The sequence below is a fragment of the Blautia fusiformis genome, from assembly GCF_020686995.1.
Lineage (GTDB): Bacteria > Bacillota > Clostridia > Lachnospirales > Lachnospiraceae > Blautia_A > Blautia_A fusiformis.
In genome coordinates, this window is sequence record NZ_JAJEPT010000009.1 from 1 (window position 1) to 57,671 (window position 57,671).

The window sequence follows — 57,671 nt, forward strand, 5'->3', positions numbered from 1 at the left end:
CGGTTCATTCTTCTCACCCTGGCTTTCTATATACTGCCGTATCGTTTCAATCGTTGCTCCGCCTGCACTGAGCAGACAGAAGATCTGACTCCAGAATGCATCTTTCATGGTCTAACTCCATTATATTTATCGTCCTTTTTCTTATATCGACGGATATGTATTTATGAACTAATTGTTCTTTTTCAGTATACTACATCAGGGAAGGGAGAACGAGTGTTTCTTTTATACTATAGAGATTTTTTTTGAGCAGATATGCTCAGATGTGCAATTCATCTCACCACCTGAAGAGGTGGGAGAATTCTTGCTACATTTGTTAAAATTTATTCTTCTCAGTGGCCTTAATATATAGTTTATCAAAATATAGAAGAAATGGATATATATTTTCTTTTAATATTTTTATAAAAAAGCTTTATTTTATCACTCTCCAGTCACCGGACGCATCATGGAAAGCAGCTCTTTCCGGTAATGATCGGCCTTTTCCTGATTGCCTTGTTCTTTCCGTACCATCTTTGTGATTCCCGGATACTGTCCCGGGAAGCTTTCCAGCATGATACCATCTCCATAGATTAGGTAAACATCTCCGTCTGTCATATCTTCCTCTGTCAGCTTCTTTCCATTCTCATCCGTAAGCTTATCCGGTATCGTTCCGGAGAAAATCGTGTCCGTGTCCAGATCCGCAAAATACCAGCTGTTATCATCTGTATGAAAATACACTGCTGTCATCGGCTTTTCCCCGCATCCCGCCAGACAGAACATAACAAGTACCGCCAGCATCACGATCCATTTTTTCATTATTCCACCTCCTAGTCTCTGTCAGTATTTGATTGTTTCGACTTCACACCGTGCTAGCACCATGAAAAACATTAATATTACTGACTTCTACAATGTTTTTTATCTGACACTACCATTAGTGGGAGATTTTTGATATAAATTTAATTGATCGTTGGAAGTACTTCCATAACCTGATCAATCACTTCCACAATTCTCTGTATATCCATATTTTCTTTTACATCAGAACTATCATTCACGTTCAAACCATCTTGCCAGTCCTGGACAATAGATACTGCCGGGATATTCACTAATGCAAACGGATAATGGTCACTGTTGGTTGCCATTGTCAGGAAAAATCTGTCACTGGGTGTAAATAGTTCTGACATACTGTTTTTATTTAATTCTGCCAGTTTTTTCAATCCCTCATCATCATATTCCGCATTGTCTGGTCTTTTGTTTCCTTCGATCATCGCCATATAACCCAGATCACTTTTTTCTGCAATAGTATCAATATTTATTACTCCGATGATCTGTTTCCGCTCGTCCTCCGTCAGCTTACCAACATACCATCTTGAACCCAGCATATATTTCTCTTCGCCCGAGAACAGGATGAATTTTATATTATACGGTATCTCTGTATCTTTTAAAATCCTTGCCAGTTCAAGCACTGCTGCCACTCCGGAACCGTTATCATTGGCGCCCACCGAATCTTCTGCACTGTCATAATGGGCACTTATGATCAGATTTTTTGTAGTATCAATGGATGAGTTTTTTGTCACAATGATATTTTCACCAATGCCGTCAACAATTGCATTCTCGGCTGTTGATGCCAGAAACACATCCGCCTGCGAGGAATGCCTTATTGCATTCTCATTGTTTTCATCGTTATATTCGAATTTCTGGTATTCTATATTGTCATATCCCTGATTGCCAAAATATTCACTAATATATTCTTTTACATTCTGTATTGCATCAGAATTTATTGGACGCGGTTCAGAAGTGATTTCATCGATGATCTGTTCAATATTCTGTTCCAAAGGCTCTATTATTGTACCGTTCTGAGTAACACTCTCCGCCATTGTCTGAATTGGTGCTATTAATGATATAACCATAATTAAGGCAATTGTAATTTTTTTCATTTGTGAGCTCCCTCATTTTACCAAGTATTAATCAGTATCTTTTATCCAATAACTTTCCATGCAGAACCATAGGCTACAACGAAAGCTTTTTTCCATACCATAAACATTATCATGTGATATACTTCTGCCAATTAAATCTCAGATTTTGAAAAAGGAACAGACATTGATAATTTTACTTAGTTCCATTCTGGGCTATGCACGGAACACTACAACCACATGATCAAAAAGCAGTAAATCTGATATTCAAATGTACATTGTGATCCTTTTTTAACAAAATTAGCTTTTTTATCATTTATGTTATCAACTGATACTATTATACCATGAACTGCATCACCAACCAAGTGTTCTTTTTTGCTTTTACAGCGTTCGTACAGTACTTTTACAATTCATTGCACATCTGTAAAGGAAGGAGACTTCTTGCTATATATTATGTTAAATTCCTGAAAGTATTTTCTTTGCGTTCTCCAGGTTATTCTTTCCATTTATTTTTAGATATACTTTACTGATTTCAGAAGGCTCTCCTATTTCTCTGCAGAGATCCTGTGCCTGGGAAATGGGTATGTAGATTTTCCTGGAACCTCCGTTTCTCTGGCTTTCTTAATGCCCTCGGTTGTGGCTTCTATCACGACAAATTCTTTTTCATTAGAGTTTATAAGGACATCAATGTGCTGGCAGCAGTTACTTTCGCTGTTCTGCCTGTCAGGATAAAAGAACTGGTCTACGGAAATGTCCAGCAAGGTGACGATTTGGTAAAAGGTATTCAGGTTTGATTATGAGGACGATACGCAGTTTTATGTTTTAGTAGTATTTTATTCTACATACCCGATGACAACATTGATAGATTGAAAGAATGGCGGTAAAATAAATGCGGATAAAATTTGAGACTCCATAATAGATACATATTTCTCTGCTATATTTGAAAAATCGGAGGTGGAACAATGCAGAAGATTTTAATTGTTGAGGACGATATTGACATTCAGGATATATTAAAGAACCATCTGATTGATGCGGGATATGAAGTTGCTGTTGCTTCTGACGGTGTGGCAGGGATTGCAATGTTTGGGGATACCATCGACCTTGTGCTGTTAGACATCATGCTCCCTAAAATCGACGGTTATGGTGTATGTGAGGTCATTCGTAGGCGGTCACAAGTCCCTATTATTATGCTTACTGCGCTTTCGGATGAAGAAAAACAGTTGAAGGGTTTTGAACAGCAGATTGACGATTACATTCCAAAGCCCTTTTCGCCCAAAATCCTGCTGTGCAAGATTGCGGCTATTCTTCGCCGTAGGACTGTGGAAAATCAAAATCAACCCCTGCTTACTTATAAAGAGCTGAGTATGGACGTTGACGGATTCCATGTATATCAAGGCGGAAACGAGGTTGTTTTAACCAGCAAAGAGTTTGCGCTTCTTAGGCTTATGCTTGAAAATCAGGGAAAGGTCTTTACTCGGCAAATGCTACTTGACCGATTGTGGGCGGACGATTTGGAGGTCGAAGATCGGATCGTTGACAGTCACATAAAGAACATTCGCAAAAAGCTGAATGCTGACTATATCAAAACAATCAGAGGGGTGGGATACAGAATTGACAAAGTACATTAAGCAACGGTTATCCGTCAAGATTTTTATAATTACATTTCTTCTACTGGGTGCAGCTTGCGGCGGAACATATTTTTTCATTTCAAAACTGTTACCTACGACATACTCCAATTTGATAAATTCGGCTACGGAGAAATCCGCTATGCACCTTGTTGAGCAAATGACATCCTTTGACAATATATCTGATTGCGAAAATGACATATCTAATTTTTCAAAGGAAACAAATGCTGCTTTTTGGATTGAGGATAGTAACGGTCGTATGATATATCCCGACGAGGCATCAATGGAAACCTCTACTGCTTCGGCAGATTGCACAGTTACATTCGATGAAGATGAATCGTTCATAGATATGCAACCGTCTGGGGAAACCACGACAAATTTTTACCCGTTCACGTTAAAAAACGGTACTGCTTATGAATTGGCAGTTCAAACGGATTTGTTCGTTGTACAGCAGGCAACAAAGGTATTGCTGTCTATTCTTCCGTATGTTATCCTAATGATCTTTCTGCTTTCGCTCCTTTGTGCATGGCTCTATACACGGTACATCACTCGACCTATTGTGCGACTGAGCAAGATTTCAAAGCAAATGGCAGAATTGGATTTTTCCGGTCAATGTGGTACAGGACGAGAAGATGAATTAGGGTGTTTGGCGCAAAATCTAAATTCATTGTCTGCTTCGCTATCCACTGCATTGAACGACCTTCAAACTGCCAACCAACAGCTCAAAACAGATATTGAAAAGGAACAGGAGTTAGAAAGACAGCGGGTAGACTTTTTCTCGGCAGCATCCCATGAACTGAAAACACCACTAACCATCTTGAAAGGACATTTGGCGGGAATGCTGAACGGAGTCTGCGGTTATGAAAACCATATAGAGTACATGGAGCGTTCCCTGGCCGTTGTCGATAGGATGGAAAAGTTGGTAAAAGAGCTGCTGTATGTTTCCAAAGCGGAAGGAACTCAAAAAACTGAATATAAAACCGTTGATTTTGCGGAAATATTTCGGGTACAGATTGCCACTGTAACAGATTTATTGGAAGAAAAGGAACAGTGCCTTGAAGCAAATATTCCTACCCGTCTTTATTGTGAAGTGGAACAAGCACAGATGGAACGGGCGATTCAAAATATATTGGTAAACGCAACTCACTATTCTCCAAGTGGTAAACTGATTCGTATATCTTTGTCCGAAACGCATGGTACAATTCGTGGTGAAATTGAAAACACAGGTGTCCGTGTGCCTGACGATTCTATTCCACATTTGTTTGAAGCCTTCTACCGGGCAGATACATCTCGTAACCGTAATTCCGGCGGAAGCGGATTAGGGCTTTATATTGTTGGCAAAATCATGGAAATGCACCAAGCAAAGTACGGCATTTCAAATACAAACAATGGTGTACTGTTTTGGTTTGAATTGCCTTGCAGGCAGCCGATAGACAACTCCATCTAAAATCCATAATCCTTGCAAATTATATCCAAGTTGCTTTGTTATATTATAGCTGTCCTCAAGAGGGTAGCTACAATTTTTAGAAAGTGAGGTTTTATCAATGAAGAACAAAAAAATTTGGTCAATAGGACTGTGTGGAGCAATCTGTTTAAGCATTGCAGGAGTTACTTATGCAAGTTATGCAAGTGCATTGGCTTCGGATACACCAAAGGTTTCAACATCCGAAACAGGAAACACATCCAGTGCAGATATTCTCTATCAGGATACAGACGGTGGACAAATCAGCGTTGACGGTAAAAATTGGGTCGATGAGGCAGATTATGAGAAGAACAATGCAGCACCAGATGTGCAGTGGTGGACAGCTGATGAATATGAGGCGTGGATGAACGAACAGAAAAAAGAAATGGAATCTTTGATTGGAACCGGAGATGGTTGGTATGATGGGGAAGGCGTATTCCATGAATTTACACAGGAAAGCGTAGCTGCTATGATGGACAGCTATAAAGGAACTCTGGAAAGTATCAAAAAAGGAGTATTGTATTCCAAAGACAACGGTGACGGCGATACCTACTCCATGATTCCACCTACTGAAGATGTAGTTTCCTCTTATAGTGTTGATATAACAAAAGATAACGGAAAAGCAGTACACATCGGGGATTATTCCACAGTTGAGGAATTAGACAAAGCTATTTCTGATGCAGTTAAAAATGGTCAACTCACACAAGAAGAAGCGGACTCCGTTCAGAAATAATAACTAAGCCATTCTGCCGGTCGATGGCAAAAGAAAAAAAACCGTCGTACAGCAGACAAATTGATACGCCCATTTAAAGCAGCGGCCCGCCGCGAGACCATTTCGAAGGCAATCGCCGAATTGCTATATATTATGTTAAATTCCTGAAAGTATTTTCTTTGCGTTCTCCAGGTTATTTTTTCCATTTATTTTTAGATATACTTTACTGATCTCAGAAGGCTCTCCTATTTCTCTGCAGAGATCCTGTGCCTGGGAAATGGGTATGTAGATTTCGTTGCCTTCTGTTACTACAGCGGCTTTACAGGGCATATATGAGGTTTGCGGTCCTCTTGCGGAATTGCCGGATAAAGTGGTAAGATCATCTATGGCTTTGGAAGTTTCCTTCTCTTTTTCATCCAGGGAATAAAAAATATTCAGGTTTTCACCCATTTCTAAAAATTTTTCCTGTTGTTTTTTTGAAATGGCATGATTATTATAGTCTTTCATATCCCGTAGGGAACCATTTCCCAGCAATAACAACGGCATCTTCCCCAGTTCATTCTGAGTTGGATTTTTTCCAAACGCATTCATATCAATTCCTGAAAAAGTCGTTGTTTCCGTATAATCTTCAATTTTGATGACAACCGGGACTTCTATGACTGGCCAGATTTCTTTTATACCTTTTATCTTCTTCGCTTTCTGCAAAAAATCTTCATCATAAGCCAGATCTCCAAGTGGGAGCAGCACAGTAAATTGCCGTTTTTCTTCTTTCATGCCTGCCAGCAGAATTCCTGATAATGTAAGTGTCAATGTCAGCAGAAGTATGACAAATAAGGTAAAGCTGTCTATTTTTTTTCTTTTCAATGAGAAGCCGCCTTTCTCGCTTCTTCAAGAAGGATATTTTTCTTATGAAGCTTTCTGACCAGAATCAGGATTATGGAAATAAGCAGTACTGCAACAACTGCAGCTATGGAATACCACCAGTTATTGGTTTTCTCCTGGTCATCTTCAACCTTTAAAGACTTTATCTGGGTTTCTTTGATTTCAGAATCAAATTTTATTTCTTCCTCATACGATTTGCCATCGGCATCCTCATACGTAAGGATTAATTGACCTGCACATTTTCCTGTTTTTCCTTTTACATATATGCGAAGACTTCCCTGGGATAAATCTCCGGCCTCTATGGTCCCTAAGAATGCAGTATCGTTTGAGCTTAATTCATCAGCTTTTAAGCTGACACTTGCATTATATATTTTGTCTCTTCCTAGATTCATTGCTTTTACCGGGATTTCTACTGTATCCATAGCGTATAAAACAGATGGAATATCTGAAGCTTCCAATTTAACACGAACCGGTTGGATGATCTGAAAAGACAGTAATTCTGTACCGGTAGTTGCAGTTGCTTTCGAATCTTCATAATCCAGAGAAAAAGTAATGACAGCCTGGCCAGGATCACAGTTTTCTGTTATAGTAATCATCTGTTCCAAAGTAATTGCTTCACCAGGAGCCAGGACTTGTACATAAAAAGAGTTTTTCTCAAATTCGATTCCTTTGTTCTCTGTAGAAAGGGAAATTTTTAAACCAAATACATTTTGACTGCAGCTTTTATTTCGAAATGTCAGCGACATTTCTGTTGTAGAACCAGCCTCCAATCGTCCACCTGAAAGATTGCTGTCTTCTAATAATACCTGCGGTTTATGTAATATTTTTTCACTTGATGAGTCTGATGTTGAATTACCTCCTCCCCCACCGCCCGAATACCCTCCGTTGTCTATAACCGGATCTGTTATCTGTGGGGCGTCACCGTCCTCCTGATTATCACTGTCTATTACAACATGAAAAGGATTCGATTTAGAACCATCACCAAAGTCATCTCCTGATGTAAAAATATCCGGATCCGGATTTTCTTTATCGTTATCAGCTTTATCAGGAGTCTTTTCATCCTCTGCCGGAGGTTCGGTACTCGGAGGTTCGGTACTCGTAGATTCATCCTCTTTTTCATCAAGGGTTAACGAGTTGTCATTCTCATAAGATACGGACGGATCCGAGTCCGTAAATCCTTCTTCAGCAGATGTAATCTCCGTGTTTTGAGGCTCTGTGGCAAAAACGGTAGCTGGAAGAAATATTATTGTCGTACACAATACTAATGCCGTTTTCACAAATAAATTTCTCATTATCAGGCAGTCCTTTCTCTTAAGATTCCTCCATCCATTTCATATACGTGGTCACATAAGATTCTGATGTCCTCTTCATTATGGCTTGCCAGCAAAATGGTTTTTCCTGCTGCTTTTAAATCCAGCAGAAGTTCTCTTATTTCTTCCACGCCATGTTTATCCAGTCCATTAAACGGCTCATCCAGAATCAAAAAAAGAGGATCTTCCATAATGGCCTGTGCAATACCAAGGCGTTGACGCATTCCAAGGGAATATTTTCCGACTGGTTTCTTCATATCCGGATCCAATCCTACCCTTTTTAAGACTATGCGGATATCGGCCTTCGAAATCCGGCCATTCATGTCTGCCAGGATCTCCAGATTTTTAAAGCCCGTATATTGTGTAAGAAAACCGGGAGTCTCGATAATAACTCCAAGACTTTCAGGAAAATCCACATCATGTCCTATTTTTTTTCCAAATACAAAAATAGTGCCCGTAGTTACAGGGAGAAACCCACAGATGCATTTCATAAGAACGGTCTTTCCGGAACCGTTATTTCCAACAATCCCATAGACGTTCCCTGTTTTCAGGGAAAGATTTACTTCCTGTAACACGATGTCTTCACCGAAACGTTTGGTCACGTGTTCTATTTTTACGCAGGTGTTCTGCATCATTCCACTTGCTCTTTGCGGATCACAGGCCAGATTAAATGTCCCTTCAGATTTCTTCCAATCTTCCATATAAAACACCTCCCAGAATTCCCAGCATTACTAATAAAAACAACAGTAGAAATAGCCAAAGTCCTATTTTGTCCGGTCCCCAATTTTCATCAGCCAGTATCCATTCTACTGGATAAAACCATATCTGATTCTTAAAATAGCGGTCATGAAGGATAATTCCGAAATAAAAGCTTACAAAAGGGATTCCATATGCCATGTAAGCAGAATCCCATAAAATCCCGCAGTTTCCACCGAAAGTACTTATGATACTTCCGATAAGTCCTGTCCGAAATGCCTTCATGAGTAAGTCCAGAAGTGCTTCTTTCTGAATAGCACCCTTTATCTCCAGCGGATAGAACACAATAAAATTGATAAAAAGTACCGTTAGTATAGATAACGTCCAGACCATAAAACCAGATACCATAATGGAAAAGACTTTACCTTCGATATACTGTCTGCGAGTCGTTCTGGGAAGTATCTCCTTTAAAAATCCACTTTTATATTCTTGCAGAACGGAATCACTCCATGGCAATACGGCTGCTACCGGAATGGCAAAAGATACTGCCTGGCTTTTTAGAGAACCTTCCAGTATACTGATAAAAGTACCACATGTCAGTGCTTTTTTTAAGCTGGGATAAGTCTGTCCAATGGCTATGGAAATGCAGGCTATCAGCCATGCTGCCAGAAAATTTTTATTAAAACACATACGTTTTGTTTCACCCCACATAGGTTTTCCCCCTTCCGATCATGTCTTTTCTCCAAGAAATTCAAAGGTATATTTTTTCATCCGGTTAATTGCAAAAACTGCAAGAAGAACTAAAATACCCAGAAAAAACATATAGGAATGCGAGATTTTCGGAAGCAATGGGTCATAACCTAAGTTATGTTTTCCGTATACTGCCTGGTTCAGAGGACTGATCCAGCAGATTAATACATTTACCTGATACATTTCGTATTTTTCTTTATGTAAAATTGCAGCCAGTACTTTCGGGTCCAATAAAAAACCAAAGACACTGTAAAGAAGACCAAAAATCATCCCCTTAGTCTTCCCTTTATAGAGATTTCCTACAAGGATTACAAAGCTTAAGGTCAGCGAATAACAAAACAGAAGGAAGAAAACCTGCAGCATACAGCCATAGGGTGAGATACTTTCCATGACCCTTACTGTAGAAGGGACCTGCAGGTTTTTTCCTAATTCTGAATAACCAAGCATGGCCGCAGTTTCGCTCCACAGGTTACCTGGATAACTCTTTTTCATACACAGCACGGCCGTAAACAGCAGCATCAAAACCGTATATAAAACAGTTACAAGAATAACATAAATGAATTGACCTAAAAGCCATTTCCTCTTGGTTGTCCGGGTCAGCTGGTATGGAGTAATAGGTGTCATCTTCGGCAGGTCAGAAAACATAAGAAGCAAGAGCAGCGAACTGGACAGTACTGCTATCCCATCCCCAAATGTCCAGATAAATGGTTCAATGGCCTGTACCGGTGTATCGTAGGTCTCCATTACAACCATGATTCTGCCTGTAAGCAGGAAACTCAGTACAAATTCTAACAGAAATATAAAAATAACTTTGGGATTGCGTAGAAATCCGAAGAAATTGTACCTTACAATTCCAAATACCTGTCTCATGTCAGTAACCCAGATTCCGGTCTATGATACTGCCATCCACGGCATTAATGGTAAGGAAACTTTCATTCGGATTTTTACTGGTATTTGATTCTGTTTCTCCGTTATATTCACCTTCTGAAGTCATGCTGCCGAAAAAATCCCAGACGGGAATCAGAATACCTGTGTGTGCGTCAGTAGACGGCTCATATATTCTGGCATAACCAAGAACGATCCGATCAATATTATAGACCCTGGAATTTTCATATTGCATATTATCAGCGTTTGTTACCACCATCATTTTTTCATAAATTTTCATAACCTCGCTGAACGAAAGAAGATTTAAATTCTCTGTCTTTATTTTACCAATTGTGTAGGGATTTGAATAAGTCATGCTTTCTATGCCGTCTTTATCGACATAGAAACAGAGACTTTCATAAGACCATGTTTCCATTGTGCTGTCCATATCTTCCAATGCCCCACCATCTGCAATTGTCTGAGTGACCGGCACACCATTTATGGTACGTGCATAATCAATTCTATATCCATTTCCAAAATTACCTGAACTATTATCGCCTTCAAAACTTTTGCACACCGCGTAATTCCAGTTAGAAAACTGTAAATCTGTGATGCCCATTTTTTCAACTTTTTCTTTTACAAGTTTTTTTGCTTCATCCAGGGACAGCCCGATAGATTCTTCTGTGGGTTTTTCTTCCTCTTCAGAATATCCGTAATCACACCACATTGCATCCTCCGGTATTTTTTCCCCGCCCTTGTTTGCTGCTTTCTTGATCTTGACTGACAAGGTATCGGAGCCATCGGAAGATATTTTATAATAGTATTGTGAATCGTCTGGCATTTGTGCAATACAATCGAAAAAATTTCCGGCAACAGGTTTTGCCTCTGTCAGGGTTTTCTTTTCCGGAGCAGTTTCGTATTCCCGTTCCCATGTCTCAATATCTTCATAGATATCATAGACATAATTCCCATCATCATCTGTTCCATAGTTATACGGGTCCAGGTTTCCGTTTGCAACGTCTTCTTTTAGTTCATCCAGAGTTTTTTTAATTTCATCCTTTGTCTTCACGTAATAACTATCCATGGTATAAAGTTTTGCCTCTGAGAAGAATGCGTTTGTAATACGGTCGAGAAGCTCCTGGGTAACTTCTGCCGCGGTGACAGAAATAGCAGATATCTTTTCCACTTCCGGAATTTCTACGCTTGCATCTGTATTTACCACGAGCTTGGCACTGTCATCTTCCACATGGCTTTTATAATTTTGAGGAGCATCAATGAGATTCCTGATGGTTGTCTTTGACTCTGAACCGTCATCGTTCTTGCTTTCAGATGCTTCTCCTTTAGAACCGCTAACATCATCCGCTTCCGTATAAGCATCTACAGCCTTGCTCCCCTTTGGCTTTACCAAAGAAGAATCCGGGGTCTGTGCGCATCCTGTAAACATTCCAATACAAAGCACTATTCCTGCAAACTTTTTTATGTTTTTTCTCATTTCTGGTAATATCTCCTTTCTAAGGTTGTTATAAGTATATCATCGAGCATTACACCAAATCTTTCGCGATTTGTAACTGATATGTAAACGTTAGTGTGATTACCAGAAAACAGAGACGGTAGTTCCTTTTCCCGGATTGCTTTCAATCTTCAGTTGGAAATCGTGCAGTTCTATAATTTTCTGACATAAAGAAAGACCGAGTCCTACACTTCCTTTTGCCCTGGAACGAGATTTGTCTACCATATAAAATGGTTCCGTCACCATTTCCAGATCCTCTTTCGGTATTCCCTTTCCAAAATCCTGAACCATCAGATGGTCTGGGGTTGCCTCAAGCACAATTTTAGATTCTTTCCTGGAAGCTTTGACTGCATTATCAATTAGATTTGTCACTACACTTATCATTAAGTCCTGATCAAACTTCTTTACCAATTCTTTTGGTTCACAAAATACATCAAGAGAGATGTTTTTTTCCTGAAGCCTGCAATCAATGAGTTCTTTTACTTCTTTCAGGAAATTATCCACCTGTATTTCAGCTGGATTGAATGAGTCTTCCGAAGCTTCGTAGAGTCCGGTTAATTCCAGCATTTTCATAGAAAGTCTTGACAGCCTGCGACATTCATTTTCAATATAAATAAGAGCCTTCTCCTGCCTTTCCGGGGTTAGGCGCACAGTAAGCAATGTATCTGCATAGCCTATGATTGCAGTCATTGGGGTCTTCAGCTCATGAGCCAGACTTCCAATAAGCTGTTTTTGTGTCCGGTTTATGTTAGAAAGACTTTCAATTTGTTCTTTTATTTTACCTGTCATAAAATTAAAGGTTGCACCTACCTGCGCAAGTTCTGTATTGCCCTCTGACGGTACTTTAAAATCATAAATACCTTCAGAAACAAGAAGCGTAGCTTCTCTTAGGCTTATAAGCGGCGCTGTGATTTTTCGAAGGCTCAAATAAAGGACAATTCCCATCACCACGATCAAAGATAAAGTAAATCCACCAGTCTGAAAAAACAGCAGATGACTTTTTTCTATTACATCTGTTATATCTTTATAAGTAACAATCTGATATCCCATATTTACATTGCCATAGTAAAATAACAAAAGTGTCCTTCCATTTATCTGACTGATCATAGGGCCATGACCGTCACTGTTGCTGCCATGATCCACCATGTTTGCCTTACTTTTACATAATTCTCTTAACTTTTTTACGTCGAATTCATAAACAGTTCCATTATAGGTCATTTTTCCATCAAGATATAAAACCGCACTGTCATGAAAAACCTGCCGAAAAGCATAAGTAACTATTTGGGGGCGCATTTCGTTGTCGGCATTCTGTTTCTGAGCGTCGGAAAGGCTTGTTTTATTTTCAAACTGTAAGATGTTTGTTCTAAATATACTGCTTTCATAACTGTTGATATTCTGTATACTCTGATTCTTCCAACAATAAGTGGTATAAAGAAAGATCCCTAACGATACCAACAGAATGATACATGTAGTCTGAGAAAAGATCTTTATTAAGAGTTTCATAAATCTACCTCAAGTCTGTAACCGATTCTGGGAATTGTTTTAATCTTATCCTGCCAGCCAAGCTTTTTCCTGATACGCCCCACATGTGCATCCACAGTTCTTGTTTCTCCGCAGAACTCTTCATTCCACAGTTCCTGCAGGATCTGATTCCTGGTCAGTGCTTTATTCGGGTTTTTAGCGAACACCATGAGACAGTTATATTCCATTGGCTTTAAATAGATTTCCATGCCCATTTTTGTAACAGTACGACTTGCAGTATCAATGATGACATCACCAATTTGAATCTGTTCTTGTACAGTGCCATTACGTTCCAGTACTTTTTCAAGACGAACCATCACTTCCAGCATTTCAAATGGCTTTACAATATAATCTTCCGCACCGTCTTTTAATCCCTTTATCTTGCTCGCGATATCTCCCTTTGCAGTAAGAAATATTACGGGAATTTCATACTGCTTCAATTTCGGTAACAGGCTATAGCCGTCTCTTCCGGGAAGCATGATATCTACAAGTGCACACTGAAACGCATGATCTTGAATAATTGCTTCATATGCCTCATTTCCATCCAGATATCCTACTGTTTCATACCCTGCAATCTCCAAATTCATACATAGCAGGTCATTGATTGACATTTCGTCTTCTATCACAAGGATTCTTGCCTTCATAATTATTACCTCACATGTTTTTATAACTATCTTTTCACAGGTTAATTATACATTAAATTCTATATTGCAGTTGTAACTGATTTGTAACAGCAAAAAAGGAAACCAAAACCATTCTGTGAGAATAGTTTTGATTTCCTGTATAAACCGTTATTTTCTGATCGTTTATAACGCTGGTGAGAACATTTATTATTATTTTTACTCCATTCCGGAATCATTCGAAAGAGAGACAATGCAAATACAAAAATTATTAAAATCACTAGAATTTTCACACGTAGCCTGATTCCCTTCATTTACCTTTATCAGATCGTGTCATTCAAATCACATCCACTGATGATGCGATTCCATAAGTTCTCCCGCTTGTCCATTCCTTTGGTAAAATAGGGAAGTCTTTCCTCTTCCAGCTCTTCCAGACGAAGCACATTTCCATTCAGATAATTATCAATCCGGTATCCTGTACTTTTAAGTCTTGTAATTACGCCACCAATTTTTATATCCAGAATCTCATAACCAAATGGCTTTGCATCGTTCATCCAGATTTTTTCTCTTGATGATTTCATATCTGTCAGATTGCAGATGATTCCAGGAATAACATTCTGACTGATATCTTTCAACGCTGCTCTGTCCGATCTGTCATATGCTGATTTTATGCACATGCCCAAATCGGCTTTATCAGCTAATACCGCCGCCAGTTTTTCATAAAATGAGAATAAAAGCTGATATTTTCCTGTTTTTTTTGCACATTCCTTCATACATTTCTGTATGTTTTGGTAGTAAGATTTTGTATTGACACCTGATTCTTTCACATGATAATCAAAAATGCCTAACATTGGATCCTGGTATAACAGATATTTTGAAGGATTTTGAGCCTCTTCATTCTCTTTCGTATTTAAGAATAAAGAATCAAAATTGTCAAGTGCCATAAAATCATCAAATTCTCCGCCTGTGCAGTTCCTGAACTCCTGCTTAAGGATTGTTTCGTCATAGTCTCTGTGAAAATCAAGGTGTGCAAAAAGTACAAGTCCCGGAAGCAAAGCATCCATCGGGGTTTCTGCACCATTATCCATCCATGCTGTACAGAGAACCTCTTTTATATTGTATTTTTTACAAGTAGAAAGAGCTGCTTTGGTACACGCATAGGTCTTAGAATAATTGGGGGAAATTCCGTTCCAAATCCAAGAACCTCCTGCAAAAATAACGTTATCCGAAAGCTGCGCATGGATATCCAGCATTTTTTCATAGGTTCTGGTATCATCATGATAATAGTCCCAATATACTAATCCTAAATCTTTTTTCGGTTTTTCCCATTTGGAGCAGTCCGTATTTTCGGGCAGATCATAGTATCCGCCTGTAGAATTTGCTGTAATGTACATGTCACTCCATATCATAGGCTTTAATTCTAATTTTCTGCAAATATCTACGACCCTGTTACAATGTTCCCTGATTATCAGTGACCCTTTTTTATATCCATTTTCTTTTAGATAATTTCCAAGTCCCAGCATGACAGCCTCATCCATTCCAAGATGTACCCTGTTAGTAGAAAAACTCTCTTTTACTGCGCTGAGCAGCTTTTCAATAAACTGATAAGTTTCCTCTTTTTCAGGCTGGAGAATGTCCGCAGAATCCCGAATCTTATCCATTCCCGGCCACTTCAGCACATTGTGCAGATGAGCCAGGGTCTGAATACACGGAACAAGCTCTACTCCAAACATTGAGGCGTAAGCATCCAGCTCTTTTATTTCGTCCTTGGTGTATTTTCCGCGATAGGCTCCAAAATAAGGCTGCCCCTCTACTTCATAGGTATCTTCTGTATAAAGCATAAGTACATTCATTCCAAGTTTTGCCAGTGTCCTGATCAGGAATTTCACCTTTTCAACTGTAAATACAGCATTTCTGGAACAATCCAGCATAAGACCGTTTCTTTCAAAACAGACATGCTCTTGATATTGAAATTCATCCTCTTCCATATGATATATGGCATAATTAAGTGCGCGGTAATAATGAGATATTTCCCGACAGATGATATGAATCTGGTTTTTTCTTTTATTGATCAATATTTCTGGTCTGTCCTGAAATTTAACAAACAATTCTATATTTTGGTTGAAACCGTCATTTTCAGCCAGCAGTATTTCAGTACCTTTTTTAATAGTATTATATTCTTTCTTATCAGATGAAAAAACAATGTTCATACGTATTCCTCTTTCTCTAGTAATCCTGCTCTTCTTAACAAATCAATCTTTTTGGCAGAGCATCCTCTGTCAATGTTCTATTTTATTCGTTTGTAAATAATCGGTTCATCATAACCAAAAGTTCTTTTCCCATTTACTTCCATGGACTCTGATACTTCCAATTGATTTTCAGTGAACTTTTCATGCAGAGAAAATTTCAATACGGGAGAAAACATACTTACACTTCCGCCTTCCCATATATCACCTGATTTTCTGAAAAATGCAGGAGTAAATTTTGCAGAACACTTTAGCTGATCATAGTCGGCACCTTTGAACATTTTGTAAGTAAAATTCTTTTTATCATATCCTTCCGGTATCTCATAAGAAATAAGTTTTATTGAATTGCTTTCTTCCATGAAAAGAAACAAATGTGAAGAAGAGCGGGTAGTTCCCTGTACAGAATAATAGCTCTCTTCAATCATAAATACGCCTTCGAAACTATTTGGAAGATTTGCAATTCTGGAATTACATATTGTATTGATATGCTTTGCATATGGATACTGTGGATTTGTCTTACTTATTTTTTCAAATTGATCCTTATTATCAAATTTTCCATTCAACAGCGTAACAAAATTTATCAAGTCAGCCATGATCTTATGCCACCATAATTTTTATCGTGTAGTTTTCATTCATTATACACCTTTCACATAAAAGAGTCCATGTACAAAATAAGGGAATATATAAACAAAATGCATCAGTTAATAAACATCGGCAGAGGGTGCATATCATTATCCAATTGATATGCACCCTCTTTGTCTGACTTAATAAATTTGCGTATAATATTTCGTACCACACTCTGTTTCTATGGCTGAATCAGGATAATAAGAAAGTTACTGTTAATTGTGTTTATATCTACTTAAGGCACGAATCAGTTTTTCTGACTCCAGTGGTTTTGTAAGATAATCGTCCATTCCAGACTTCAGTGCTTTAGTCTTATCTTCTGTAAAAGCATTGGCGGTCATAGCTATAATCACAACAGCAGATGCATCACTTCTGTTCGTTGTGCGTATTTCTCTTGTAGCTTCCAGGCCATCCATAACTGGCATCATAATATCCATCAGAATTACATTGATCTCACCAACACCTGATTTTGCAAATGCTTCAACAGCCTCCTTGCCGTTTGAAGCCCTTATAATTTCTGCTCCTGCATTTGTCAGAAGAAATTCCGCAATTTCCATATTCAATTCATTATCTTCGGCCAAAAGGATTCTCATGCCCTCAATTGATACATCATCTTCCTGGCCTTCTACCTGCTTCATATCAGCAGAAATAAGGAATGGAAGCTGTACCATGAATGTGGTTCCTACATTTTTCTCGCTTTCAAATTTAATCGTACCGCCCATTTTCTCTATTAGTTTTTTTGTAATTGGCATACCAAGACCTGTTCCTCCATAAACAGATCTTGCACCGCCTGTTTCCTGAGTAAATGGTTCAAAAATATGGTTCTGAAATTCTTTACTCATTCCAACCCCGGTGTCCTTGCAGTGGAACTCAAAAAGTATATGCCTGTCATCCACCTGTGTTTCATAATAGCTAAGCAGTATTACTCCTTTTTCTTTATTGTATTTGACAGCATTACTTATGATATTCATAAGGATTCGTTTTAAACTTTAATCACAGCACTTTTGCATGCTCTGTCAATGTGTTTATTTCCATTAATAAATTTTTCTTTGTACCCATTATATGGTTCCAGTATTGATACGTCAATCCCATTAATGTGCCTTCTCTTCTTCACTCTTTGTGAAAGGAAGAGATTGCTAGCTTTTACCAATCGCTCTTCCACTTCCACATCAAGTCTGCTTTGTTCTGGATTACCGAAATGGTGATCATACGTCAGGCTGATACTGTTGACAATGAAAAACAGGAGCCAGCTGCATTACAACTTAGCTCCTGTCCTGTACATCTTGAATATAGAATTAGTAAAAACAGATTATCGGGACATCATACTGAATAAGACTATAAAGCTGTCCGGCATTTTCTGGTGGAAGATTGATGCATCCATGAGAACCACCTGTAAGATATCTGTCACCACCAAAGTACGGCTGCCAGTCTGCATCATGAAAGCCAATTCCTCCATTGAATGGCATCCAGTACGTTACCGGCTGTTCATAAGAATAGGTTCCATTTGCTGTCATTTCACCTCGCAGCACAGACGGACTGCTCTTTGAATTCAGTGTGAATATTCCAGGGGGTGTTTTTCTATCCGGATCGCTTGGCAGTCCGGATACGATTTCTGATTGGAAAATACTATTTCCATTCTGATAATACCACATATACTGTTCTGTAAGATCTACCTCTATATATGTATCTCCGAGATCATTGATTCCGTGTGCATTTGCCCTCATAGAATATACCGGTTCCCTGGTTGTCTGGGTTCCTGACTGAATTTCCTGCATGAGCTGTGCTACTTCCTTGTCCTGATCAATCTTCCATCCATAAGCTGAGCCATATACATACACCGTCCTTCCGCTTGTGGTCTGGAATTGTCTTTCAGTGCCAACTGTATCATGATCTGCTGCAAGCTGTGCCACATAATCCACTACATGTTGCCGGAAGGCTTCATCATTCTGGAGCAGCTGCCCTTTCTCATCAAACTGCAGCCAGTTTTTGATGGTATTCCCATCAAGTGTTACCGTTTCGTCTCCAAATGTATATGTGATATTTGCTTTTGTCAGGTTCTTATATGTATTTACCATATTCTGAAGCTCTGAACTTTCTTTCGTCACATCTGCTTTCTTATAAGCCTTTGGATCACTTTCCAGATCTACCTCTGCCGCATCGTTATCGATTGCCCTGCATATCATCTGATAAGCTTCTTTGGTATTTAATTCGTTGCCTTCCGTTTCTGGCACAATAGTGAATTCTGAGTTAACAAAACTTACATACGCATTTTCCGGTGCTATCTGATTCTCTTTTTTCGCACAATTTAATGAATTTACCTGTTCTTCCAGTTTCTCCCGGCTGAAAGAAGCCTCTTCTTGAACCATATAGTTTTTTGTTTCAAAAAGACTGCCGATCCATTCCCATGATTTCTGAGTTTTCAGCAGCTGGAGAACCGCACCGCTGGATACGTATTTATAATCAATGTCTTTTCCTGTAATGGCCTGCGGGTCCTGCATTCTTGCCCTTACCTGAATAGTATAGTTCTCCTTTTTCCCAGCAATCTCCTGCTCAACCTCATAAGCTGTCTTATTTGAACTGTCAATCCCATTGATGGTCGTCCCATAAAAGAAGTGATATGAGTAATAATAAGATATACCTGCATACATACAACAGCCTATAACAAAAATCATCAATATAATCAATATTACGATTTTCTTAATTTTATTTTTCTTCTTTTCTGAAAATATAATGGATCTGAATTCCGATTTATCCATCGGCACATAAACAACTGAACCTGGTCTTGCCGATTTTGTGGTTCTCATTGATTGCCCTATCACTTCTTTTGGTCTCATGTCTTATTTATCTTTCTTTGAATCAATTAGTTTTTTGCATTGTCACTGTCAAAATGTAATGTCTTATGGTACTTTGCATTTTCCTCCAGAAGTTTTTTCCATCTCTGTCCGTCTTCTTTCGTAGGATTATCAAAATTCTGCTGCCCCTTCAGTTCATCCATATACTGGATATAATCCAGGAAATAAATATCTACTGTCGAAATATCCCTGTCCTGAATTGCGAAGTTATTACAGTTTCCAGTAGACTCATTATATGGAAGTGTGTTTCCGTTGGCATCAAGAGCTACCATGAAGCAGTCACTGTTGGATCCTTCCTTATAAAGTTCATTTACCGTCAGTTCATACGGAGAACGAATTACGGATTTGAGTCCGATACCAGCATCGTTTGTATCATTCAGTTCCAATACTTCTGTCCGGGAATCATCTACTGTAACCGGGATATCGAAACTCCAGTCACCTTCATATTTGTAGTAGCCGGCATCCCTTCCATAGTTTTCATCATCCGCTTCTGACCACTCATAGTCTGCTTCCAGCCCTCTTACCTTCGTGATATCCAGATGCAGATTAAAAGTATCCGGAATCTCAATATCTTTAATATATTTCTGATATGCTCCACCACGCTCAGATACTTTATTGATAAACTCTTCCAGCAGCGCATAACCTTCATCCGTCTGATCATCTAAGTCCGCCTGAGTTATTCCCATCTCATCCATTACCTGCTGTGTCATTTCATTGTATTTCTCATTATATTCCGTATAGTCTTTTGCCGCCTCTGCCAAATCATAACGGAAAATGCATGCATAGGTGTTGTCATCCAGAAACTGTCCTTCCACCTGACCGTCGATCACCGGACTAGCTTCTGAATCAAAGTCCACACCGCCAGTCATATCCAGATCAATGACCGGTGTTCCACTTTCCGCCCTGGTTGACGTTTCTGGAAATGGCTTATCACTCTTAAACTGCATAGTTATATAGACCGCCTGGCTGTTGGCATATACCTCAGAACATGTAATTGTCAGCCCATCTGCTGTTTTAATGTAAGCATTCTCACTAGTGGCATTACCTGTCTTGTCCCCATCTGCTTCACTGCCATCTACCGTTGTTCCATCAACGGATTCCAAGGTTGTTGCATAATCCGAAAAATCACCAAAGAAACTTACATTATCCTGCAAGATTTCAAAAAGCCCTCCTACAACCGGGATATTCTTTGCCATTACTGGATTGGTTGCACAGAATATAAATCCGACCGCCAGTACCGCTGCCATACCTCCTGCTACCCTGCCTCCGATTTTCATCCAGTGGAATGGATCCCTAGGTGCTTTTTTCTGAGTAACCGTGTTATTCTCAATCAAATGATATGCCTGATTGATATGTTCATGTACAATCGCCGGAATCTCTGTATCCTTTTGCATTTTTTTCTGGAAATCTTTCTCATTATTATTTAGAGTCATCATTAGGCACGTTCCTCCTTAATTTTATATCCATATATCTCTGCGATTTTTTTTCTTCCACGATGAAGGCGGGATTTCACTGTGTTTTCTGGCAAATCCAGGATATTACTGATTTCCCGGATATTAAATTCCTCCATGTAGTACAGAATAACAACCAAACGATATTTACTATCCAATGGTTCTAATGCCTGTAAGCATTCTATTGTCTCATATTCTTCATGAAAAGGGGTTTCTGGAATTTGATCCATAAAAGTAACCAGTTTATTCTTTTGTATGACATCTTTACATTTATTGATCAGGATGCGTATCAGCCATGTTTTAAAGTATCTGTTCTTTCTTAGACTTCTTAGATTTTCATAGCAGGAAAGGATCGTATCTTGTATTGCATCTGCAACATCTTCATCATTTTTCAGATATGCTGCTGCAATCTTGTACATACTCTGTACATTTTCATCCATGAGCCTGCAAAAAGCATCCTTGTCGCCTTTCTTCGCTTTTCGTATCAAAACCTCATTCATTATAGTTCCAATTCTCCTATCTCAGACCAGTCATCCGGAGTATACTATAGAAGCTTCATTTATGTGCTCCTACTTATTAGACGTGCGAATCCCTAAAAAGGTTGCAAATATTTTAAAAAAAATCATCTCAGATAAAAACACCCCCGAAATCGTTCAAAATTTTATGATCATCAGGTCCTATTGGGGTATAAAAACAGCCGTACCATGTGCGTTTTACATGATACGGCTGTCAATAATTCTCATACCCTCAGGATAGATTAATTGAATCGCCAACTAAGACTCTCCATTTTTATTTATGTAATAAAGTTTGATCCAGCATGTTTTTAATTTCATCCGGAAGACTGTCTATCATTGCATTTTCATCCAAAAACAGTAAAGTTGTATATTTTTTCGCATCATTCGGTGCTGAGAAAATATGAGTTACTGTATATGCTGTTGTACTTTTAGAAAAACAATCTTCATCTCGCAGTGATTCTACTACAAAGCAATCGCCTTTTTGCTGTCCCTGATCATCATACTCTTTATTTAAGCATAGAGTAAAATTAAGATCTGTTGTGCCAAACTTATAAGTTCTCGTATCTGTAACAATCTCTTCCAACATAAAGCCTTCTGAGCCAGCCAGCATTGCAATCTGTCCGATATGCTTAATTTTACGCTTACACAATGAAAAAGGGTGCTGCGGTGTAAAAAATATCTGCGAAGCCTGAAGCAGCTTTTTTGCTGCATAACTATAAAACTTTTTTGCAGAAAGGTTTGTGGCCACACCTGTTAAGTGCCTGAAATTGGCAGCTTTATAAAGCACCTCAATATATCTGCCTTCAAATACATATAGAAATCTTTTACCTACTAAATGCTTCCTATACAGATCGGCAGCTATTTTAATCTCCTGTACGATTTTCTCTCTATCCTGTTGTTTTCCCATCTATCTTTTCCCAATCATCACTATAATATAAAAACAGCACCGGACAACTTTTTGTTATCCAGTGCCAATAATCTTAAAAAGCGGTTTTATGCTGGCTGTCAGCCGCGACATCCTTCCGAACGTCTAAAATGTCGCCGGTATCATTAAGTCCCCGGCGCGGACTCACCGTATCTCCCTGGTGTGGGCGTAATACCCTTCCGAGTATCAAATAGTCCCAGTAATTACCCTGCCCGGGCACAGTACAGCTTTTACGTGCCGCTACACGAAACCTTTTGGTTTAACTATATTATATGCGATACCCTAAGAAATATCAATAGTTTCTAACAAAATCGATTGGCTGTATTTTATTGTACCCCATTACTTACCACTGTCTATGATTTCCAGGCCCTCAGGACAGATCAACCAAAAATCATATCCTCTGTCCCATCAGGTCTTAAAAATATTGTTTTTGAAATTCCATTACATTCCAGCGTTACTTTCTGCTCACGGGAAGAGCAGAGGCGAATCCTGTGTATCCTGCCATCTCTCCATTCGAAATCAACTGTGATGTCACCCTGTACCTTCATTCCCCGGACATTTCCGTCTTTCCATTCATCCGGAAGTGCCGGAAGTAACAGGATATACCCTTTCCTGCTCTGGATAAGCATCTCTGCAACCGCAGCTGCAAAGCCAAAGTTCCCATCGATCTGGAACGGTGGGTGTGCACACAGCATATTGGGATAAATGCCGCCTCCCACACAGGAAATATTTTCCTCCCTGGTATAACGGAGCTGGTTTTTCAAAAGCCCCAGTGCATGTTCCCCGTCCCGGAGTCTGGCCCAGAGGCAGGCCTTCCATGCCATACACCATCCGGTTCCTTCGTCCCCGCGCCTTTCCAGAGCCACCCGGCAGGCTTCCAGAAGCTCCGGGTTTTTTTCTGTGATCAGGTTTCCGGGATAAAGACCATACAGATGGGAAACATGGCGGTGATGGATCTCTGTTTCCGGATAATCCAGGAACCATTCCCGGATTTGTCCAAAGCTTCCCGTCTTAAATGGCGGCAGTTTTGAAAGTACCCGTTTTACATCCGCTGTCTCTCCCTCTATGCCCAGGATGTTACATATTTTCAGGTAGTACCCAAACAGTTCTTTCAGGATGCTGATATCCATGGTGGATGCCATTCCCACACTGTGGGATTTTCCATCTTCTCCACAGAAACGGTTTTCCGGGGAAGTGGAAGGCCCGGTAACATAGTATTCCCCATATGGGAACAGGAACCCAAGATAGAACTTTACGGCTCCCTCGATCACCGGATATGCTCTGTCTTTCAGGAAATCCAGGTCTTCTGTATAGCAGTAATGTTCCCAGAGATGCCGGCAGAGCCATCCCGAACTCATAGGCCACATAGAATAGGAACAGGGGTCCTCATCCTGCCCGAAATATCCAACAGGTCCGGAATGTCCCCAGATATCCAGGTTGTGGTGGCTCACCCATCCGGAAAGTCCATAGACCTCCCTGGCTGTCTCCCGTCCATCCTCTGCTGTCCGGCAGATCAGGTCAAAGAGTGGTTCCTGACATTCGCTCAGGTTGCATCTCTCAGCCATCCAGTAATTCATCTCCGTGTTGATATTAACGGTATAATTACTGCTCCAGGGGGCACGCATCCTGTTGTTCCAGATTCCCTGGAGGTTTGCACACTGGCTTCCCGGTCTGGAGGAACAGATCATCAGGTATCTGGCATAATGGAACATCATCTCTGCCAAACGGTTTTCCCTGGTGTCGTTCAGTGATAATTCCATACGGTTAAAATATTTATGGTATTCTCCCAGATGTCTTTTCTTCAGCTGTTCATAATCCGGATCTTCCAATACTTCCATACACTCTTTTTCCAGCTGTGGTGTATCTGCATTCCGTCCAAAATCTGTATTTCCTGTAAAATAAACAAATATGTCCTGTTCTCCCTCGATCAGGAGCTTACCATCACAGCATTTCACACTGCCCTGCGGTACAACAACCTTTACAGCCAGTGTAAACCGGATTCCTTTTCCGGCCTCATAAACAACCGGTTCCGGGCAGTCATAGTATGGCGGTGCCACATAAGAAGGTGCCCGTCCAGAAAGTAAAACGGTATCTTCACAGTTTTTTATTTTCTCATATCTGATCTCACTTTCCAGTGAAATCTCAAGATGAAGTTTCTGTTTATGGGCTGCCTGGAAATGGACTGCCAGCAGAGGATCTGCCATGCTCACAAACAGCTCCCTTTTATACCCTGCAGATGCCACTGTTTCCACCGCATGGTTCAAAGAGAGCTGGCGTACATATCCGCCGGGTGCCTGTCCGGACATCTGCAGACTCATATTGAGTCTGCCAGCCGGGAGGTAACTGTCCGTCCAGTCACCCAGGATATGTTTCCTACAATAATCTTCTGCTTCCTGATGCTTCTGGTCTTTAAGCAGCTTTCGCAGATGCCCAAGATCAGCATGGCCGTTTTTATTCAGCTTTGAACTGCCGTCACCGGACCATAAAGTATCAAGATTCAGTTCAAGTGTTTCATTTTCCAGACGGCCATAGGACATCACTCCAAGAGTTCCGTTTCCGAGCGGCAGTGCCTCATTCCAGGCTTCTGCCGGGCTTTTGTAGCTTAATATCCAATGGTCCATTCGTGTTATCCTCCTATATTAACATTATGTTATCTGTACTATTTTCATAAAAGTTGTAATGCGTCTTCATCTGCAACTATAGTTACATCGGGATGAAGCTGAAGAATTGAAGCCGGTACATTTGGAGTAATCGGTCCGTAAAGGGAATCATAAATAGCTTTTGCCTTAGATGAACCGGTAGCAATCAATAATATTTTCTTTGCGGACATGATATTCTTAATTCCCATAGTATACGCCTGCTTCGGTACATCATCTATGCTCTTAAAAAAACGGGCATTTGCCTTGATAGTACTTTCTGTAAGATTTACACAATGCGTTTCTTTTTCAAATGCTACTCCAGGTTCATTGAATCCAATATGACCATTTCCTCCAATTCCAAGAAGCTGCATATCAATCCCACCCACCATGGAAATTATCTTGTCATATTCTTTACAGGCATGCTCACTGTCTGCATCCATTCCGTCCGGAACATATGTATGGGATTTTTCAATATTTATATGGTCCAATAAATTTTGATCCATAAAATATCGGTAACTCTGATCATTGTCTGGAGACAAACCTTTATATTCATCCAAATTTACAGTAGTAATTTTTGAAAAATCAAGATCCCCTTTTTTATACCATTCGATCAACTGTTGATACATACCCACTGGTGTTGAACCAGTTGCTAAGCCCAGCACTGATCTAGGATTCATGATAATCTGTGCGGACATAATATTTGCTGCTTTTCTGCTAACATCCTTATAGTCTTTTCCTTTGTAAATAACCATATATACCCTCCTGAACGTCTGGTGACCCTGTGCCAGACAGATTCATCACTGAATTTGATACCATTTAATCTCGTTTGGTTCCATATGAAGTTCAAAACTGCTTCCATCTCCGATGTATACCGTTGTATCCTGCGGTTCATAAGTATTGTTCACAACACAGTATTTCTTATTTTTAACATATGCATGAACCTCAACATTATAATTTGAAGAATACCAGCAATAAAGTTCCTTCTCAGCAGATGCTGACCAGAGAACTGCTCTATAAAGTACACGGCTATTCTCGAAGCTATATGGAAGACCACTGATATAAACACCTCGTCCTTTTCCAAAGGTCTTTACAGCCATCTGTACTTCCTGATTTTTATGGATCAGAATTTCTGTTTCCGGCAATGCAAAAATATTTTTCTTGCCTTCACCAAAATCAACATCGCCCTCTGTATCCTGAAGGATAAAGTGATCTCTATGCTCATCCCAGTTATATTTATCAGTATTTAAGTTGAATCCTCGTTCTTCTTCTACACCAAGGATATCATCCAACTGGAAGAATTTACCCTGCCACTGATGAGCAGCTGGTTCCCCTACTCCTATAAATCCTCCACCATTATAGACAAATTCTCTGATGGCAGTACTGATTGTTTCATCAATCCAGTTTTCGCCACCTGTCTGTGCAGTGTCTGCATCTCCTACGTTAATGATCACATCAAAATTTTTCAACAGTTCTCTGTTTTCACGGATATCATCAAAGCTAATAAAGGATACATCAAACGGTGCACCACTTAATGCCTCTATAATTCCAAAATAAGAATAATTCTGCTTGTAATAAATCGCATGATGTACCATGTGATTTCCCCAGGAACGCATTTTACCCCAGCAATTCAGAACTGCTACACGTTTCACACAATACGGAGTAGTTCCCTGAATATTATCATATAAAGTACGGAATTCATCACAAACCTCCTGGATATACTGCACAAAATCCGGAAATTCCAGAGCAAGTTTCAGGTATCCGCCATATCCGATTCTCTGAATCGGGCTTCTCAGAATGGCTCTCCTTGCTGTTACCCAGTTCACTTTTGCTTCCTTTACCGGATCTCCACCCTCATGGAATGTATCTGGAAAGAAATACGGAAGAAATCTTCCTTCTGTATATTTAACATTCTTGATATCGCTGAACAAACGCAGGGTTGCTCCATTTCCCACACTTCCTACAACCGCATCCAATCCAATAGATGCAAATTCATCCATAAATGGTTCCATACCGATCCAGTGGTCACCCATAAACATCATGGCTTCTTTTCCATACTCATGAACAATATCAACCATCTCTTTAGCCAGTTTAGCCACTTCTCTTCTCTGGAAAGCCTGGAAATCCTGAAATTCTTTTGAAGGAATACGATATGTATTATTCATATATCCCTGATCGATGATAAATTCCGGGCGGAATTTATATCCAACTTCCTTTTCAAACTGTTCCAGGATATAAGGACTGACGGAGGCTGAATAACCAAACCAGTCAACATATTTTTCTCTTGCCAGTTCGTCAAAGATCAGGGTAAACTGGTGAAAAAATGTAGTAAATCTTACGACATCTACATAATCATGGTTTTCAAGGAATTTTCTGAGCCGCAACATAGAATGTGCTTTTGTCTTGGGCTGCCGTACATCAAAAGTAATCTGTGGTTCAACATCTTTCCATTCATTGACAACTGCATTATACATATGTACAGGATCCCACATGATATAAGCCAGAAAACTTACGGTATATTCATGGAATGCAATTGAAGGATGTATAACAACATTTCCGCTCTTTTCATCATAAGACCAATATTTTGTATCAACTGTTTCACTGGTAGTACGATCAATTACTTCCCACCATCTCTGAATGTCATCTCTTGTGTTCACAGCAAGCATGTCCGGATAGAGATGATCCATGAGATGTATCTCAAGTGTATCTGAAACAGCTGTATGGAATGACGTCATAATATACATCTGCTGTATTTCATCTGGATTTTCTTTTGCCCACTTATTATCTTTTCGGGTTGTATAATACGTAGCATAAATTTTTGCTCCTGTATTTTTGAGTTTTTCCGGAAACTCTGTTCCATCGCAGTCTCTTATTGCATCAGCTCCCCATTTATCTAACATTTCCAGTGTCTGTGGAACCACATCCAGATCTGTTGGTATTGTTACTCTGCCTTTTCTCTGAGTCATCTTACTTTCCGTCCTCCTTGATTATTGTAATTTTATTATTTTTTAAAGTAACTGTCCCATCCTGCATACTTTCCCTTATCAGTGGAACTTCACGTCTCATATAGAATTCATTTTCAGTCACAAGGGCATCCGGATTACATGCCGGACTGATAATCCCTCCCAGATCATCATAACTGATATTTTTACGGAAGATATTATGAACAGCTTCCTCCATACAGAACATAATGCAACCGCCCTCATTTGACCGGCTGGAATTATACTCATATAAGGTACCATCTCCGGAATCTGCATCATATGCCATACCATCCTGGTTCAGTCTGGTATCTGTAACTTCATTGTAACAGAACCGGGCATTTTTACATTTCCATGGCCATATGGCAGCCGCTACCTTTCCCATTCTGTCTTCCGGATATCGATACACAGAATCATTCATCTCTTTTGCACAGCTATCTGCAATATTATGTTCTGTCAATGGCTCAAGGGAATACATAGGAGTAATGGCATCTCCTCCTGCCTGGCTGACATAGCAATTGCGTATGATTATATTCTCATGTCCGTATTTCCTGAAAGTTTCTTCATCAAGCTCTACCCCGGAAAACTTCTGATGCTGATAAGTATATCCCACAGCAATTCCCCACCGGCTGACTCTCCACACAGTACAATTCTCTACAGTGATCCCGTCATATCTTGCGACTCCTGTTTTTTCTTCATTGTCCGGTGTTAAGGCAGTCATATAAATACCGCCATTGTTCATATGCTTGTTATAAACGTTTCCTGTAACATCATGAACCCATACATCTCGTATGGTGATGTCATGAAGTGTTCCACCGTTTTTCGCCACTACAGCAATGCCGGTTCTGTCCATTTTGTGTGGTGCCGCATATTCTTCTATGTTTGTGTATGGAGATGAGTTTGTTATGATCAGATCATGAACCAAAATATATTCCACATCATAAAGAAGTAAGGCAGATGATACTTCTCCTTTATATACATGAGATGGCGAATCCAGAGGTGTGCCATAATCCTGATACCATATTCCGCTGCCATTTGAATGAATGCACGGCATGGTTCCTTCTCCATAAGTACCGATTTCAATTCTGTCAGATCTGGTTCCTTTGCCCTTTATATGCAGGTACTGGTTTTCAAAAACAGATCCTCTTTCCAGTAAAACACGATCACCTGGGTTTAATTCCAGATTATTAATCCTGTCCAGGGATCCAAATGCTGTTTCCGGTGTTTCACCATTCTTACAGTCATCTCCATTAATGCTGCTTACGTAATATGTTTTGAATTTCCTGCTCATATTCCTTCTCCCGTATCCGTTTCCTTATTACCATGGCAACTTCATCATAGGAAAAACTGTCACCCTGGTAACGGGTAAACAGTTCCCGATGCTCATTCCAAAATGAAACCATGTCTTTGGAAGTAATCATTGAATAATTATAACTTCTTTTGATCAAAGCTTTCTCTGCGACAAAATCCAGTCGGAATCTTGTCAGCTCATACTGTATATATGCAGGCACTGAGAAATTACTCAGACCATAAACAGTAATTCCTTTTTCAAGAAGTTCTTTTCTTTTTTCATTTTCCAATATGCGTCTGCGTTCTACTGCTTCCAGAGTGTCATCAGCAATCTGCCCTAACTGTGCAGCAAATTCCAGGCAGGCCTGTATATAGTTCATTTCGTCATCATTCATAAAATCATAATTATTTAACATTATTCTGTAATCTCCCGTTATCCCTTGTTGCAGAGTCCGGTTCTGCGGAGTTCCGTTTCCTACAGTATCTATAAAAATACTGACTTGGTAATATCCATGTATTTTTTTATCTTTCGTAAAATAAAAATCCCTGACATCCGTTACAATCCGAGTGCCAGGGATTTTAATGATCAGCCTTTAACCGCTCCGACCATAATACCTTTTGAGAAATATTTCTGCATAAATGGATATAATGCAAAAATTGGTAAGGAAGCCAGGACAGTTATTGTCATACGAATTCCTTTTGGAGAAATAGCCGCCATTGCCTGCGTCATATCAGCTCCACTGGATGCAGTCTTTAACTGTTCTGCCAGTCTTTGTGCCTCATTGAGATAGTTATACAATAAGTACTGTAATGTTGTCAGTGATTCATTGGCACGAGTATAAATATGATTATCAAACCATGAGTTCCACTGGCCTACAGCAACAAAGACTACAACTGTTGCAATGATTGGTTTGCAAAGTGGAAGTATAATTTTGAAAAAGCAGGTTATATATCCGGCCCCATCCAGAGCAGCAGATTCTTCCAGTGCTGGAGGAAGCTGTTCTATGTATGTTTTGATCAATATCATATTGTAGGCTGAAATCATTGTAGGTAAAATATATACCCAGAAATTGTTTAACAATCCATAGGATTTTATTACAATATATGTTGCGATCATACCACCACTAATATACATGGTAAATACAACAAAACGATATAATATCTTTCTTGCCGGCATTTTATCTTTTGTGAAAAGATAAGCAAGGAATGAACAGCAGAATACGGATAACCCCGTTCCTACTACTGTTCTCAGCACAGACATTCCTAATGCCGGAAAGAAACCCTTCAGTGTGAGAATTTCTTTATAGTTACTGAGTGTAAATCCAGACGGAAGTATCACAGGAGGATTTACAGATGCTGCTGTTGTGTCACTGAATGAATAGCATAACACGTACCAAAACGGATAAATACAAACCAGTGCAAGCAGTATCATCAGCAAAGAATCAAACACAAGAAATGCTTTTCTTGATGGTGAAGTTTTAATTTTCATTTTGCCCATAATTGTCTCTCCTTTAGATAACTGCTTTGCCTCTGATCTTTTTGGCAACCAGATTTGCTACCACAACCAACGAGATACTTACAAGAGACTTCACAACGCTGATGGCCACACCATAAGAATAGTCCATATTCTGAAGACCAATCCTGTAAGTGTAAAGATCGAGAACCTCGATATTTGGTGCTGTTAGTGAGTTCTTAAACAGAAGATACTGTTCATATCCTGTGTTAAGGAAGTTACCTACATTCAAAATGAATAACACCACAAAGGTCTCCATCATTGCAGGTAATGTTACATGAAGAGCACATTGAAGATATCCAGCTCCATCTACCCTTGCTGCTTCATACTGTTCCTGGTCAATTCCCGAAATAGCTGCCATATAGATAATGGAGTTCCATCCCAATGTTTTCCATTGCAACAGGAAGGACTGAAACCAATATACTGCTTCATTTGAGCCCAGCAGGGAATTGGAAGCATCTCCAATTCCCAATGCTGTTGCCAAACCTGTTACAATTCCATCAGAGGCGAACAATGCTGTAGCGAGGGAAAATATAATGACCCAGCTGATGAAATTGGGGAGGGTTGTAAAGGTCTGCGTAAATTTCTTGATTGGGCCATTTCTTAATTCATTAAGCAAAATAGCCATAAACATTGGCAACGGTGTCAAACAAATGTTAATAAGTGCGAAAATAAATGTATTTTTCAATGATCGTAATACATTGTCATCATTAAAAATCAGTTTAAAATAATCCAGGCCAACAAAATCGCAATCAAAAATACTTACTCCAGGTACATAATCAAAAAATGAATAAATCCATCCAAAAATCGGAACATAGCTAAACAAAAAGACTATGACGATAAATGGCATTGCCATCCAAAGCAATTTATAATCTTTCGGTGCTTTTTCCACCAATGCCCTTTTCCGGTTCATAAGCATGCTCCCTTCTTTATTTGCTTTCCAGCTTGTCAATTGAACTCTTTGAAGTCTCCCATGCATTCTGCCACCATTCAATAGACTCTTCTACGCCAGCGTCTGCAAGCTGCTGTAATAAGGCTTCCTTTGCAGACTGGAAAGCTTCATCGGATTCTGCCTGTACAAGACCCGGCAGAGCATTTTCAGTAAGTTCAATACAGTTGCTGTCTATACGAGTAATATTTTTCGGTGTTATCTCAAGGCACATACGAATCGTTGGATTAGCATCACTAAGATCCATGCTTGTGCCATCCTCGATACGCTTCTTCAGAAGATCGCTTGGTAAATCAATATCAAACTGTTTACAGAGATCCTGCTCAGCTGTGGTAAGGTTCGCTTTCATGACGTCTTCATCATTCCAAAGATTTACAAGACCACCATCTGGTAATACATCATTGTAATCCCATCCAACAAGATTATCTGTACCACTATCGCTGATGCCGCTTGCTTTCCATTCATCTGCACGGCTGCTGTCAGTCTTCATGCTCATTGTATCCTCTGTTAAATGAGGTTTTCCATCATCGCCTTTTTCCCAACGTCCCTCAATACCAGATTCTGCACTTCTGGCAAACTCACTGCTCTGCAGATAATCAAGTACCATAACTGCTCTTTCAATATTTGGTGAATGAGAGGACACAAACAGATATTTTCCTGTCCATCCGGCTTTGTTTGGCTCATTGACCCATCCCAGTTTAGATGGTAACGCAATGTATTCCTTGTCTGTTCCCTTGTTATTTGTATTATAAGTTCCATAGAACCAGTTTACAGTTCCACCAAGATACTGACCTTTTGTATATTTTTCTGTGAGATCTTCACCCTGGGTAATGAAATTATCCGGATCCAGCAGGCCTTCTCTGTAAAGTTTATTATAGAATTCCACACCTGACCAGAATGGAGTTTTTACATCTTCGTCTTTATCATAAACATCCACTACTAAATCATTAGTTTTTGCATCTTGGACATACAGACCATCCTCAAGGTTTACATATCCTTCTCCCAGGCATCCTTTGAAGAAATAAGTATGAAGATCCGAATCATTATAGGCACTCATTGCATAGGTTTCTAAGCCATCCTCTGTTTTTGGATAGATCTCTTTCATCGCTTTTAATGCCTCGATATAATCATCATCGTTGTTAATTTCTGGGCATCCTATCTGCTTATATAAATCCCAACGAACTACATAGCCTGTCGGAATTACAGAACCATAATTTTTCTCGGCATTGTCTGTAACTACATGCGGAGTAACGAAGTATTGCGTATCATCGCCATCACTCTTAAAGTTCTGCATAATTGTGTTTCTATAATTCATGTCGTCTGAAAAGATATTTGGCGCAATATTTTTATAATCCAACAGATTTACTGCATGCTTTCCTTTTAAGACACCTTCAATATTTGCATCTGCAATCTGTACAATATCTGTGGTATTTCCACCAGACAGATCCAGATTCAGGCTTTCCTGATCATACGGTTTTACCGTAATAGTGCAATTAAATTTTTCCTCAACCGCCTTAATCACTTCAGTCGGCCAGGTTGTCGTTGCAGAATCAAACAGTGACAATCCGCCAATTGAAATATCTACTTTTTCTGACATATCTACATCATCAGAACTTTTGGCAGTAGTTTTGCTAGTTGATGCACTCTCCTTGCTTGAACCACATCCTCCAAGGCAAGATACAACCAGAGCAGTTGCACCTAAAACTGCTGTCATTTTCTTTAATTTCATAACCTTTTACCCTCCTAGCTGTCATTTTATATTAGACAGTTCACGATTTATCTCCGTCATACCGTGTACCCTGCTGTCTTCCTTTTTGACTTTGATAGTTGCTTTTAACTGGCCAGTTAAATGTTTTTAAAATCTCATCTGCCTAAGATGCTATTATTTTAACATGGTAAAAGCTTTGATTAAATGTTCATTCTTACTTGATGCTTAACGGATTTTTCGTTTTTTCACATTTTCTTCACTGTTTTTGACTCATTTTATTATTCGTCATTGTGCATCATAAAATAAGTCAATTATTTTCATATTGTTGTAATGTTGAATATATTTTCTTTTTGAACATTAGATTTTTTCTACATTTTTGTGCTTTTAGGAAAACTAACCTCAACAATAAATCCAAGTTTCCTGTTCGATTCAACTCTCATACTGCCCTGGTCACCATATAACAAATTAAGCCGTTTATAAACATTGGCCATTCCAATATGGTCAGATGCCTTAGAAAAAGTTTTCATTTTCATATATATTTCTTTTAACTGAATCTCATCAAAAAATACTCCGCTATTAATCACCTTCACCTCTATGCGTTCATTACATTCTATGATTACATTTATAGTACGTATCTCTTCTGAACTGCTTCCATGCACAAAGCAATTCTCAATAAGCGGCTGCAAAATAAGTCGCGGAAATACCAGATCATACCACTCTTTTGAGCAGTTCATACTGTATTCCATGTCATGGCCAAATCTGAGCTGCATCATTGCTACATAATTATCAAGAAATTCTATCTCATTTTCAATTTTCCAGGTGAGACTGGGATTTCGAAGCATGGGAGTAATAATCTTTCCTAGTGTGACCAGTGTGTCTGCAACAATCTTGTTATTTGTCATCATGGCCATCCAACGAATGGAATTAAGCGAATTTAATAAAAAATGTGGATTCATCTGATATTGAAGTGCAAGAAGTTCTTCTTTTGTTTTTTCCCTTTCCACCAGTTTCAATCTTTCAATATAATCCTTAATGCTTTGCGCTGTATAATACAATTCTTCATTTAGCCGATCAAGCTCCTTCCAGCCAAGCTTTTGAGGCTTATCTATCTCAAACTCCTGGTATCTGACATGGTGCATGTTTTTCATCAACAGTTCAATTGGTCTGGTATATTTTCTACTCCATACAATTGACACAAATGCAGTGGATAGTATTGCAGCCAAACAAATAAGCACCCCGAAATTTCTGATATCTTTTGCGTCCTTCATATATTCCTGTTTTGGTATCATGTCGCATAATTTCCAATTATAAATATCAAGGTCATATTCAATATTTTGCGTATCGCTACCTGTTTTGAGCTGTTCTCCAAGTAACTTTTCCCCGACATTTGATATTATCTGATTATTTCCGTCTACTAAAACTGCTGTACTATCATCAAAGGCTACTGACCTATATGTACTTTGAAGATCACTTTCACTGACAGCAACAATAAGATATCCATCCTTTTCCAGTTCACTGCTCTCCCCCAGTGCTTTTATACCTATGAGCGAAGCATTTTGGCTCATCAATCGCAACGGGCTTTCATTATTTAGGTTCAGTTCCCAGCTGGGGATCCATGTTGTATAGGGATATGCATCTTTGCTTTGTTTGAGTACCTTCAGCAAATTTCCAGATATTTGAGTGTTACCAGTCCTGTTTTTACGTAATACAGACGATACAATCCCCCATCCATCTCCGCGCAAAAATCCAAGTGCAGAAACTTCCCTGTTTACAGACATTTCATTAATAAAGCTATCCGTTATTTTTCACCTTTAATTCATTACTTTCAATGTCCGTTTCCGGATAATTATTCTCAAAATCCCATATCAGATCATTTGTCACATATTTATCCAAGCATAACTCTGCATTTTTCAAAACATTTTTCAGATTTTTTTCAGCCTGTTCAAATGTCATTAGTACTACCTTTTCATTCCCTGTTTCTATTTTTGCAACAAAGTAATGATATGTAATATAGAATAAAATACTTAATATCACAATAAAACTTCCTAATATTGAGATAAGTACCTTCTGTCTCCAGTCCATTCGTTTCACTGATTTGTTTTTCTCCATCTAGCCGGTGATTCTCCTGTCTTCTTTTTAAAGTACCTTGAGAAATATTCTAAATTCTGAAACCCATGTTTTTGAGCGATTACAACAATCTTCTCATCACTGTTCTTTAAATCCTTCATTGCCTCTTCCAACCGGATTTCATTTAGATATTCTATATAATTCTTACCTGTCTGCTGTTTGAACAAATACGAAAAATAACTTCCTGATAGGCCTATTATTCTTGAAATATCCTTCAGGCTAAGATTTTCCTGATAATGTTCCTCCATATAAGATATTGATTTCTGAATCAATGCTTTTCCGCTGTTATCATCATAGTCTATATTAAATTGCTGTACATATGCACGATCAAACCAGTCCTTCAGACTTTCTGATTCCTTCCTATTACAATATGTGATCACAAAACGAACCCCCAGAAAATCCTCAATGGAACTGTTAATCCTTTTTATTCGCTCATCTATATTTCGTTCTTCATGTTCATAGAATATAATAAATTCTTTTTCTTTTAACGGAATCAGCAGTTTATTTGGCAACTGACGTCTTACAAGTTCATATATAAACTCCATTGCCAATGCATTGATTTTTGTCTGATCTTCATCTTTTAGGCTGAACAACAGCATATACTCCATGAAATCAGTCTTTTCCCATGTACAGTTTGCTATTTTACCTAATAAGAACTTTGAAATATGCGTCTCTAACGTATCATTGCTACTTTCCGCTTTATCCGTTTTTCTTCCTATTCTGATCAGATATTCCTGTACATTCTGCAATGCATCGCACACCTCATCAATACTGATACTTGCCTTTAAAACATAAGCATTAATATTATAAGGAATTAGTTTCCTTAACGTTTCGAAATCATTCATACATGATACTACAACAATGGCACAATCTTTATCAATCTGTCTTACTCTTTTGACAAGTTCTACACCATCCATTCCTTCCATACGAAGATCCGTTATCAAGACATCAGGACGAATTGACTCAAATAACCGGAAAGCTTCTATTCCGTTTTCAGCCAGTGCAGATAATTCCATCTGATATTTACTCCAGGGAATAGAGTTCTGTAATCCTAAGCGCACTAATAATTCATCTTCTGCAAATAATACTTTATACATTTCCTTCCCCCATAAAACATTAAAATATTGCGGTTCTTGGCTTGAATATTAAAGGACCAGAAACAAAACTGTATCTGGTCCTTTCGTTCTTCCTTAATATACGCCAACAAATGATATTGCCGGAGCAACTCTTGCATCATCAATATTAATAATAAGATTTGCTGTTTCAATTTCCTGTAAATCTATTATTTTTTTATAACCAATGGTTGTTCCTTTATAACATTCCTGCATAATTCCATCATTCTCATAGCTTACAGAAAAAGACTCTACTCTTTGACTAAGCGGAATAGCTTCCTTAATGACCAGATATGACACTTTTCTCGGTTTCTCCCATTTTATATTGATAGAGAGTTCTTTATCCCCCTCTTCATTTACAAAATAAGAATCATAATCATCCATTCTTAATGCTTCTCCATTACTTTTCTCAGCATTTGAAGCAGAGAGTATAGATATTTCCGCATCCTGTAAAAGATTATGTTTAAAGGTATTCTCAATAAACTCGCCCAACTGTTTCAGATTTGCAGCATCTGTTTCATGGATACGGCCATTTTTCATCGGAGGAAGATTTAATAATAATGTGGTATTTCCCCCTACGGATTTTAAGTAAATGTCTTTCAGGTTCTCAAAGGAGCGGACCTGTTCATCTTCTTCCTCATGATAGAACCAGCCTGGACGGATAGAAACATCCGTCTCTGCAGGGTACCATGCAAGCTCTTTTTCATTTGCAAGGCGTTCCCTGCTTCCAAGGTCTGTCTGGGTCTCGTCCAACGGCCGGTTCCGGAATTCTTCATTATCTTCCTGCTGGCTTAACGCTGCTGTGATCGCCGGATCAGTCATATCCTTTGCAACAACGCTCCATTCACTCGGTCTTACTTCCCCTGCCTCGTTTCCACACCATCTGATGTCCGGGCCTGAAATAGAAATCACCGCATTTGGCTGCAGTTCACGCATCACTTTATAATATCTCTGCCAGTCGTATTTCTGGACCTTTCCATTTGGTCCCTCACCACATGCACCGTCCAGCCAGATCACAAAGATATCACCATATTCTGTCAGCAGCTCTGTCAGCTGGTTCAGATAGTAATCGTCATACTCTTTTCCCTTTCCATAGCTGCTGTTGTTTCTGTCCCAGGGTGAAAGATAAACACCAAATTTAAGTCCAAACTCCCGGCACGCTTCGGCTGTTTCTCTGACAATATCCCCTTTTCCGTTTTTGTACGGGGAGTTTTTGATACTATGCTCGGTGTATTTGGATGGCCACAGGCAAAATCCGTCATGATGTTTGCATGTGAGGATCAAGCCCTTCATCCCACCCTCTGCTGCTGTTTTTGCCCACTGGCGTGCGTCCAGCTCTGTCGGATTAAAAATGGATTCCGGTTCTGTTCCATCCCCCCATTCGCTTCCGGTAAAAGTATTTACAGTGAAATGAATGAAACAGAAAAATTCCATGTTTTCATATGCAATCTGTCTTGCTGATGGTACAACCTGAACCAAACGTTTATCTTCTTCAAAACCTGTATAAAGCATAATCCTTCTCCTTTTTCACAAAATTCTATCAATATGTCTATCTATTTTCGAACATATATTATTTAATTGTCATTTTAATCTCAAAATCAAATTCTTCTGCATCCAGACGATACTGCTCTGATAATTCCGGCCCACAGCTGTTAGATCCGATTCCGTTCTGCGCATAATCCAGACATAAAACAGTACTTCCGCACGGCTGAAGCTCGTAGCTGTGTTTTTTTGTTGTCAGTTCTTCCTGTGTATATGGTGATGCATTAAAGGAGAATGTCTTTTCTCCTGCTGCTGCAAAAGTAAGATCTGCTCCTTTAAGGATCAGATAATCACAGTCTGTATGGCTTCCGTTTTCCTGCGGACGCAGATAATCTTCATGCATCTCATGAATTTCCGCACAATGTCTTCCATGATGGCCTGATCTCTTTTTATCTACATAACTTTCATCTGGTCCGATTCCATAGTATTCCGCATTGTCAAATTCTTTATCAAGAAACAGCCGGATTCCGAACCTTGGGAGCATCGGGAATTCCATATCCCTCTTCACGTTCATTTTTACACGGATTGCACCGTCCGGAGTTATGATCCATTCTGCTTTCACGTTCAGGATCCTCTGTACAGTAGGTGCTGAAACGCTCATGGTTCCTGTGATATGTACCTGTCCGTTTTCAATGTTGCAGAAGGTCTCATATGCTCTTGCATAGCTCTGGTCATAATGCGCATTCATCCATTCCAGTTTGATCTTACGGTCATTGTCTGTCGGAGCTCTCCAGATGTTCAGTTCCATTGGTCGATCAAGGATTTCTTTGCCATTTACGTTCAGTCCTTCAAACAGTCCTGTCAGGCGGTTAAATACATAGGTAGTTTTCTGTCCTGCATGGATTGTAAAGAATTTATCATTTTCTTCCACTGTAAGGATATCATCTGTTTCAGTTTCTGTAAGGAGCTCTGCTGCTTTCTGGTTTCTTCCATCTGCATTCGTTAAGAGAATCTCATCAAATCCCAGTAACGTATCCGGCTGCATAAGCGGTGTGCCATTTTTCAGATAATAGAATACTCTAAGATAACATTTTCCTTTGTCCGGAACAGAAACAGGAAGTTTGATTTTTCCTTCACCATGAGCCGGGATACTCTCATCCAGATTTATATGAGCTACATATTTAGCATCTCCATCAACGCTCATTTCATATATTAAATAAATGTAATCTTTTAAATCCACATAGTTCAGATAATTATGAAGTACAGCTTCACCTGTCTGCTGGTCATAATGAAGTACTCTTGCAGGTCTGTATATGTTTTTGTATTCTTTCAGACCGACATGTGGCTTTCTGTCCGGATATACCAGTCCGTCCATACAGAAGTTTCCATCGTGGATCTCTTCCCCGTGATCGCCGCCATAATAGTAAATTCCTTTTCCATTTTCGGCTTTTCCCTTATAAATCGCATGGTCGCACCACTCCCAGACAAATCCGCCGCAAAGTGCATCATATTTCTGGATAAACTGGAAATAGTCCTCCAGATCTCCAGGGCCATTTCCCATAGCATGGCAGTACTCTACCAAAAGGAACGGTTTTTCCGGATCCTTTTCCATATATTCTTCTATTTCCGAAAATGCCGGGTACATTCTTCCGACTACATCAATATTGGAATAATCATATTCCCTGTCAGAGCTCTGATAAAAAGCACTTTCATATGTAGTGAGTCTGGTAGGGTCAAATTCTTTTGTCCACTTTAAGGCTTCTTCAAAAGTACATCCGTATCCGCATTCATTTCCCATGGACCACATCACAATACATGGACGGTTCTTCTCACGGTATACACAGAGCTTTGTACGATCCATGGTAGCCGGGATAAAATCCGGATTGTTGGAGATGCGTTTATTCCAATGTTCTACTACATTATCCCATTCCTGGTTCTTCAGATACTGGCTCTGGGTACCATGGCTTTCGTTATCTGCCTCTGCGATCACAAAGAGTCCATATTCATCACACAGCTGATAGAAATACGGCGCATTCGGATAATGGCTGCTTCGTACAGCGTTAAAATTGTTAGCTTTCATCATCTTCAGGTCAAGGTCTGCCTGTTCAATACTGATCACAGCTCCTGTCACCGGATCGGAATCATGACGGTTGACACCATTGAACTTCACTTTTACCCCGTTGATATAGATTACGCTTCCATCTCGTTTTACTTCACGAAGACCAATCCTGTCAGTGATCACTTCTCCTTCAGTCTCAAATACTACCTGATAAAGATATGGAGTCTCCGGATTCCAGAGCTTCGGTTCCATGATTGTAAACACTGCTTTATGGGAATATTCCCCTTCAGCCGTTTCTTTAAATCCACCCGCTGCCACTGTGTTGCCATCCATATCCTGGATCCGGATGTTTACAGTTTCTGCTGCGCTGCCAAGAAATTTTGCACAGATCTCTACATCTGCTGTACTTCCCAGTAGTTTTGTAGTAGTGAAGTAATCATACAGAACTGCTTCCGGTCTTTTTAACAGATATACATCACGGAAAATACCGGTCATTCGGAATTTATCCTGGTCTTCCAGATAAGTACCATCACACCATTTCAGAACCAGCACTGCCAGTGTATTCTTTCCACTACGGATGTAATCTGTCACATCAAATTCACTGGTGCAGTGTGAAACCTGGCTATATCCCACATAACATCCGTTTAACCATACATAAAAGCAGGAATCCACGCCTTCAAAGTTCAGATATGCTTTTGGCGCATGTTCATCTTTTTCATACTCAAACTCATGAACATATGCCCCGCATGGGTTGTCCTGTGGAACGTATGGCGGATCAAGGGGAATCGGATAACGTACATTGGTATACTGATGCTCGTCATAGCCGAAATTCTGCCAGATCCCCGGCACAGGTATCTCCCCGAACCCATTTGTATCATAGCTTTCTTCATAAAATTTTTCCTGCAGGTCATAAATGCTCTCATAGAAACGGAATTTCCAGTTTCCATTCAGAAATTCTATTCTGTCCGATTTTTCCCTGTCATGTACGAGGGCTCCCATGCAGGCGGAAGCCGGTACATAGTAGGAACGGTATGGCATGGTATTCTCATGCAGCATGTTAAGATTTTCATAATGCTTAGGTATGATCATGTGATATCCTCCCAATACGTTTATTGTTTTGCTTTTGTCGTACTATCATTATACTTTTTTATTATAAAAAAATACATAAACAACATTCGACAAAACATGCACAAAATGTTATACTTATTACATAATAACCAACTATTTTTTAACAATATTTTGTAGAATCGTAAAATTGCACAATTCATATTGTTGTGTTTTGTGCAATATGACAAGGAGGACATTACTTGTATACGTTATCAGCATACTATCACAAATCCAGGGTAGATTTTATGGATAAAAAACATCCCCTGTTTATTGGAAACTGCGGCACTTATCATCTATACACCGTAGAAAAGCTTTCTACCCACCGCCCGAAAGGCCGGCTTGATTATCAGCTTCTTTACATCGCATCCGGACGGGCACATTTTTATTTTGATGGAAAACCTACTGTTGTAGAAGCCGGCAATATGGTACTCTACCGTCCACGTGAGGAACAACGCTATTATTATTATGGAGCGGATCAGACTGAAGTTTACTGGGTTCACTTTACTGGAAATAATGTAAAGAACTTTCTGAGAAGATATGGGATTACCGACGATACCCGCATTATTTATACCGGTATCTCCATTGAGTACAAAAATCTATTTATGTCCATGATCGAGGAACTGAATCTGCAGCGAATTGATTGTGAGGAGATGCTGATAAATTATTTCACAATTCTCCTGATCAGCCTCCATAGAATAGCACTGCAAAAGCCACGTAAAAAGAACCTTCAGAACATGAACGATATGGAACAGACTGCACAGTACTTTCGGATGCATTATAATAAACCTATAAGTATTAAGGACTATGCTGTTTCCCACAATATAAGTATCAGCTGGTTCATCCAGAACTTCCGTCAGTATGCCAATACTACACCTGCTCAATACGTGCAGTCTCTGAGGCTTACCAATGCAAAAATACTTCTGGAAACGACCAATTATAATATCACAGAAATAGCCAACCTGGTCGGGTACGAAAATCCATTATATTTCAGCCGCTTTTTCCGAAAACAGTGTGGCATTTCCCCTTCACAGTTCCGCAAACAGCTGGTGCCGAATGCAGAAAGCTGTCCAAAATAAAACCAATCAAAAACGCTGGGAGCAATTCTCAGCGTTTTTGATTGATTTTATTTAACATAATATTACGATACTTTTTTTACCTTAGAATTAATGGACATAAAGCCTGTTTCAGGATGTCGCAGATAAATATTCTTATACCTGTAAGTACTCAGCACGATTCCCATGAGTCCATAAGAAACTATGATACAGCTTCCTCCGGCTGAAAAAAACGGAAGAAATGTTATTGATTGCGGAAATACGCCAAGATTCTCAAGGACATTTATCAAAAAACTGATGAGAAATACAATTCCGCACCCGCATCCCATCATCATACCCAGCTGATTTTTCTGTCGCAACGCAGTGTTGAAGACTGCAAAAATCAGAACCGCAAGAACACAGCACAAAAGTATAGCTGCAATTATTCCATATACAGATGACAGATAGGTCAGAATGTAATCCGCATTAAATGCTGGCAGGATTCCCGTTACATCTGATTTGCTTTTCCCGATCAGCTTATTCTGTCTCCAAAGTGAATGCAACATTTTTGTGAGATAGTCTGTTTCGCTGCCGCTGGAAAACATCGCCTGTATGCGCGCAATTTGATATTCCGCCAGCCTGTTTCTCAGGTACATACCCAGGAAAGCTGCTATGGGCGCGGTCAAAAACACAGCCCAGATTCCACAGATAGTTCTTTTCTTTCTGACAGTAAACCAGTCCTTTTTGATTGCGATCGTCAACATAGTCAGCATAGTTACCAGCATCACACAAGCTGTCCTGAGTGCCGGCAGGCTGTAAACTAATATTACTGGAGCAATCAGCCATAAGATTGCTCTTACCAGTCCCTTATATCCCCACCCATGATATTTATATAAAATTGCTCCATATATGGGAACATAAAACAGCATCAGTTTTTGTACATCCATGCCTCTTCTGCCTCCCGGCAGTGATATAAAAATCCTCGCTCCGTTTACATGGTCTCCTTCCAATATAACCAGCAAACAGACGGACAATAAAACAGCTGCAATTATTTTTGAAAATTTTGCCAGTACGGTATAGTCCAGCAGATACAAAATCATCATGACAGCCAGCCCGATCATAACATGAAACACATATCTGTCAGAACCGGCTACCGCATTCTCACTGGCTTTTCCGGAAATCCCTGCATGTATCAGAACACCTGCAATGCTGATAAGTATAATCATTCCCAAAAGTTTCCATGCAGCCTGAGGTCTGTGGATACTGTCAAGGGAGATTCCTGTTTCCACAGGATCCCCCATGTCTCTGACGGCTTCCTTCTCTGCCTGTTCATGATCCATGCCTGCCTTCATGTTTTCCGCAATCTGATCCTCCATATGATCCTGCAGTTCCTGTTTTATGTATGGTCTGGCTTTTGTGCAGCGAATCTGTTCCAGCAATAATTTCAAATATTCATCCATAACTCACACCTCCAGTATAAGCACATTGGTCACTGCTGCAGAATACTCTTTCCATTCCTCTATTTTCTTTTCCAGGAATCCTCTTCCCTGTCTGGTAAGGCTATAATACTTTCTGGTCTTTCCAGCTACATCCTGTTCATATACTGTCAGGAGTCCTTTCTCTTCCAAGCTGTGCAGCAATGGATAAAGAGTTCCAGCCTTCAGCTCAAATACATTCTGAGATTTTTGCCTCAGTGTGTCGATCATCTCATATCCATACATATCCTTTTCAGACAAAAGTTTCATTACAAGCATTGCCATACTTCCTGAAACCAATGCTCTTTCAATAGCCATCTGGTCCACCCCCTTCTTAGAATAAGTTATATATCGGCGCTCTATATATCGGTCATCTATATAATAGATTATTTTACATTATTTGTCAATATATCAATAAAATTTATCAAAACTAATGGCTATTACCATTCATTGATTGTTTCGGTAATTTCCATATTACGTATGCGCTTTGCAGGGGCATAGACAGATACAATAGCAGATATGAAGATAAAGGCAACAACGATTCCAAATCGTAGGATAGGAAAACTCCACTCAATTCCAAAATAATGCGCAATTAGACGATTATATAAAAATCGACTAAGAGGAAGTCCAATACCACATCCAACTATCAAACCAGAAATTGCATAGGTGTACGCTTCCACAGAAATCATTCGTTTAAGCTGTCTATTATCCATACCAACAGCTCGCATTGCTCCATACTGCTTCATCCGTGCAGATACACTCATGGAGATGCTATTGACGATATTAAACAGCGAGATAATTCCGACAATAGCCAGAAAACCATAACAAACAATTCGTACCGCCAAATAGGTAGCATTATTTTGTTTATTGCTTTCACGCTGATCTGTGATAATAATGTCATCATTTTCAAGGCTTCTAATTTCTGCTATCGTTTCTTCAGTTGCATTTGAATCTAATTGAATTCCAATAAGACCATACTTTGTATTACCCATGATACGGTCAAATGTTTCCTGCGAACAAATAATAATCAAATCATCTCCAAAGAGCCCTTGTGACAGAGTGCAAGTAATCTCTACTTCCTCGCCTGCAAACTGGATAGTATCACCTATACGCAGTGAATTATTTCTATTATATACGGTTGCCACTTTGTTACTGTCCCCATAAACTGTATCCAATGCTCCCTGAGCAATACTTTCTTTTGAGTAATCTAGCAGTGTATCATCATAAGAAACAATGTTGATATGGTCTATCCCTGCTCTTGAAGATGTTGCGGGGATATTTTCCATATAGCTGCTTCCATAAGCATTTGCAACCCCATCTATTTTTTTTATTTCATCGACCAGGCTACGCTCAATATCCAGTTTATTTGCATAACTTGATAATGCTATGTCGGCTGATGTGACATTTTGCGATGGAACAAGCTGCTTTGCAAAGTCTAAAATCACAGAAAAGGAAAAAAACAACATAATAGTTAATGCAAAAGAAGCTGTCATTAAAAACCAGTTTTTCTTTTTTTCAATTGCATGATGGAAACCAAGCGAATTGTCAATTTTCCCTAAGTTAAACTTAATAGCGTGGTTAGCAGAAACTTTATTATCTATATTGCCAGAAACCGCTGATATAGGTGAAACTTTAGCAGCCCGTTTTGCTGGGGATTGCGCCGCTAAAAATACAGTTACCACGCCGACAACCACACCACTGATTAGTCCAACAGGACTGATCTGAAAGACTGGTGTTGTAGAAAATTCTCCACCAATTCCATAATGAAGTGTGGCACAAATAATCCAACTAATTATTGTTCCGAAGAACACCCCTATAGGTACCGCTATTTTACACCAGTTCAATGCTTCCAAACGAACAAAGCGGATAATTTGCACATGACTTGCACCAATGCAACGCAACATTCCAAAAAACTGAGTTCGTTGTGCAATCATGCTATTCATGCTGCCAGAAATCATCAATATCCCTGCCAGCAACACTAAAACAAATAGAATTGCTGCTAATCCGTATATACTCTGCATCGCAGTACTGTTACTTTGTCCAGACATACCCATAACACCAGTATTTTCAGAAATACTCTCATCAGGTAATTGGTACTGTGTCTGTAATTCTCTTTTTGCATTTGCTGCTTTTGTTGCACTTTCAAACTGCACATAATAGGTTAACTCATTATTTGTCACTTCGTTTTGTGCCATAACAGAAGTAAATGCATTTTGTGTCAGATAAGAACCTACCAAATAGGTCTGATTGTTATAGTAATTTTCATCATCTGTTCCAAAACCTGATATTGTAAATATTCGATCTCCAGCAGGGGTATGTAAGGTTACTTTATCCCCAAGTTGTACTCCCAAAGCAGTTACAGCATTAGGTGTAAGCATAACTTCCGTATCATTTTCCGGAAATGTTCCTTCTACAATTCCATTTGAAATCTGAACGATATAGGCTTCATCAGTGCCATACAAAACGGTTCGTTTTTTGTTGATTCGGTATGGTTGTTCTCCTTCAAAATTAAATTGAGAGGCTGCACCAACTGCTGTAACATCTGAACGATTACTGATTTCATCCGCATCATCCTGTGAAATATTTTTTATCGCAATGTGCCAGTTTCCATGATTATTTATCATAAAATCACTTTCTGTTCGTATCATCATGTCAGCGACACTGAAAATGGCTGTAACAAGAAACACCGCAATAATAATACACAAAACTGTCATACGATTTTGTTGCTTGCGCACCTTTGCAGAAATGGGGATGAGACTAAGATAGCTTTTCATTCACGGCACCTCCCAAAATCAGTTAAAGCTCCATCCGACACTTGCAATACCCGGTCTGCCGTTTGTGCTATGCTGCGGTTATGGGTAATCATAATGATGGTCTGCTCATATTTTTTCGATGTTTCTTTGAGCAATGCAATAACCTCGCTGCTATTTTGTGAATCCAGATTTCCCGTCGGCTCATCCGCCAGAATCAGAGAAGGGCGGGTAATCAATGCACGTCCAATCGCCACTCTTTGTTGTTGACCACCGGAAAGCTGACTCGGCAGGTGATTTCGGCGCTCTTTCAGATTCAGCACCGCCAATAGTTCTTCCAGATACTTTTTGTCCGGTTTCTGGTAGTCCAGCAACACAGGGAAGATGATATTCTGCTCCACGGTCAGCTCCGGCACAAGGTTGAACGCCTGAAAGATAAAGCCGATATTCCTACGCCGAAACACAGTTAATTTCTTGTCGTTCATGCAAAAAATGTCCTTGCCATCAATCAGCACCTTGCCTGACGTAGGCGTATCCAAGGCGCCGATCATGTTCAGCAGTGTACTTTTGCCAGAACCGGATTCTCCAACGATTGCCACATACTCCCCTTTGGGAACAGAAAAGCTAACATCTTTCAAAGCCTTGACTGCGGTTTCCCCGTTGCCATAGGTTTTACAAATATTTTTGACTTCTAACAAGTTCATAGTGCAAACACCTCTTTCTCAATAATTTTGCTGTCGTAAACGGGTGGACTTTCGTTCTCTGTCTACAATGGAAAGAATAGCACCTCAATATTACTGTAACCCTACAACCAGCCTACAATTTTGTAGGAATTGGGAAATTCATTATAAAACTCGTTCCAAGTCCTAATTCGCTTTCTACTTCTATCAGACCCCCATGAGCTTCGATAATTGCTTTTGCCAACGGCAGGCCAAGCCCAATCCCCTGTATATCCTTTGAAAAGCGGCTGCGATAAAACCTCTTAAAGATATGGTATAGGTCTTCTGGATGAATCCCGCACCCGTTATCTTTTACTGTGATTTGAACAGCAGAGGGCAGTACCTTCCATTTGATGTGAATGGTATCGCCCTTTTCTGTATGATCCATCGCATTTTTCACAATATTGCCAATCGCTTCGCTCAACCAATCACGGTCACAGAAAAGGGAAATATCATCTGCACCAGATAAGACGATCTCTTTCTGTTCCTGTTTGGCACGATACGCAAAGTGTAGCTCCAAATCCTGCATCATATCCGCCACATTTTCTATTTCCTTTTCAAATGCAATAGAACCAGCATCCAACTTTGTGATTTTGAGAAGGTTTTGCACCAAAACTTCAATACGATCAAGCTCCTGCTCGGACAGATCAGCAAATTCTTTCACAGAGGACACCTCTATATCCTCATCCCGAAGTAGTCCGTTATAAATATTCAAAGCTGCCAGTGGCGTTTTCAGTTGGTGCGAAATGTCGGAGATTGTATTTTTCAAAAACTCCTTCTCTCGCAACTCGTTATCTGCATGAGCATTTAATACTGCTGCTAAAGAATTGATGGAATGAAAAAGGCGGTACAATTCGCCCTCATCATCACATTCAATACGAGCACTGCGATCACCATCAAGATACGCATTGATCTGCGATATTGCCTGCTCCATGATCTGATTTTGCCGATTAAAATATACAAAGCAGACTGCACATACAGCACTATTAGCCAATAGTAGAAGGATTAGCATTGACAGGGAAAGTCGGTGACAAGACAGCCATAAAAAAAACTCAGCTAAGAGAAATGTGCATCCTAAAATCAGCGAGAGCGAAAGAAATAGATTTTTGATTTCTTTATTTGCAAGTATTTTCATTCTGTACCTCATACGGTAATGTTCCATTTATAACCCATGCCTCGAACAGTCCGGAGCATTTGCGGTTCGCTCGGATTATCCTCAATTTTCATACGAAGCCGACGCATATAGACTGTAAGGGTACTACTGTCGATATAATTTCCATCGCAGTCCCATAGCCTATCCAAAATTTGCTCCTTCGTCAGTACCATATTCGGATTTCGCATAAACAAACAAAGCAGCTTATATTCCACAGCAGTTAAATCCAAAAGTACTCCATTCTTAAAAACCTGTCCTTGCAGCAAAAGAACTTTGATACCATTCGACTGCAATTCCGTATCCATTGCCTGAAAAGAATTTGCGCGACGAAGTAAGGCATTAATCCTTGAAACAAAAACTCCCAGTTTGAACGGTTTTGTAATATAGTCATCACCGCCAATATCCAACCCCATAATGATGCTTGTTTCTTCGTCCGAAGCCGTCAGAAAAATAATCGGCACCTTTGATGTAAGCCGAACTTTTTTGCAAAATTCAAAGCCACAACCGTCCGGCAGAGATACATCCAAGATCAGCAAATCATATTTTCCATCTTTCCACATCCCCTCTGCCTCTTTGAGCGTTCTGGCAATACTCAGTTCAAATCCCTGCTTTTTGAAAACAAAGGATAATCCATTGATAAGGCTTAAATCATCTTCTAAAAGTAATATTTTACTCATCTTTAACTCTCTTTCTGTATATCATTTCATATAATGTGCAGATTGAGTTACCATCATCCAGATGAAGTTGATAGGATTCTGTATATGATTATCTCTACATCTGTCAAGCTAACATTAGTGCCTTTTTATGGCAGTTTCCAGCTCATAGTAACTCTGGCATCCAATCCAACCATTCACCAACATTCAAACTTTTAATATACACTGGGTTTTGCACTCTGAGGCAAAGAAATCTGTATGGATAATCAAAGTTTTTGAGCCGCAAACTTGAGTTTTTCTTATATAAAAAAGTCAAAATAGGATTAATCAGTTTTCTACAACTAGATTAATCCTATTTCATTTTATCCTTCTTTTCGTATGATTATTTTTACAGAAAATTCCAACAGTAGAAAGGATACATGAACAGTATCACAAATTTACTCGAAAATCATTGATGTTCCGGTTCAAGAGTGAACTTTATTATCTGCTATTTTATAATCAAATGTCATATAGCACATTTTTTATTATTTTTCCTGATAATCCCGTCCCAAAAACTTCTTTTTCTTCGTAAAAACGGCCACTTGATGCTCGTCAATATTCATTTGGATTAGTTTTCTCTGCTCTTCACTTTCAATCTTATCGCGGTTTAGCGTAAGAATATATTGAAAATCCTGATATTGTTCTTCTTGTTTATAAAGATAATTCAAACATTGAACAAGTGTATCCTGATCCACATCAAAAATATTATCATGCACTAAAAACAGCGGATGCCTATCTCTCGTATATTGATTAAATAATAATGCCATATCATAAATGAACACCTTTGTTCTATCTACACTATGACTTCCATCATCATAAATGCGAAGAGTCAATTCGACTGGTGTTTTTCTGCGAGCTTTATCAATTGTCTGGATGCTAAACGAACATTCCTTATTTCCCATAATAAATTCATGGATTTGCAAAATAGTATCAGTAAAGTCATCAATGATTTTTTTAATTTCTCTGTCATCAATTTGTTCCGGTTTTGGCATTTTTCTAATTTTTTCATAATCATAACGCAAAGCCTTTTGCCGTTTTCTCAATTGGTCCAGTAAATCCTCCAATTCAATTAGATCCGCTTCCATAGCATTAAAGCTCTCATTCGTTTTAAAGCTTTCAATCGCATCCTCCAATTTTTGCAATTCATCTTCCAATGCATTGAGCTCCGCTCTGACATCTGAAATTTTCTTTTTCCCGTCCTGCGTCAGTTCTTTTTTTTCTTTCGTAAGGACAGTACTAACTGCCTCAATTTCCCTGATGGTTTCAATTGTATTCTTATAAGCTTCCAGAGAAAATCCCAGCAAATATAAATGAGCACTTAGATCGTCCGGGATCTTTTTTGTCAGGTCATGACATTTTATTATATCTGTAAACTCTGAACGTTCATCCCTCATCAAGATTGAAAAAAGATTTCTAAAACTAGGCACTTTTTTACCATTTAATTTCGAAAAAATAATTCCAGTCAGATAATCTCTTGCATCCTGAATTTTATCAAAGGAAACTGTTTTCCCCGCCCTGATAAGTATAGGTTTATCTGCTTGTTTGCGGTTTCTTTTTATGGTGACTGTTTCCTGCCCTATATCTAAATCCAGGATTACATTTTCTTCTACTGGGAAAACTTCTTTTGGTATTTTTACAATTCTGGATTTTTCATAATCATTCAGAAAACAAAAATCCAAAAATTCAATACTCATGGATTTTCCAACACCATTTGTCTTTCGGCCTTTTACAGATCTGTCATCGTACTTCTCGCCTAATATAATATTAACTCCATCATGAAAAGTAATTTCTTCAAAAATATTATTTTCAGAATAAAGTCGATTGAGACGAATACGATTTATTTCTTTACCCATATGTTCGCCTCCTCAAACTCAACAATATCAACAGAGTATAAAAAAGAAAGCCCTAAGATCAATTGCCTGCTACTTGTGATTCCGGCTTTTTTTAATGCTTTGGACACATCATATATTGAAATCTTTTCTGCATCTCGCTTTTGTATCTCTTTGAGTATGAGATAACCAATATACATTGCAGAAGATTTTAGTGCATTGCTACTTGTCAGCATCATACTCACTCCCTTCGTTTGGAAATACCCTACATTTAATCATTTCATTGACAAGATAGAATTTTATCGCAGAACGGTCATATTTTTTTCCATTAGTGCTTCATTCACAATATTCAACGCCTCTCCATAAATTGTATAAAGCGTCGTATACTCCGTAATTAATTTATCCGTAAAATTCTTAAATCTTTTATATATTTTATACTCTGGATCCACCGTTGTTTTACGATCCTTGTTTACTTTTCTATTTTGTGAAATATACTCTATCAAATCTATGATTGTGTCCACTTCTCCCGCCTGTGTTTCTCTCACAGAATAATATTTGTTACACAATTCTTCTGACAGATAATCGCTAATTTTTTTTATTTGCACTGTCTCTAATTCACGAATATCTTTTATTAACTTTTCAACGTCCCAAATATCTCTTGTCTTTTCGAAAGAAAACAGCCCCTGTGTATCAAAATCAGAAGAATATTTTTTCTTCTGCGTCAAAATTAGTACAACCAATCTGTCATATAAATGATACGCTTGATTTTTATTAAATTCCGCTATCGTATGCCTGATTTTTGTACTACTATTGTCTGATGTAACCTGAACTGCTATCCTATTCTTCCGATCAATCAAATCAATTGCTGGAGCATTTTTTTCCAAATGATTTGCATTTTTCAATTCATAACCATAGATAAGATTCAACAACCCAGGAAAGAAGTCTTCCGCAATGATGTTAATATCATAGAGATTTACTGCATTTAAAATAGACACTTCCCGACTTAATAGTGCTAAATTTTAAGCTATAGTTTTTAAATAAACCTCTTTATTTATCATGCTTTTCCACTCTCCTTATTTGTTGCTTGCTTCATTCTAACATATTTTTTACTATATGACTATTGATTTTTCTCGTAAATCGTGATCGCATGAATTGTGCTACCTTTGATTTTCTCCGGATACAAGCCATAGGTATGTGAGTGTACGATGAAAGCAATGTTACTCACCTCGTGATCAACTCGCTTACTTCGAATATGTAACAAAGAATTTATCGTACCAGATAAGGAATGACAAAACCATCCAGATTTTACGGCTGTTATCTTCCTTTTTCTCTTTATGGTCTTTCAGAAGCCGAAGCAGTTCCTCTATATAAAAAAATTCTTCTGCCTCTTTTGGATCCAAAAAAATAAGAGGGCTGCATCTTACAGCTCTCTTATTTTAAATATACATCCTATTCTTCATATCCCTGCGGATTATTAGACTGCCATCTCCAGAAATCTTCACACATCTCACGGATACCGTTTTCTGCTTTCCAGCCAAGCTCTTTTTCTGCCTTAGATGCATCACAATAACAAGTTGCAATATCTCCTGCTCGGCGAGGTTTGATCACATATGGAATTTTCACACCAGTTGCAGCTTCAAAATTCTTCACAATATCAAGAACACTACAGCCCATTCCGGTTCCCAGATTGTAAATCGCAAGCCCTGGATTTTCTTCGATTTTCTTAAGTGCTTTTACATGACCCTTTGCCAGGTCCACAACATGAATATAATCTCTTACACCAGTTCCATCCGGAGTATCATAATCATTTCCAAATACACCAAGTTCCTTCAGCTTACCAACTGCTACCTGTGTAATATATGGCATAAGGTTATTTGGAATGCCATTTGGGTTCTCTCCAATTGGATTAAAGTAACGAAGAAGCATAACATTCCATTCTGGATCTGCTTTCTGGATATCGGTAAGTACCTGCTCCAACATGGATTTGGTCCAGCCGTATGGGTTCGTACACTGTCCCTTTGGGCATTCTTCTGTAATCGGAATCTGTGCCGGATCTCCATATACAGTTGCTGAGGAAGAGAAAATAATATTTTTCACATTATGTTTTCTCATTACATCAATCAGAGTTAAAGTGCCTGCTATGTTATTTTCATAATACTCCCAGAGCTTAACCACAGATTCTCCAACTGCCTTCAAACCTGCAAAATGGATGCAGGACTCAATAGTTTCTTTGTCAAAAATATCATTTAGAGCATCTCTGTCCAGAATATCTGCCTTATAAAACTTCACTGGTTTTCCCGTGATTTTTGATATGATCAGTGCTTTTTTTATGTTTTTTCTATTAAATTTTCCTCAAACACCTATATAAGTGAAACTTAGCGAAACTTAAATTATGCCCAATATAGAATATACTTTTTATACCTTGGTGCAATATCCGGATCCATTACTTTAATATTCATACTCTCTTAATCGTTCTACGATAGAGCGATTTCCTGCAAGTTTTTTATAGGATAGAAGAGGGTTATCATACATATCAGCAAAACAAGGATAACGCAGACATGGCGTCAATCCTCCTAAATGCCGCTGTTCTGTGTCCGGGTCGTCGTTGCTAAAAATAAGCACAAAAAGAAGCATCTGCTCTAAAAATCAAAGCCACCGCTTCAAAAGCACGCGAAAATGTATCTGCGTTACGATGGCTTTTTTTCTTTGCCGTTGTGCGGCAGAATGAAGTTATATTCTTTACTTATATACTATATGGAAAATTTGTAGATTTTATAAAGATTTGAAAAAATAATGAGCGATACCGCAGTATCGCCCTCTAATTTCTTAATATGGAATTTTAATTATTACCTGCGCACCACCAGTCTTTTTAGAATTGCTTAAAATAAGTTGCCCGTCATGTTGTTTGATAATGCTGTTTGTGATATAAAGTCCCATACCAAAGTGCATATTAGAAGTTCTGCTTTTATCGCCCATAAAAAATTGTTCTTGTGCATGGTGCATAGCTTCTGATGTGAAGCCGGTTCCCTCGTCTGTTATGGATATGTGTAAAAAATGGTCTACCTTTTGTGTTGTTACATAAATTGTTCCCAGTGGTGGAGAATAGTCTACGGCGTTGCTTATCACATTCATAATTGCCCGTTCTAACAGAAGTTTATCCGTTTTGAATATACCCAAGTCAACTTCCTTTTCCATGTGCAGACAAATTCCTTTTGCAAGGCATAAAGAGTTTGCCTGTGCTTCAATCTGTCCCATGTAACCAGAAATATCAATTTCTTCCAAATGAAGCTGATACCCGGCAACAGTCCGGGAAATATCAATCAGCGTCTTAATATAAATGCTTATTTGACTGGAGCTTTCAGTGATATAATCTGCATATAGACGTTGTTCGTCATCAAGTTCCGTTTCATTTATCAAATCAATATTTCCTTGAATAACTGTCAAAGGTGTTTTCAAATCGTGGGCTAATGTTGCAATCTGTTCTCTCTGTAATTGTTCCGCGTGCCATTGCTTCTCTAAAGACATTTTCAGATCATCCCGCATTTTAGAGAAAGAAAGCAGAACATCTTCAAATTCTTTAATATTAGAATGGCCTATTTCAAAATCAAGATTTTGTGATGAAATTTCTTCGGTCGCGTTCATAATAGGCACTAATTGTTTTTGTAGACGCCTTGAAAAACGAATGGTTAATAGTATACATACAAACACGCAATTCAGAGCAATTAGAGAGTAAAGTATCATTTCCGGTGAAGGAAAATATTTGTTCAACCATGGGTTTATAAAACGTGAACCAATATAGTATTGTAAAACAATCAATTCTTTATCCCTTGTAATCAGCAGAAACTGCTTTCCGTTATTTGCAGTATTAACACCATCGGTCGCATATCTTAATGCTGATTTTACATCATCATTTTTTAAGGAGGTTTCCAGTATTGTGTATGATTTATCCAGTAAAAGGTAATCACACCCGGGGGGCATATTTTCTGTTACATCTGCCAAATCAGGTGTTGAAGCAAGAACAGGAGCTATTGTTTTCACAAATTCTTCACTTTGATTAGCATAATTAACAATCCCCAAACTAGCAAATATCGTAAATATAAGAAAAGGAGTGATTACGGATAATGCCAGACCGCCTATCAGCATAACAAGGTATTTTATAAAAGCTGTCCTTAATGTCGCTATCTTTGTTCCCATTTGTAACCTATCCCCCAAACTGTAATGATTGGCTGTACCCCCATCTTATTAAACTTTGCCCGTACATTTTTAATGTGAGTAGAAATTGTTGAGTTATCGCTGTCTCCGTCAATACTGAATACAGCCTCATAAATCTGTTCTTTAGAAAAAACCTGTCCTTTGTTATTAGCAAGATATTCACAAATTAAATATTCACTCTTTGTAAAGGGAACCGGGCAGTCATCAACCCGGATTTCTTTTGCGGATAAATCGACCTTAATATGTTCAAAAACGATTGTGCTGTGTTTTTCTCTTGTTTCCCGCCGCAGATGGGCGTTTACACGTGCCCGCAATTCAACTATACGGAAGGGCTTTGTCAAATAGTCATCAGCTCCAATTCCCAAGCCAAAAGTGATATCGTTCTCCAATGTTTTAGCAGTAAGAAATAGTATGGGGCAATCCACAAGGGAGCGTATTTTTTTACAGAATGTAAAGCCGTCTGTGTCAGGCATCATAATGTCAAGCATTATCAAATCATATCGGTTTAAGTACTCTAAGGGAATCTGTGAAACAGATGGATATGTGGAAACGGTGTGTCCGTCTTTCTGCAATCCATTTTTTATCAATTCCAAAATAGGAATTTCATCATCTATAGCAAGGATATTTGCCATAAAATGCACCTCCTTTCACTCCGGTACTATTGTAGCACCATCATATTATTTTGCAAATTTTACTGACATTTTGCCACCCGGTATTCAGAATTTACTTCTACTGCCATGGAATTAGTTCTATCTTTGTCCAAGATTTCATATATACCGCCTATTGTCCACTGCTCTCGTTTTTGTGAGCTCTTCTCTTTTCCGCTCCAATCAATATGATATAGTTCCTCTTTGGGAATTTGTAATTTTGTATCATTATCAAATGTATAGGATTCAGCAATTATATCAATATATTCTCCAATATTTTCATAGGGAACGGTTTCATCTGTTATCTGATAAACTTTATCCCCGCATAGCAACTGTGTACAATTTTGCGTATTTATTGTAAATTCTCCTTCTGCTGTTGCCTCTGTTTTCTGATTGTATCGAAAAATAGTATCTTTGTCCGTAACAAATCTATTAAGAATAGCTTTGTGGTAGCCTCCGTTTACGTCAACAATAAGCTCCTGCGTATTTCCATCTTTGACCGTATAGACATTTAAAAATGGAATGATATAGGCGGCGTCTGGTTTTGAATCAGCAATATCAGCTAAAGTTTTAAAAGTGGCCTTTTCTGTATCCTGTTGAAGCAGGATTTTCCCGTTTGAATCTATGACCGCAAGTTTTCTGATATAGCCAACCCATTCTCCAAGTTCTGAATTTGACAGCGTATCATCAAGAATGGTGAAGCTGTCTCCCTTGTAGGTAAACTGTGTCACATTATCCGTATTCAGCACACATTCTTCTTTGTCTTTGGAATATTCATCAATTCCCTTTTCCAAAACAGAACAGCCAGTCATACTTGCTCCCATCAGCAGAATAGCAACAACCAGTAAAATCATTTTCTTAATCATCGTTTTCCTTCCCATTGTGAAATCCAAAAAGTCATTGCAATAAAAGCAATTATTGTAATAAGTCCCATTATAAAAACCTCATTTTTGTGTAGGGATAGTTTATCGTCTAACACATAACGGCTTAAATCAATCGCCCAAGCGAAAGGGATATACTTCCAAACTCCCGCTAAGACAATATTACTGTACATAATTACCTGTAGGCTTTCAAATACACCTAAAAACAATGACGGCCCAAGTCCAAACTTAAAGCCAATAAATAAATGAAAAATGTAAAGTATAATATTTCCAAAGGCAAGGACTATTATTGTTTCTAACAGCATGACATAGGGTGTATGTGGAATAAGTCCTTGTATTGCTACCAGTATAGAAAATAATAGCACCAAACTAATCAGTGAAAGAACGCCTCCACCAAAAAGGACAAGAAACTTTCCGCAGAAAATGGTTATCCTGTTTGGAACGGATAGAATCGACTGTGAATGTGCGGCGTGATCTTCCATAAACGTATTTAACCCGGTAATTATGCTGATAAGAATTGGAAAAAACGTAGCTGTAATCTCAAAAATCAGCTTATATTTATTGTAGTCTGGTCTGAAACTGTATAAACCAAAATAGCTTGTAAAAAGGATTGCACCTGCTATCGGTACGAATATATGAATTGGTAATAGTGGTGTGTGGCGCAATTTTACCAATTCTGAACGAATTGCCCTATATAGTGTCATTCTATTTTGCCTCCTGTCTGCTAAAATTACCTGCACCCAGATAAGTAAGTACGAAAAAAAGTATGAATGATAAAATTAAAGATAATGCAACAGGTAATATGGAAACGTTAGGAGTGTCATTCAATGTTCCATTGATACCAATTCCCATTAGTGATTCCGCCAGCTT

50 protein-coding genes and 1 pseudogene (1 of these 51 running past the window's edge) are annotated in these 57,671 nt (G+C 38.9%); 4 read left to right on the plus strand and 47 right to left on the minus strand.

The genetic code is table 11. The features are described 5' to 3' along the window. The 3 genes and pseudogenes from LKD46_RS08910 to LKD46_RS08920 all read right to left on the minus strand — a co-directional run. Positions 1-105: pseudogene (locus LKD46_RS08910) on the minus strand (transposase); the annotation flags it as partial. Between the two features lie 312 nt (positions 106-417). Then, entirely contained in the window at positions 418-792 is a 375-nt protein-coding gene (locus LKD46_RS08915; RefSeq protein WP_015524968.1) for a hypothetical protein, read from the minus strand. 140 nt (positions 793-932) lie between these two features. Beyond that, the gene (locus LKD46_RS08920; protein WP_227574033.1) at positions 933-1,910 is read right to left on the minus strand and encodes a M28 family metallopeptidase; all 978 of its coding nucleotides are present in this window, start codon (positions 1,908-1,910) and stop codon (positions 933-935) included. Positions 1,911-2,848: 938 nt separating this feature from the next. On the opposite strand from LKD46_RS08920, the gene LKD46_RS08930 reads away from it, so the two are divergent. The 3 genes from LKD46_RS08930 (at position 2,849) to LKD46_RS08940 (ending at position 5,706) form a co-directional block, all read left to right on the plus strand. Continuing rightward, positions 2,849-3,514 carry a response regulator transcription factor gene (locus LKD46_RS08930; RefSeq protein ID WP_110104239.1) on the plus strand — a complete coding sequence of 222 codons (666 nt, stop codon included), beginning with the start codon at positions 2,849-2,851 and terminating at the stop codon, positions 3,512-3,514. A 139-nt stretch (positions 3,515-3,653) separates the two neighbouring features. Continuing rightward, positions 3,654-4,958 carry a sensor histidine kinase gene (locus LKD46_RS08935; RefSeq protein WP_158526520.1) on the plus strand — a complete coding sequence of 435 codons (1,305 nt, stop codon included), beginning with the start codon at positions 3,654-3,656 and terminating at the stop codon, positions 4,956-4,958. Between the two features lie 97 nt (positions 4,959-5,055). After that, complete coding sequence (locus tag LKD46_RS08940) at positions 5,056-5,706, plus strand: hypothetical protein (RefSeq protein WP_110104237.1); 651 nt, start codon at positions 5,056-5,058, stop codon at positions 5,704-5,706. A gap of 135 nt (positions 5,707-5,841) precedes the next feature. Here LKD46_RS08940 and LKD46_RS08945 read toward each other — a convergent pair whose 3' ends face one another. The 29 genes from LKD46_RS08945 to LKD46_RS09085 form a co-directional block, all read right to left on the minus strand. Then, positions 5,842-6,549, minus strand: a complete 708-nt coding sequence (locus tag LKD46_RS08945; RefSeq protein WP_227574034.1) for a hypothetical protein — start codon at positions 6,547-6,549, stop codon at positions 5,842-5,844. Continuing rightward, complete coding sequence (locus tag LKD46_RS08950; RefSeq protein ID WP_227574035.1) at positions 6,546-7,844, minus strand: COG1361 family protein; 1,299 nt, start codon at positions 7,842-7,844, stop codon at positions 6,546-6,548. Before LKD46_RS08950 ends, LKD46_RS08945 begins: the two co-directional genes overlap by 4 nt. A 17-nt stretch (positions 7,845-7,861) precedes the next feature. Further along, entirely contained in the window at positions 7,862-8,512 is a 651-nt protein-coding gene (locus LKD46_RS08955) for an ATP-binding cassette domain-containing protein (protein ID WP_044925097.1), read from the minus strand. A gap of 43 nt (positions 8,513-8,555) precedes the next feature. Beyond that, entirely contained in the window at positions 8,556-9,284 is a 729-nt protein-coding gene (locus LKD46_RS08960; protein ID WP_227574036.1) for an ABC transporter permease, read from the minus strand. Positions 9,285-9,302: 18 nt separating this feature from the next. Beyond that, a complete protein-coding gene (locus LKD46_RS08965) occupies positions 9,303-10,076 on the minus strand; it encodes a hypothetical protein (protein WP_227574037.1) in 774 nt (257 codons plus the stop codon). A gap of 118 nt (positions 10,077-10,194) precedes the next feature. Then, a complete protein-coding gene (locus LKD46_RS08970; protein WP_227574038.1) occupies positions 10,195-11,679 on the minus strand; it encodes a DUF6034 family protein in 1,485 nt (494 codons plus the stop codon). 99 nt (positions 11,680-11,778) lie between these two features. Further along, positions 11,779-12,915 (minus strand): sensor histidine kinase, encoded by a 1,137-nt coding sequence (locus LKD46_RS08975; RefSeq protein WP_227574039.1) that lies wholly within the window; start codon positions 12,913-12,915, stop codon positions 11,779-11,781. A gap of 281 nt (positions 12,916-13,196) precedes the next feature. After that, entirely contained in the window at positions 13,197-13,862 is a 666-nt protein-coding gene (locus tag LKD46_RS08980; protein WP_005423065.1) for a response regulator transcription factor, read from the minus strand. 299 nt (positions 13,863-14,161) lie between these two features. Continuing rightward, a complete protein-coding gene (locus LKD46_RS08985; protein ID WP_227574040.1) occupies positions 14,162-16,048 on the minus strand; it encodes a beta-N-acetylhexosaminidase in 1,887 nt (628 codons plus the stop codon). A gap of 77 nt (positions 16,049-16,125) precedes the next feature. Next, on the minus strand, positions 16,126-16,677 hold the full coding sequence (locus tag LKD46_RS08990) for a hypothetical protein (protein ID WP_138277506.1): 552 nt from the start codon (positions 16,675-16,677) through the stop codon (positions 16,126-16,128). 246 nt (positions 16,678-16,923) lie between these two features. Next, positions 16,924-17,679, minus strand: a complete 756-nt coding sequence (locus LKD46_RS08995) for an ATP-binding response regulator (protein WP_227574041.1) — start codon at positions 17,677-17,679, stop codon at positions 16,924-16,926. A gap of 11 nt (positions 17,680-17,690) precedes the next feature. Further along, positions 17,691-17,876 carry a hypothetical protein gene (locus LKD46_RS09000; RefSeq protein WP_227574042.1) on the minus strand — a complete coding sequence of 62 codons (186 nt, stop codon included), beginning with the start codon at positions 17,874-17,876 and terminating at the stop codon, positions 17,691-17,693. Between the two features lie 127 nt (positions 17,877-18,003). Continuing rightward, positions 18,004-19,356: a L,D-transpeptidase family protein gene (locus LKD46_RS09005; RefSeq protein WP_227574043.1), complete on the minus strand. Its 1,353-nt coding sequence runs from the start codon at positions 19,354-19,356 to the stop codon at positions 18,004-18,006. 212 nt (positions 19,357-19,568) lie between these two features. Continuing rightward, complete coding sequence (locus tag LKD46_RS09010; protein WP_227574044.1) at positions 19,569-20,996, minus strand: DUF4179 domain-containing protein; 1,428 nt, start codon at positions 20,994-20,996, stop codon at positions 19,569-19,571. Continuing rightward, on the minus strand, positions 20,996-21,511 hold the full coding sequence (locus LKD46_RS09015) for a sigma-70 family RNA polymerase sigma factor (RefSeq protein ID WP_114002663.1): 516 nt from the start codon (positions 21,509-21,511) through the stop codon (positions 20,996-20,998). Before LKD46_RS09015 ends, LKD46_RS09010 begins: the two co-directional genes overlap by 1 nt. Positions 21,512-21,800: 289 nt before the next feature. Beyond that, positions 21,801-22,433: a PBECR4 domain-containing protein gene (locus LKD46_RS09020; RefSeq protein ID WP_005423087.1), complete on the minus strand. Its 633-nt coding sequence runs from the start codon at positions 22,431-22,433 to the stop codon at positions 21,801-21,803. Positions 22,434-22,831: 398 nt separating this feature from the next. Beyond that, positions 22,832-25,072, minus strand: a complete 2,241-nt coding sequence (locus tag LKD46_RS09025; protein WP_114002664.1) for a glycoside hydrolase family 95 protein — start codon at positions 25,070-25,072, stop codon at positions 22,832-22,834. 44 nt (positions 25,073-25,116) lie between these two features. Beyond that, positions 25,117-25,842, minus strand: a complete 726-nt coding sequence (gene nagB, locus LKD46_RS09030; RefSeq protein WP_059085755.1) for a glucosamine-6-phosphate deaminase — start codon at positions 25,840-25,842, stop codon at positions 25,117-25,119. 45 nt (positions 25,843-25,887) lie between these two features. Then, a complete protein-coding gene (gene gnpA / locus LKD46_RS09035) occupies positions 25,888-28,053 on the minus strand; it encodes a 1,3-beta-galactosyl-N-acetylhexosamine phosphorylase (protein ID WP_114002665.1) in 2,166 nt (721 codons plus the stop codon). A gap of 1 nt (position 28,054) precedes the next feature. After that, on the minus strand, positions 28,055-29,356 hold the full coding sequence (locus LKD46_RS09040) for a right-handed parallel beta-helix repeat-containing protein (protein ID WP_059085753.1): 1,302 nt from the start codon (positions 29,354-29,356) through the stop codon (positions 28,055-28,057). Then, positions 29,316-29,771, minus strand: a complete 456-nt coding sequence (locus LKD46_RS09045) for a hypothetical protein (RefSeq protein ID WP_059085752.1) — start codon at positions 29,769-29,771, stop codon at positions 29,316-29,318. Before LKD46_RS09045 ends, LKD46_RS09040 begins: the two co-directional genes overlap by 41 nt. A 170-nt stretch (positions 29,772-29,941) precedes the next feature. Then, a complete protein-coding gene (locus LKD46_RS09050; protein WP_059085751.1) occupies positions 29,942-30,853 on the minus strand; it encodes a carbohydrate ABC transporter permease in 912 nt (303 codons plus the stop codon). A 13-nt stretch (positions 30,854-30,866) separates the two neighbouring features. Beyond that, on the minus strand, positions 30,867-31,781 hold the full coding sequence (locus tag LKD46_RS09055; protein WP_059086883.1) for an ABC transporter permease subunit: 915 nt from the start codon (positions 31,779-31,781) through the stop codon (positions 30,867-30,869). A 16-nt stretch (positions 31,782-31,797) separates the two neighbouring features. Further along, a complete protein-coding gene (locus LKD46_RS09060) occupies positions 31,798-33,546 on the minus strand; it encodes a type 2 periplasmic-binding domain-containing protein (protein ID WP_114002666.1) in 1,749 nt (582 codons plus the stop codon). Positions 33,547-33,893: 347 nt separating this feature from the next. Next, positions 33,894-35,303, minus strand: a complete 1,410-nt coding sequence (locus LKD46_RS09065) for a sensor histidine kinase (RefSeq protein WP_227574045.1) — start codon at positions 35,301-35,303, stop codon at positions 33,894-33,896. 13 nt (positions 35,304-35,316) lie between these two features. Beyond that, positions 35,317-35,634 carry a hypothetical protein gene (locus LKD46_RS09070; protein WP_227574046.1) on the minus strand — a complete coding sequence of 106 codons (318 nt, stop codon included), beginning with the start codon at positions 35,632-35,634 and terminating at the stop codon, positions 35,317-35,319. Continuing rightward, positions 35,613-36,749, minus strand: coding sequence for a response regulator transcription factor (locus LKD46_RS09075; protein ID WP_059085748.1), 1,137 nt, complete (start codon positions 36,747-36,749; stop codon positions 35,613-35,615). The genes LKD46_RS09070 and LKD46_RS09075 overlap by 22 nt, the downstream gene beginning before the upstream one ends. 93 nt (positions 36,750-36,842) lie before the next feature. After that, the gene (locus tag LKD46_RS09080; RefSeq protein ID WP_059085747.1) at positions 36,843-38,276 is read right to left on the minus strand and encodes an alpha-L-fucosidase; all 1,434 of its coding nucleotides are present in this window, start codon (positions 38,274-38,276) and stop codon (positions 36,843-36,845) included. A gap of 58 nt (positions 38,277-38,334) precedes the next feature. Next, on the minus strand, positions 38,335-41,394 hold the full coding sequence (locus tag LKD46_RS09085) for a glycoside hydrolase family 2 TIM barrel-domain containing protein (RefSeq protein ID WP_114002668.1): 3,060 nt from the start codon (positions 41,392-41,394) through the stop codon (positions 38,335-38,337). Between the two features lie 218 nt (positions 41,395-41,612). Between LKD46_RS09085 and LKD46_RS09090 the strand changes: the two genes are divergently transcribed. After that, entirely contained in the window at positions 41,613-42,488 is an 876-nt protein-coding gene (locus LKD46_RS09090; protein ID WP_227574047.1) for a helix-turn-helix domain-containing protein, read from the plus strand. 62 nt (positions 42,489-42,550) lie between these two features. On the opposite strand, the gene LKD46_RS09095 is transcribed toward LKD46_RS09090, so the two are convergent. The 15 genes from LKD46_RS09095 to LKD46_RS09165 form a co-directional block, all read right to left on the minus strand. Then, complete coding sequence (locus LKD46_RS09095) at positions 42,551-43,903, minus strand: FtsW/RodA/SpoVE family cell cycle protein (protein WP_227574048.1); 1,353 nt, start codon at positions 43,901-43,903, stop codon at positions 42,551-42,553. 3 nt (positions 43,904-43,906) lie between these two features. Then, the gene (locus LKD46_RS09100) at positions 43,907-44,236 is read right to left on the minus strand and encodes a PadR family transcriptional regulator (RefSeq protein WP_055066334.1); all 330 of its coding nucleotides are present in this window, start codon (positions 44,234-44,236) and stop codon (positions 43,907-43,909) included. A gap of 122 nt (positions 44,237-44,358) precedes the next feature. Beyond that, positions 44,359-46,692, minus strand: a complete 2,334-nt coding sequence (locus LKD46_RS09105; RefSeq protein ID WP_227574049.1) for an ABC transporter permease — start codon at positions 46,690-46,692, stop codon at positions 44,359-44,361. Next, complete coding sequence (locus LKD46_RS09110) at positions 46,689-47,372, minus strand: ABC transporter ATP-binding protein (RefSeq protein ID WP_227574050.1); 684 nt, start codon at positions 47,370-47,372, stop codon at positions 46,689-46,691. The genes LKD46_RS09105 and LKD46_RS09110 overlap by 4 nt, the downstream gene beginning before the upstream one ends. Before the next feature lie 112 nt (positions 47,373-47,484). Next, positions 47,485-48,522, minus strand: a complete 1,038-nt coding sequence (locus LKD46_RS09115; RefSeq protein ID WP_227574051.1) for a sensor histidine kinase — start codon at positions 48,520-48,522, stop codon at positions 47,485-47,487. Positions 48,523-48,530: 8 nt separating this feature from the next. Next, complete coding sequence (locus tag LKD46_RS09120; protein WP_173738931.1) at positions 48,531-49,217, minus strand: response regulator transcription factor; 687 nt, start codon at positions 49,215-49,217, stop codon at positions 48,531-48,533. A 500-nt stretch (positions 49,218-49,717) separates the two neighbouring features. Then, on the minus strand, positions 49,718-51,085 hold the full coding sequence (locus LKD46_RS09125) for a DUF2326 domain-containing protein (RefSeq protein ID WP_227574052.1): 1,368 nt from the start codon (positions 51,083-51,085) through the stop codon (positions 49,718-49,720). Next, positions 51,070-51,300: an ABC-three component system middle component 6 gene (locus tag LKD46_RS09130; RefSeq protein WP_118252797.1), complete on the minus strand. Its 231-nt coding sequence runs from the start codon at positions 51,298-51,300 to the stop codon at positions 51,070-51,072. Before LKD46_RS09130 ends, LKD46_RS09125 begins: the two co-directional genes overlap by 16 nt. A 60-nt stretch (positions 51,301-51,360) precedes the next feature. Beyond that, positions 51,361-52,056, minus strand: a complete 696-nt coding sequence (locus LKD46_RS09135) for an SMEK domain-containing protein (protein ID WP_227574053.1) — start codon at positions 52,054-52,056, stop codon at positions 51,361-51,363. A 454-nt stretch (positions 52,057-52,510) separates the two neighbouring features. Continuing rightward, positions 52,511-53,392, minus strand: coding sequence for a UDP-glucose 4-epimerase GalE (gene galE / locus LKD46_RS09140; RefSeq protein WP_330673053.1), 882 nt, complete (start codon positions 53,390-53,392; stop codon positions 52,511-52,513). 495 nt (positions 53,393-53,887) lie between these two features. Beyond that, positions 53,888-55,255: a sensor histidine kinase gene (locus LKD46_RS09145; RefSeq protein ID WP_227574054.1), complete on the minus strand. Its 1,368-nt coding sequence runs from the start codon at positions 55,253-55,255 to the stop codon at positions 53,888-53,890. Continuing rightward, positions 55,240-55,905, minus strand: a complete 666-nt coding sequence (locus LKD46_RS09150) for a response regulator transcription factor (protein WP_227574055.1) — start codon at positions 55,903-55,905, stop codon at positions 55,240-55,242. Before LKD46_RS09150 ends, LKD46_RS09145 begins: the two co-directional genes overlap by 16 nt. A 59-nt stretch (positions 55,906-55,964) precedes the next feature. After that, positions 55,965-56,786, minus strand: a complete 822-nt coding sequence (locus LKD46_RS09155) for a NisI/SpaI family lantibiotic immunity lipoprotein (RefSeq protein ID WP_227574056.1) — start codon at positions 56,784-56,786, stop codon at positions 55,965-55,967. Continuing rightward, on the minus strand, positions 56,783-57,505 hold the full coding sequence (locus LKD46_RS09160) for a lantibiotic immunity ABC transporter MutG family permease subunit (protein WP_173746158.1): 723 nt from the start codon (positions 57,503-57,505) through the stop codon (positions 56,783-56,785). The genes LKD46_RS09155 and LKD46_RS09160 overlap by 4 nt, the downstream gene beginning before the upstream one ends. Position 57,506: 1 nt before the next feature. Beyond that, a protein-coding gene (locus LKD46_RS09165) for a lantibiotic immunity ABC transporter MutE/EpiE family permease subunit (protein ID WP_227574057.1) crosses the window boundary here: on the minus strand, positions 57,507-57,671 show its end. The gene runs 564 nt beyond the window's last position; the window shows 165 of its 729 coding nt (coding positions 565-729); its start codon lies beyond the right edge, outside the window; it ends in the stop codon at positions 57,507-57,509.

Coding starts and splice junctions, on each gene's coding strand:
- LKD46_RS08915 (WP_015524968.1), bottom strand. CDS start 792: ATGAAAAAATGGATCGTGATGCTGGCGGTACTTGTTATGTTCTGTCTG.
- LKD46_RS08920 (WP_227574033.1), bottom strand. CDS start 1,910: ATGAAAAAAATTACAATTGCCTTAATTATGGTTATATCATTAATAGCA.
- LKD46_RS08930 (WP_110104239.1), top strand. CDS start 2,849: ATGCAGAAGATTTTAATTGTTGAGGACGATATTGACATTCAGGATATA.
- LKD46_RS08935 (WP_158526520.1), top strand. CDS start 3,654: ATGCACCTTGTTGAGCAAATGACATCCTTTGACAATATATCTGATTGC.
- LKD46_RS08940 (WP_110104237.1), top strand. CDS start 5,056: ATGAAGAACAAAAAAATTTGGTCAATAGGACTGTGTGGAGCAATCTGT.
- LKD46_RS08955 (WP_044925097.1), bottom strand. CDS start 8,512: ATGATGCAGAACACCTGCGTAAAAATAGAACACGTGACCAAACGTTTC.
- LKD46_RS08960 (WP_227574036.1), bottom strand. CDS start 9,284: ATGTGGGGTGAAACAAAACGTATGTGTTTTAATAAAAATTTTCTGGCA.
- LKD46_RS08965 (WP_227574037.1), bottom strand. CDS start 10,076: ATGGTTGTAATGGAGACCTACGATACACCGGTACAGGCCATTGAACCA.
- LKD46_RS08970 (WP_227574038.1), bottom strand. CDS start 11,679: ATGAGAAAAAACATAAAAAAGTTTGCAGGAATAGTGCTTTGTATTGGA.
- LKD46_RS08975 (WP_227574039.1), bottom strand. CDS start 12,915: ATGACCTATAATGGAACTGTTTATGAATTCGACGTAAAAAAGTTAAGA.
- LKD46_RS08980 (WP_005423065.1), bottom strand. CDS start 13,862: ATGAAGGCAAGAATCCTTGTGATAGAAGACGAAATGTCAATCAATGAC.
- LKD46_RS08985 (WP_227574040.1), bottom strand. CDS start 16,048: ATGAACATTGTTTTTTCATCTGATAAGAAAGAATATAATACTATTAAA.
- LKD46_RS08990 (WP_138277506.1), bottom strand. CDS start 16,677: ATGGCTGACTTGATAAATTTTGTTACGCTGTTGAATGGAAAATTTGAT.
- LKD46_RS08995 (WP_227574041.1), bottom strand. CDS start 17,679: ATGAATATCATAAGTAATGCTGTCAAATACAATAAAGAAAAAGGAGTA.
- LKD46_RS09005 (WP_227574043.1), bottom strand. CDS start 19,356: ATGTATGCAGGTATATCTTATTATTACTCATATCACTTCTTTTATGGG.
- LKD46_RS09010 (WP_227574044.1), bottom strand. CDS start 20,996: ATGATGACTCTAAATAATAATGAGAAAGATTTCCAGAAAAAAATGCAA.
- LKD46_RS09015 (WP_114002663.1), bottom strand. CDS start 21,511: ATGAATGAGGTTTTGATACGAAAAGCGAAGAAAGGCGACAAGGATGCT.
- LKD46_RS09020 (WP_005423087.1), bottom strand. CDS start 22,433: ATGGGAAAACAACAGGATAGAGAGAAAATCGTACAGGAGATTAAAATA.
- LKD46_RS09025 (WP_114002664.1), bottom strand. CDS start 25,072: ATGGACCATTGGATATTAAGCTACAAAAGCCCGGCAGAAGCCTGGAAT.
- nagB (WP_059085755.1), bottom strand. CDS start 25,842: ATGGTTATTTACAAAGGAAAAGACTATAAGGATGTTAGCAGAAAAGCA.
- gnpA (WP_114002665.1), bottom strand. CDS start 28,053: ATGACTCAGAGAAAAGGCAGAGTAACAATACCAACAGATCTGGATGTG.
- LKD46_RS09040 (WP_059085753.1), bottom strand. CDS start 29,356: ATGAGCAGGAAATTCAAAACATATTACGTAAGCAGCATTAATGGAGAT.
- LKD46_RS09045 (WP_059085752.1), bottom strand. CDS start 29,771: ATGTTAAATAATTATGATTTTATGAATGATGACGAAATGAACTATATA.
- LKD46_RS09050 (WP_059085751.1), bottom strand. CDS start 30,853: ATGGGCAAAATGAAAATTAAAACTTCACCATCAAGAAAAGCATTTCTT.
- LKD46_RS09055 (WP_059086883.1), bottom strand. CDS start 31,781: ATGAACCGGAAAAGGGCATTGGTGGAAAAAGCACCGAAAGATTATAAA.
- LKD46_RS09060 (WP_114002666.1), bottom strand. CDS start 33,546: ATGAAATTAAAGAAAATGACAGCAGTTTTAGGTGCAACTGCTCTGGTT.
- LKD46_RS09065 (WP_227574045.1), bottom strand. CDS start 35,303: ATGTCTGTAAACAGGGAAGTTTCTGCACTTGGATTTTTGCGCGGAGAT.
- LKD46_RS09070 (WP_227574046.1), bottom strand. CDS start 35,634: ATGGAGAAAAACAAATCAGTGAAACGAATGGACTGGAGACAGAAGGTA.
- LKD46_RS09075 (WP_059085748.1), bottom strand. CDS start 36,749: ATGTATAAAGTATTATTTGCAGAAGATGAATTATTAGTGCGCTTAGGA.
- LKD46_RS09080 (WP_059085747.1), bottom strand. CDS start 38,276: ATGCTTTATACAGGTTTTGAAGAAGATAAACGTTTGGTTCAGGTTGTA.
- LKD46_RS09085 (WP_114002668.1), bottom strand. CDS start 41,394: ATGATCATACCTAAGCATTATGAAAATCTTAACATGCTGCATGAGAAT.
- LKD46_RS09095 (WP_227574048.1), bottom strand. CDS start 43,903: ATGGATGAATATTTGAAATTATTGCTGGAACAGATTCGCTGCACAAAA.
- LKD46_RS09100 (WP_055066334.1), bottom strand. CDS start 44,236: ATGGCTATTGAAAGAGCATTGGTTTCAGGAAGTATGGCAATGCTTGTA.
- LKD46_RS09105 (WP_227574049.1), bottom strand. CDS start 46,692: ATGAAAAGCTATCTTAGTCTCATCCCCATTTCTGCAAAGGTGCGCAAG.
- LKD46_RS09110 (WP_227574050.1), bottom strand. CDS start 47,372: ATGAACTTGTTAGAAGTCAAAAATATTTGTAAAACCTATGGCAACGGG.
- LKD46_RS09115 (WP_227574051.1), bottom strand. CDS start 48,522: ATGAAAATACTTGCAAATAAAGAAATCAAAAATCTATTTCTTTCGCTC.
- LKD46_RS09120 (WP_173738931.1), bottom strand. CDS start 49,217: ATGAGTAAAATATTACTTTTAGAAGATGATTTAAGCCTTATCAATGGA.
- LKD46_RS09125 (WP_227574052.1), bottom strand. CDS start 51,085: ATGGGTAAAGAAATAAATCGTATTCGTCTCAATCGACTTTATTCTGAA.
- LKD46_RS09130 (WP_118252797.1), bottom strand. CDS start 51,300: ATGATGCTGACAAGTAGCAATGCACTAAAATCTTCTGCAATGTATATT.
- LKD46_RS09145 (WP_227574054.1), bottom strand. CDS start 55,255: ATGGGAACAAAGATAGCGACATTAAGGACAGCTTTTATAAAATACCTT.
- LKD46_RS09150 (WP_227574055.1), bottom strand. CDS start 55,905: ATGGCAAATATCCTTGCTATAGATGATGAAATTCCTATTTTGGAATTG.
- LKD46_RS09155 (WP_227574056.1), bottom strand. CDS start 56,786: ATGATTAAGAAAATGATTTTACTGGTTGTTGCTATTCTGCTGATGGGA.
- LKD46_RS09160 (WP_173746158.1), bottom strand. CDS start 57,505: ATGACACTATATAGGGCAATTCGTTCAGAATTGGTAAAATTGCGCCAC.